The sequence below is a fragment of the Halorhodospira sp. 9622 genome (genome assembly GCF_022228025.1).
Lineage (GTDB): Bacteria > Pseudomonadota > Gammaproteobacteria > Nitrococcales > Halorhodospiraceae > Halorhodospira > Halorhodospira halophila_A.
The window spans coordinates 55,559-110,504 of sequence record NZ_JAJNRE010000009.1 but is presented as its reverse complement, the minus strand read 5'-3'; the positions used below and the strand labels follow the sequence as shown (position 1 = coordinate 110,504).

Here is a 54,946-nt window from a genome sequence, read left to right as displayed (position 1 = left end):
CTGGAAGATCGTCGGCGCCTGTAAACCCTCCAGCGTGGGGATGTCGCTCGGGATGGTCCGGAAAACCGCGCCCATGCCGCGGTCCTGCTGGAAGGCGTTGACGCGAAAGCGGCCCAGCCCGCGGGCGGCGAAGGAGAAGTCGGTCTCCATCCGCGCCTCAAGCTCGCGGCGCTGGCCGTCGTTCATGATGTCGTAGACGCGCCGCTGCACTTCCTTGTGGCTGAACGCCGGCGCGTCGATGCGGCGGATGTCGCCGTCCACGCGGATGATGGGCGGCTGCCCGGCCGAGAGGTGCAGATCGGAAGCGCCCTGCTCGACGGCAAAGCGGAGGAGGTCCGTGATGTCCATATGCACCCTCGGGATTTTGTAAACGGTGTTTGCAGATTATCAACCCTGGGTGGGGCGGACAATACGGGCCGGACATCCCGACGCGCCGATGGCGCGCCGGGGTGTTCCCGCGGGGAGGGACGGGGTGTTGCCACCGCCGCCTGAGCCGGCAGCGGTGGCCTAGGCGGAGTGCTGCTCGCGTAGGACGTTCTTTTGCACCTTGCCCATGGTGTTGCGCGGTAGCTCGTCGACCACGTGGACCTGCTTAGGCACCTTGTAGCCGGCCAGCTCGGCCTTGAGCCGCTGGATCAGGGTCTCGCCGGCCGGCGGCCGGTTGGCATCGGCGGGGACGATGAACGCGGTCACGGCCTCGCCAAGGTCCGGGTGGTCCAGCCCCACCACCGCCGACTCCTGCACCTCATCCATGGCGTCGAGCTCGTTCTCCACCTCCTTGGGGTAGACGTTGTAGCCGCCGCTGATGATCAGATCCTTTTCGCGGCCGATGATCGCGTAGTAGCCGTCCTCGCTGACCTGCGCCATGTCGCCGGTGATGAAGAAGCCATCATCGGTGAACTCCTCGCGGGTCTTCTCCGGCAGTCGCCAGTAGCCGTTGAACACGTTCGGGCCCCGAATCTGCAGGGAGCCGGGTGTTCCCGGCGGCACCTCGTGGCCCGTGTCATCGACGATCCGCGCCCGGACGCCGGGCAGGGGGCGTCCGACCGTGCCCGGCCGACGCTCCCCATCGAGGGGGTTCGACAGGTTCATCCCCGTCTCGGTCATCCCGTAGCGCTCGAGGATCGCGTGGCCGGTGCGTGCCCGCCACGCCTCGAAGGTCTGCTCCTGCAGCGGTGCCGAGCCGGCGACGAACAGCCGCATGGTTCGGCACTGCTCGGCGGTGAGCCCCTCGTGCTGAAGGAGCCGGGTGTAGAAGGTCGGTACGCCCATGAGCACCGTCGCTTCGGGCAACAGGGCAACGATCTGCCCGGCGTCGAAGCGCGGCAGGAAGTGGATGGTCGAGGCCCCGAGCATGGCGCAGTGGAGCGCCACGAACAGGCCGTGGACGTGGAAGATCGGCAGGGCGTGGATGAGCACGTCGTCGTGGCGCCACCCCCAGGCGGCCTCCAGCGCCAGGGCGTTGGCGCTCAGGTTGCGGTGGGAGAGCACCGCGCCCTTGGGGCGGCCGGTGGTCCCCGAGGTGTAGAGGATGCTGGCCGGGTCGTCGGGATGGACGGCGGCGGTGGCGGGGGCCGGTCCGATGCCGGCGGCCGCTTCTTCCAGCAGGCTTCCGCCGCCCGCGGCATCGAGGGTCTCCAGGCGCGTCGCCGGGTGCTCGGCGACGATCCCACGCAGCAGTTCGGCACGCTCCGGGGCGCCCACCACGAGGCGGGGCTCCGCATCCTGGATGAAGAAGGCGAGCTCGGATCGCTTGTAGGCGGTGTTCAGGGGCAGGAAGACCGCGCCGGCGTGCAGGCAGGCGAGGTAGAGGGCGACTGCCTCGGGGCTCTTGTCGACTTGCACGGCCACCCGGTCGCCGCGCCGGACCCCGATCTGCTCCAGGACCGCGGAGAGGTGCTCGGCCAGGCCGAAGGCCTCGTCGTAGGTCCAGGTTCCGCGCTCCGGTGTGATCAAAAAGGGCTTGGACGGAGTCGCCGCGGCCCGTTGCGCCAGGGTGGTGTAGAGGTTGTGAGCGGCCGGATGGCTCGTGGGTTGCGGGGTCATCGCTCCTCCTCGCCTTCTTCTTGCGGGGCGGGCCGGGCGTGGCCGGAGCCCCGGTTGCGTGGCGTATTCGTCGCCATGTTGACGGCGTGCATTATAGATTCTACATTCATAATTACAAACCGCCAACGCCAGGGAGTCACGCAAGGCCATGGCCAATTCGCTTCGCACCAAAGCTATGTACAGCCAGGTTGCAGACCTGTTGCGGGAACGGATCTTCCGGCAGGAGCTCAGCCCGGGGGATCGGGTGGATGAGCTTGCGCTGGCCGAGGAGCTCGGCGTCAGCCGGACGCCCGTCCGCGAGGCGCTGAAGATCCTCGACGCCGACGGCCTGGTCACGCTCGAGCCGCACCGGGGCTGCCGTGTGCGCGAGCTGTCCCAGGACGATCTGGCCCACCTGTTCCCGGTGATGGCCGTGCTGGAGGGGCTCATCGCCCGCGAGTGCGTGGAACGCATCGATCAGCAGGCGGTGGATGAGCTCTTCGAGCTGCACGAGCAGCTGGAGGCCGCCGCGGCCGACGGCGATATCGACCGGTACTACGAACACAACTACCGCTTCCACACCCGGCTGCAGGAGCTGTGCGGCAACCCCTATCTGCAGCGGGTGGCGGCGGAGCTGCGCCGCATCCTGATCCTGGCCCGCCACCGGCAGCTACGCACGCCGGGTCGCCTGCAGGCCTCGCTCGGGGAGCACCGGCAGCTGATGGAGGCGTTCCGCGATCGCGATCCCGAGGCGGCGGACGCCTGCATGAAGGGCCACCTGCTCGAGCAGGGGCGCACGCTGGTGGGCGGCGGGCAACGCCACTGAACCGGATACCCCGAACCGACAGGCACCAATAAGGGAGGATCCAGCCATTCGAGAGCAGTAAGCGAGACCCGATCCGGCCGTCGCTGCGGACAACAAGACCCGGTCACCGGGCACCGGCGACGGTCGGATCCCGACGATCCAATGCCGCTTGGGAGGAGTCCCGATGAAAAACAGTCATCCGCAACGCCGGATTGCGCAACTGAGCGTGTCCGCTGCCGCCGCCGCGGTCCTCGCGGCTGGTTCTTCGAGCCTCGCCGCCAGCGAGGTCCGGCTTACCGCGTCCCACCAGTGGCCGGGAGGCCAAGGGGATTTTCGGGATGAGATGGTGCAGATCCTCGCGGATCGGGCCACCGAGTCCGATACCGGTCTGGAGATCCGTGTCTACCCCGACTCGTCCCTGTACGGGGCCCGTGAGCAGTGGCCGGCGATCGCGCGCGGCCGTCTCGATATCACCGCGCTACCGCTGGCCTACGCCGGTGGTCGGCATCCGGAGTTCAACCTGACCCTGATGCCGGGGCTGGTCAAGAATCACGATCACGCCCAGCGGCTCAATGAGTCCGCATTCATGGACGAGATCGTCGAGGTCATGGAGGACAACGGCGTTAAGGTCCTGGCCCACACCTGGCTGGCCGGCGGTTTCGGGTCCAACGAGCAGTGCATCACGGCCCCGGAGGACGTCGACGGCGCGCAGATCCGCGGTGCCGGGCAGTCGTTCGAGACGATGCTCTCGGCCGCGGGGGCGTCGATCAACTCGATGCCGAGCTCCGAGATCTACACCGCGCTGCAGACCGGCGTGCTCGACTCGGCGCTGACCAGCTCGGCGAGCTGGGTCTCCTACCGGCTCTACGAGCAGACCGAGTGCGTCACCCCGCCGGGGGATTACGCGCTCTGGTTCATGTACGAGCCGATCCTGATCTCCAAGGCGTCGTTCAACGACCTGACCGAGGCGCAGCAGCAAGTCCTCCTGGAAGCAGGCGAGGAGGCCGAGGCCTTCGCCTACGAGGCGGCGCAGGAATCGGATCAGGAGATGATCGAGCTCTTCCGCGAGCAGGGCGTCGAGGTGGCTTTCATGGACGACAGCGACTTCGAGGCCTGGCGCAGCGTCGCCGAGGAAAGTGCCTTCCCGCAGTTCGTGGAGAGCACCCCGCGCGGCCAGGAGCTGCTCAATAAGGCCCTGAGCGTCGACTGACGCGGGAGCCGACCGCCACGGGGACGCGCGTACCCATCGGTGCCACGGTGCGCGCGTCCCCCTCTTCCCACCGTGTGACGGGAGAACCTGCCATGGATCTATTCCTGCGCGTGGTGCGGGGCCTCAACGCGGGGGCCGCGACGCTCGCCTCCCTGATGCTGGTCTTGGCCGCTCTGGTGGTCTGCCAGATGGTCTTCGTCCGCTACGGGCTGAATCAATCGACGTACTGGCAGACGGAGCTGGTGACCTTCCTGCTTGTGGGCGCAACCCTGCTGGGCAGCCCGTACGTGCTGCAGCAGCGCGGCCACGTGACCATGGATCTGCTGCCCATGCTGCTCGGGTCACGCGGCAAGCGGATCCTGGCGGTCGTCGCCAACACCCTCGGGTTCGGCTTTGTGGTCCTGCTGCTCGTGACCGGCTTCATCTGGTGGCTGGAGTACTACGAGACGCAGTGGCGCTCCATGTCCGTCTGGGGGCCCCGGCTGTGGATCCCCTACCTGGCCATGCCGGTGGGCATGCTGCTGCTGAGCCTGGAGTACATCGCCCAGACCGCGGCCATCATCACGGGCCGCGAGCGCCCCTTCCCCAGCGAAGCCGAGCAACTGCTCAAAGAACAATAAACGGGGCAGTGCCGCGAGGAGGAGAACTGCATGACTGTCATCTGGATCGCACTGGCCATCCTGGCCGTGTTGCTGGTCTTTCTGTTGCTCGGTACGCCGGTGGCCTTCTCCCTGGGGCTGACCGCTGCGGCGTTCCTGATCTTCTTCGAGGGGGTCGGGGCGGTGGAAATGCTCGCCGAGCAGCTCTACGGGTCGATGGACAAGTTTACGCTGGTGGCCATCCCCATGTTCATCCTGATGGGCGCGGCCATTGCGTCCTCGCGGGCCGGCGCCGACGTCTACGAGGCGCTGCACCGTTGGCTCTATAAGGTGCCGGGCGGGCTGGTGGTCTCGAACATCGGGGCCTGTGGTCTGTTCTCCGCGCTGAACGGGTCGTCGCCGGCGACCTGTGCCGCCATCGGCCGGATGGGCATCCCGGAGCTGCGCCGTCGCGGTTACCCCGAGGGGTTGACCACCGGGGCCATCGGCGCCGGCTCGACGCTGGGCATCCTGATCCCGCCGAGTGTCACCATGATCATCTACGGCGTGGCGACGGAGACCTCCATCGGCCGCCTCTTCCTGGCCGGGATCCTGCCCGGGATCCTGCTGATCGTCCTCTTCTCGATGTGGGCGGTCTTCGTCGCCTGGCGTTCCGGGACGCTCGCCCGGCTGGAGAGCGACATCCACTACTCCTGGAAGGACCGCTTCGCCAAGCTGCCCAAGCTGATCCCGTTCTTTCTGATCATCGTGTTCATCATGTGGGCGCTCTACGGCGGGGTGGCGACCCCGTCGGAGGCGGCCGGGGTCGGTGCCGTGGCAGCGATCCTGATGGTCGTGGTGCTCTACCGGATCTGGCGGCCGCGGGCGTGGTGGGGCATCGTCCATTCGGCCATGCGCGATTCGGTGATGATCATGATGATCATCGGCTGCGCCGGTTTGTTCGGCTTCATGCTCTCCTCGCTCCACGTCCCGCAGGCCGCGGCGGCGGCCGTGGCCGCCCTGGACGTCAATCCGTGGACGCTGATGGCAGTGATCAATGTCTTCCTGCTCATCGCCGGGCTCTTCCTGCCGCCGGTGGCGGTGATCCCGATGACCGCCCCGATCCTGCTGCCGATGGTCCTGGAGGCCGGCTTCGATCCGATCTGGTTCGGGATCATCATGACCATCAACCTGGAGATCGGCCTGATCACCCCGCCCGTGGGGCTGAACCTCTTCGTGCTCAAGGGGATCGCACCGGACGTGCGGCTTGGGGCGATCCTGCGCGGGGCATTGCCGTTCATGCTGCTGATGCTCCTGGCCATCGTGATCATTTCCATCTTCCCGGCCATTGCCACGGGATTGCCCGACGCACTGATGGGGTGACGCCATGAAGACAGCCTGGTGGAATCGTCTGGTGGATTCGGTAGCCGATCGGGGGCTGCGGCTCTCGCGGGTCAAGGGCGGTGCGAAGACCAGTCGGCAACTGGCGGATCACTGCCGGGAGCTGCTAACCAGCCGGGGCGAGGCCAGCGGCGCGGCGCTGGCCCGGGAGGTGGTCCGCGGTCTGGAACGCCTCGATCCGGAAGGTACCGGGAACTTTCTGCAGGCGCTGCGCGACGAGTTCGAGTGCGATGCCGATCAGGTCCGCGAGGCGGCGGAACGCTACCGGCAGAGCGGCGGCCGGGACGGTCTCGATGCGCTCAAGCGCGTGGCCGAGCCGCCGCGCCAGGAGCTCTTCCGCCGGCTGAACCGGGCGCCCGACGGAACGCGGGTGCTGGTGGCCCTGCGCGAGCACCTGCTCGAGAGGCTCCGCGAGGACCCGGGCCTGCGGCCGGTGGATGAGGACCTGCGGCATCTGCTCAGCTCCTGGTTCAATCCGGGGTTCCTGCAGCTTCAGCGTATCGACTGGGACAGCTCGGCGCGGCTGCTCGAGAAGCTGATCAAGTACGAATCGGTCCACGCCATCCAGGGCTGGGAGGATCTGCGCCGGCGCCTGGCAGGCGACCGGCGCTGCTTCGGCTTCTTCCATCCGGCCCTGCCCGGCGAGCCGTTGATCTTCGTCGAGGTGGGGCTGGTCCAGGGAATCCCGGAACGCACCGGGCCCCTGCTCTCGCCGGAGGAGCCGGTTGCCGATCCCGCCCAGGCCGACACCGCGGTCTTCTTCTCCATCAGCAATTGCCAGTTCGGGCTGCGCGGCATCTCCTTCGGCAACTTCCTGCTCAAGCAGGTTATGGAGGAGCTGGCTGCGGAGTTCCCGCAGGTGGAGCGGTTCGTCACGCTCTCGCCGGTGCCCGGGCTCGCCCGGGCGCTGGAGGGGGGCGACGGTACGGAGCCGGCGATCGATCGCGCCTGGCTGGAACAGCTGCTGGCGGACGACCGCGACCGTCTGCACAAGGCTGCGGGCGAGGGCGATACGGTCGCGGCCTTCCGGCTGCTGCTGGCCGAACCCCACGGACACGAGGCGGTGCTGGCCGCCCCCCTGGAGCGAGTCGCCCGGGCCTACCTGACCCGGGTCAAGCGCCGGGGCACGGTGGCCGATCCGGTGGCCCGCTTCCACCTGAGCAACGGGGCCCGGCTGGAGCAGGTCAATCCCTTCGCCGATGATTCGGCGGCGCGGCTGCGCGAGTCCTACGGCCTGATGGTGAACTACCGTTATATCCGCGAGGACGTGGAGGCCAACCACGAGCACTTCGTGCGTACCGGCGAGGTGGTCCTCGCCCGGCGCCTGGCGAAGCGGCAGAAGGAGATCGAGGGGGCGCGCCGCGACCGCGCTTCGGGATAACCCGGGCGCTGCCGGGGGCGGCGGCGGGGCGGTGGCTCAGCTGCGCAACCGCAGCCCGCTCCCGCCCGACGGCGTCGCGTCGGTGCCGTCCTCCTCCCGTTCGAGCTTCACCCGCAGCCGCACCTCGTTGGCCGAGTCGGCGTGGGCGAGGGCGTCCTCGTAGCGGATCCGGCCCTCGGTGTAGAGCTGATACAGGTGATGGTCGAAGGTCTGCATGCCGGCCTCTTCGGAGGCCGCCATGGTGGCCTTGAGGGTGTCGATCTCGCCGTTGCGGATGCGCTCCTGGACCAGGGGCGTATTGAGCAGGACCTCCAGCGCTGCGACGCGGCCGTGGCCGTCGGCAGCGGGAATCAGCTGCTGGGCGACGATCGCCTGCAGGTTCAGCGACAGGTCCATGAGCAGCTGCTCGCGCCGGTCGGCGGGGAAGAAGTTGATGATCCGATCCAGGGCCTGGTTGGCGTTGTTGGCGTGCAGGGTGGCCAGGGTCAGGTGACCGGTCTCGGCGAAGGCGACGGCGTAGTCCATCACCTCGCGGGAGCGCACCTCGCCGATGAGGATGACGTCCGGGGCCTGGCGCAGGGCATTGCGCAGGGCCGTCTCGAAGTCCGCAGTGTCCACCCCGACTTCGCGCTGGGTGACCAGGCACTGCCGGTGCGGGTGGATGAACTCCACCGGATCCTCGACAGTGAGGATGTGCCCCGGGGCGGCCGCGTTGCGTTCGTTGATCATGGCGGCCAGGGAAGTGGACTTGCCCGTGCCGGTTCCGCCGACGAAGAGGATCAGCCCGCGCTTGCGCGTGGCCAGTTCGCGCAGCACGCCGGGCAGGGCGAGGTCGTCCAGGGTGGGGATGGCGGTCTCGATGCGCCGGATGACCAGGCCGGGCTCGCCGCGCTGGTAGAAGGCGCTGACCCGGAAGCGGGCGCCGGTCTCGGTGACGATGGCGAAATTGGCTTCGCGGGTCTGTGCCAGCTCCGCCTGTTGTGTGTCGCTGAGGGTCTCGGCGACCAGCTCGCGGACTGCGGCGGAGTCCAGCGTGTTGGCCTCAAGCGCGGTGACGGTGCCGTCGATCTTCAGCGCCGGCGGCGCCCCGACGGTCAGGAACAGGTCCGAGGCGCGGCGGGCGACCGCCTCATCGAGCAGGGGCTGCAGGCCCATCATCGGCGGTCTCCGGGAGCCGGGAGTAGCGGACGGACTGGTTGCGGCCGTTGTGCTTGGCGGCGTAGAGCGCGCGGTCGGCGCGCTGTTCAAGGGTCTCTAGGGAGGTGCCGGCCTCGGCCGCGGCCACCCCGAGGCTGACCGTGACCGTGCCCACGCCCTCGAAGGGCGTTTGGGCCACCTGGCGGCGGATGCGCTCGGCCAGGGTCTTGGCGCCTGCCTCGTCGGTCTGGCTGGCCAGGACCAGGAACTCCTCGCCGCCCCAGCGGCCCATGTGGTCGGTCTCGCGCAGGACGCTCTCGATGCGCCGGGCCATCTCCCAGAGGACGGCGTCGCCGGCGCCGTGGCCGTAGCGGTCGTTGACGCGCTTGAAGTGATCCACATCGAACAGCAGCACGGCGAATGGCGTACCGTGCCGGGTGAAGGCGGCCTGGGCGGCGCGCAGCAGTTGCTGGATCTTGGCCCGGTTGAACAGGTCGGTGAGCGGGTCGTGGGCGGCCCGGTACTCCAGCTCGCTCTGCAGCTCGCGCTGCTCGGTGATGTCCTCGTTGGTGCCCACCAGCCGCTGGGTCCGTCCGTGCGGATCCTCGATGCCCTGCCAGACGGCGCGGATGTGGCGCTGCTCACCGTCGGGACGGCGGATGCGGAACTCGATCTCGCGGCGTTCGCCGCGCCCGGCGCCGGGGCTGCTCGCTGCATGCAGCCGGTCCTGGTGCTCCGGGACCAGCAGGGCCAGCCAGTCCTGGTAGGTGACCGGCCGCTGCGATTCGTCCAGGCCGTAGATGGCCATCATGCGCTCGTCCCAGTGGTAGGTATCGGTTTTCAGGTCGTACTCCCAGACGCCGAGCCCGGCCGCCTCGGTGGCCAGTTTCAGGCGCTGTTCGCTCTCGCGCAGGGCGTGCTCGTAGTAGTCGTACTGCCCCGTGAGGTCGGTCATGGCCAGGGCCACCAGCGGCGGCCCGTTTCCGCTGTCCGGGAGGGGCGCGGCATTGACCGAGAGGACGTGCCGGCCGCGCTCGGCGGTGTGGATCTCGCAGCGGGCGTCGAACAGCGGCGTGCCGGTGATCGCCACCAGGCGGAAGGCGAGCAGTTCCGACGGCGGATCCGGGGCCCGATCGTCGCCGGGCGGGGTGGTGTGGTTGAGATCGAGGAGCTGCCGCGCCTTGGGGTTGGCGAAGATGATCCCGCCGCGCTCGTCGAGCACGGCGATGGCCGCCGCCTCCGTGGCCAGCACCAGCGCCGGCAGGGCCAGGCGCGCTTGGTCCTCATCGCCGCCGGTTGGCACCGGCGAAACGGTAAACGCCCCCTGGAGTGCCTCCAGGGCGCGGCGGATCAGTCGCTGGGCGTCGTCCTTGTCTGCGCGGCTATCGTCTGGCGCCATTCAAACTACCCGATCTTGAGCCCGCGGCAGCCGCGCTGGGGGGCGCGCAATCCCTGCCTGTCCCGGGGGTTGCCCGTGGCATCTACCGTAAGCCAGCACCGGCCCGGCGTCCACCGCGGGAGCCCCGTCGCCACCCAGGCGCGAAAGCCTGCCTTTTCTTCTGGGTATTCAAGATACCATGTCCACTCGATTCCTTGTTGGTTGGCCGGTGCGGCGCGCCGGCCGAAGGAATGGCCGTGGGCAGCCCGGAGCCGGCGGGCCGGAGCGGTTCCATCGGCGGGGCCGGTTTTCCCGGACGCCGGGTGGGCCGAATGCGCGCCGTCATCGCGGCATCATGGAATCCCAATCAGCGGATTGCGGGGTGGTGCCGTGCGTCCACCGCTCAGCGAGATCGACAGCCTGCCTTGGGAGGCGACCTACGCCGCGCTGCCCGATCGCTTCCATGCCCGGCTCGGGCCGACCCCGGTGGCGCGGCCGCAGTGGGTGCGGCTTAATCGCCCGCTGGCCCGGCAGCTCGGGCTCGAGCCCCAGTCGCTGGCGGGCGAGGCGGGGCTGGCGGTATTCGCCGGCAATCGGGTGCCCGCCGGGGCGGATCCCGTTGCCCAGGCCTACGCGGGGCATCAGTTCGGGCACTTCGTCCCGCAGCTCGGCGACGGCCGGGCGCTGCTCCTCGGCGAGCTGATCGATGTCGACGGCGTTCGGCGCGATATCCAGCTCAAGGGCGCCGGACCGACGCCGTTCTCCCGCGGCGGCGACGGGCGCGCGCCCATCGGCCCGGTGGTGCGCGAGTACCTGGCCAGCGAGGCGATGGCCGCCCTCGGCATCCCCACCACCCGCACCCTGGCGGCGGTGGCCACCGGCGAAACCGTCTGGCGCCACAGCCCGGAGCCTGGCGGGGTCCTCACCCGGGTGGCGTCGAGCCACGTGCGCGTGGGGACCTTCGAGTACTTCGCTCGGCGCGGTGACCAGGCGGCCGTGCGGCGGCTGGCCGACTACGTCCTGGTCCGCCACTATCCACACTGCACTTGGGCACCGCAGCCTTATCAGGCGCTGCTCGAGGCGGTGGCCACTGCCACCGCGGAGCTGATTGCCGGCTGGATGCACGTCGGGTTCATCCACGGCGTGATGAACACCGACAACCTCTCGGTGGCCGGCGAGACCATCGATTACGGGCCCTTCGGCTTCCTCGACGCCTTCGATCCAGGCACCGTCTACAGCTCCATCGACCACTTCGGGCGCTACGCCTTCGATCAGCAGCCGGCCATCGGCGAGTGGAATCTGGCGCGCCTGGCCGAGGCGCTGCTGCCGCTGCTCGACGACGACCCGGACAGCGCCGTGGATCGCGCCCGCGAGGCCCTGAGCCGCTACCGGCCGCACTTTGAGGCGGTCCATCGCGCCGGGTTGCGGGCGAAGATCGGTTTGGCCGAGGCGCGCCCCGGCGACGATGATCTGGTCCACGACCTGCTCCGGCGTATGGCGGCGGAAGGGGCCGACTGGACCCTGACCTTCCGGCGGCTCGGCGAGCTGGACGGGACCGATGCGCGCGGGGATGATGGGTTCCGGCAGGGGTTCCGGGATCCGCAGGCGGCGGATGCGTGGCTGTCGGCCTGGCGGGCGCGGCTGATGGCGGAGCGGCGCAGCGATGCCGAGCGCCGCGCGGCCATGCGCGCCGTCAATCCGGCGTTCGTCCTGCGCAATCACCTGGCGCAGTGGGCCGTGGACGCCGCCACCGAGCGACTGGACTTCGCCCCCATGGAACGGTTGCTCGGGGTGCTCGCCGATCCGTGGTCGGATCAGCCGGAGCACGCCGATCTGGCCCGGCCCCCGGAGATGGGGCAGGCGGTGGTGCGCACCTTCTGCGGGACTTGAACGCCCGGGTGGGAAGCCTGGCACGGTGTGTGCTTAGCTAAGGGAGGGCGAGAGAGGAGCTCCCCAATGGCACCCCGATTCCAAGGCTTCGACACCGATCAGCGTTACGACGAGCTGTTGCAGCCCGATGGCCGGCCGCGCCCGGCGGCGCGGTTGCTGTTCGAGTACCTGAGCTCGATCTGCGAGGACGACCTGGCCGAGCGCATGCGGGCGGTGGACGCCTTCATCCGCGACAAGGGCGTGACTTTCACCGTCTACAGCGACGGCGAGAACATCGACCGCGCCTGGCCCCTGGACGTCATCCCCCGCGTGGTGGACGCCCGCGAGTGGGGGCGGATCGAGGCCGGGCTCAAGCAGCGGCTTACCGCCCTCAACCGCCTGATCGAGGATCTCTACAACGAGCAGGCGGTGATCCGGGACGGCATTCTGCCCCGCGAGATCCTCGAGCAGTCCCGCAACTTCCGGCCGCAGTGCCAGGGCCTGAAGCTCCCTTATGGTGCATGGGCCCACATTTGTGGCACCGATTTGGTGCGCGACCGCGACGGGACCCTCTACGTCCTGGAGGACAACCTCCGCGTCCCCTCCGGCGTGTCGTACATGCTGGAGAACCGCGAGGTGATGAAGCAGGTCTTCCCCGAGCCGTTCGAGGGCTCCGGCATCCGGCCGCTGGACCACTACCCCGGGCAGCTGCTCGACGCCCTGATCAGCCTGGCCCCGGCCGACGCCGACAACCCCGAGGTGGTGCTGCTCACCCCGGGCGTCTACAACGCCGCCTACTTCGAGCACACCTACCTGGCGCAGCAGATGGGCATCGAGCTGGTGGAGGGGCGGGATCTGTTCGTCGGCGAGGACGACTGCGTCTACATGCGCACCATCTACGGCCCGGTGCGCGTGCACGTGATCTACCGGCGCATCGATGACGACTTCCTCGACCCGGAGGTCTTCCGCCCGGACTCGGCCCTGGGGGTGCGCGGGCTCATGCGGGCCTGGCGGGCAGGGCGGGTGGCCATTGCCAATGCCCCGGGGGCCGGCGTGGCGGATAACAAGGCGGTTTACTCCTTCGTGCCGGAGCTGATCCGTTACTACCTGGACGAGGCGCCGCTGCTGGCCAATGTCCCCACCTGGCGCTGCCTGTTCGAAGACGAGCGGGCCTATGTGCTCGACCATCTGGACGAGTTGGTGGTCAAGCCGGCCAACGAGTCCGGCGGCTATGGCATGCTCATCGGCCCCCACGCCGATCCCGCCACGCGCAGCGCCTTTGCCGAGCAGATCTGCCGCGATCCGGCCAACTTCATCGCGCAGCCGACGCTCAGCCTGTCCACGGTGCCCACGTTCAACGGCGAACACCTGGAGCCGCGCCACGTCGACCTGCGCCCCTTCGTTCTCCAGGCGGCGCGGCAGCACGTGACCACCGGCGGACTCAGCCGTGTCTCCAACGCCCGCGACTCGCTGGTGGTCAACTCTTCTCAGGGCGGCAGCAGCAAGGACACCTGGGTGGTCGATGTGAGGTCCGACGAGCAGGAGGGCGGCTGATGCTTTCGCGCCTGGCCGAACACGTCTACTGGATGGCCCGCTACCTGGAACGCGCCGAGAACACCGCGCGGCTGATCAGTACGGGCACCCATCTGGCGCTGGATCAGCCCCACGCGGTGCGCATCGACTGGCGGGCGCTGATCGAGGTCCTTGGCGGGCCCGAGGCCGCCGCGCACTGCGACCCGAACCTCACCCCGGAGCGGGCCGCCATGGTGCAGCTCATCCCGGCCTCGGAGCACCCGAGCTCCATCCACGCGGCCATCGCCCGGGTGCGCGAAAACGCCCGCACCGTGCGCGATCTGCTCCCCGACGAGCTGCGCGAGCGCATCAACCAGCTCTATTTCCACACCCACCGTGGCGCCGGTACGGCGGTGGAGCGGGCCCACCGCTTCGACTACCTGCGCGGGGTGATCGAGTACGCCCAGGGGATCAGCGGGGTGATCGAGGGTACGCTCTCCCGCGGGCCGACTTACCAGTTCCTGATGCTCGGCCGGCATCTGGAGCGGGCCGACATGACCACCCGCACCATCGACGTGCGGGCGGCGACGCTGCCGCGGGACGAGGACGACCACCCGCCGACCTGGGACGACGCGGTGTGGATGAACATGCTCCGCTACCTGGGCGGCTACAGCCAGTTCCGGCAGCAGCGCGGCCCGGGGATCCAGGGGCCGGCGGTGGTCGACTTCCTGCTGCGCGATGACCGTTTCCCGCGCTCGGTGCGCTTCTGCACCCAGCGCATGGAGCGGGCGCTGGAAGAACTCCCGCACCCCGAGGCCCCGTGCCGGCTGCTCGCCGCCGCTGAGCGCCGCGCCACCGCCCCGGTGGAAGTCCCGCTGGATGCCGGGGCGCTGCACCGGCGGCTGGACGCCCTGCAGGTTGATCTGAGCCAGGTCCATGACAGCCTGGGTGAGACCTACTTCTCGGACGGCTGAGCCATGCGCCTCTTCCACTGCGCCTGCGGCAACCGGCTGCACTTCGGCAATACCCGCTGCCTGAGCTGCGAGCGGGCGCTGGGGTTCGATCCGCGGCGCCGCGCCGTGGTTGCCCTGGATGCCGGCGCCGACGGGTTGTGGCGGGCCGCCGGCGGCGGGCGGCAGCGCTACCGCAACTGCGCCAACGTGGCCGCTGCCAGCTGCGACTGGCTGGTGCCCGCGGAAAGCGGCGACGCCCTGTGCCTGGCCTGCCGCCTGACGGATACCATCCCCGACCTGGATAACGAGCTCAATCGCATCTACTGGGGGCGGCTGGAGGCGGCCAAGCGCTACCTGATCACGGATCTGCTGCGCCTGGGCCTGCCTCTGGCCGATCGCTGGCAGGATCCGCAGCGCGGCCTGGTCTTTCAGTTCCTGGCCGATGCCGACACCCCCGAGGGGCCGCAGCAGATCATCACCGGCCACGCCGGGGGGCGGATCACCATCAACGTCGCCGAGGCCGACGAGATCCACCGCGAGCGTACGCGCATCGCCCTCGGCGAGGCCTACCGTACGCTGCTCGGGCACATGCGCCACGAGATCGGCCACTACTACTGGATGCGGCTGATCGAGGGCTCGCCGTGGCAGGAGCGCTTCCGCGAGCTATTCGGCGACGAGCGTGAGCCCTACGAGCAAGCGCTGCAGCGCTACTACCAGCATGGCCCCCAGGGGCCGGATTGGGCCGTGCGGCACATCAGTGCCTACGCCGCCTCGCACCCCTGGGAGGACTGGGCCGAGAGCTGGGCCCACTTCCTGCACATCACCGACGCCCTGGAGACCGCCGGGGTCTATCAGCTCACCGGTCTGCCGCAGCCGGGCGAGGACATCGAGCGGCTGCTGGAGCGCTGGCACGAACTCAGCGAGGCGCTCAACGCCCTGGCGCGCAGCCTGGGGCAGCGCGACCCCTATCCCTTCAAGGTCACCGCGCCGGTGGCCGAGAAGCTGCGCTTCATTCAGCAGGTGGTGGAGTCGGCCGGGTCCAGCGGCGGGGCGGGGAGCTGATCGAACAGCTGCTGCAGGCCGTCGCGCCAGGCCTCGCGCAGTCCCGCGAAGTATGGGTCGTCCGGCTGGAAGGCGCGGTAGTGGCCGGGGTCGAGGCGCGGCTGATCAGTATAGCCCGAAGGTAGCTATCGGCGGACCGATCGTCGGTTTTGTGCGATTCGATTACGTACCCGCTGCCGGCGGTTTTCGATGCGCTCGCGCAAGGCCGGCATCTCGGACTCCCAGAACGCCGGGTTGAGCGGGGCCTCTTCGCGAAGCGGCACGCCCTCGGTGATATCGACGCCGTCATCGACGTACAGTTGCGCATAGCGCGCCGTAGCGCTGCGTCTCATGAGTTCCTGGATTCCCCACCGTGCCTCTTTGCGGACCTGCTTTCGCGCATCCGCATCCCCCTTCCCGGGATCCGCAGCGTAGGCTGCCTGTGCGACGAGGTATTTGCGGACAATGGGCAGGAGCGCCCGGATCCGGTTTAGTGTGAGCAGAGTGCGCTTGCTCGGCAGGTCGATGAAGTTTTCGCATAATGCGATGACCACGTGGACCGGATGGAGTATGGGATACGACAGCGGTTGTCGGCCCCCGTCCGGGTGGAACAGTCTTTCGGCGTGCCGTTCGATCTCTGCGGCCTTGAGTCCGTGTGGGCCGTGTAAAAGATCGATCGCGAGATCCAGCCCGGGGCCATGATAATTGGGGACGCGGAGTCGGGCGAGTTCCGGGGTGGCGTCGTCGAAACCGGGCCAAGCGATCTCGGCGCCAATAGCATCAGCAAGGCGTTGGATGCGAGCCTTGAATCCGCCCGGTTCGCCGCCTCGAAGTTGGAGGTCGACGTCTACGGTGTCCAGCGGATGGCTTTCGTTAACAGCCGAGTGATCGGCGTTGGTGAGGGCAAAATACCACTGAAAACCGGCATTTCCCCCGATCAGGATAAAGTCTTCAGTAGAGCCGCCGGCCTGTTCGTAGGCGGCGTAGATTTCGGCGATGGAGTTCCGTAGGTCTGCCACCTTGCAGCAGCTGCGAGGGCGGTAATCAGGGGGCGAACCGTCCGCCGGGGTTCCAGGCTACCGCGCCGATCTGTGCACGCCGCCGCTGCATTTCGGCACGCAACTCCTCCCGTGACCCGTGGCGCAGCAGTTCCTCAAGACGCTGACGCTCTTGCTCTTGCCGCTCGCCAAGTTCACGGAACGAGATCTCGGGCTTTGCCGGGTTCATAGCCATGGTACCTCGATCAGGGGACGCCACGCTTATCGTTAGCGATGGCCGTTGACTTGTCAACGCTGTTGGCATGCGACTGGAGAGCGTGGGCGAGGCTGGGCCGAGAAGCTGCGTTTCATTCAGCAGGTGGTGGAGTCGGCCGGGTCCAGCGGCGGGGCGGGGAGCTGATCGAACAGCTGCTGCAGGCCGTCGCGCCAGGCCTCGCGCAGTCCCGCGAAGTAGGGGTCGTCTGGCTGGAAGGCGCGGTAGTGGCCGGGGTCGAGGCTGTCCCGACGGTAGGTGAGCAGCTCCACGGGCGGGCCCACGGAGAGATTGCTGCGCATGGTCGAATCGATGGAGATCAGCGCACAGGTTGCCGCCCGGTCCAGTTCCAGCCGTTCGGAGACGATGCGGTCGAGGATCGGCTTGCCGTACTTGGTCTCGCCGATCTGCAGGAACGGGTGCAGCGGTGAGGCGGTGATGAAGTTGCCCTGGGGATAGACCATGTAGATCCCCGGCGCCTGCCCCTGGATCTGGCCGCCGATCAGAAAGGTTGCCTCCACGGCCAGGCCGGTCTGCTGGCCCGACTGCTCCACGGTGCGCCGCTGCAGCTCGACGCTGACCTCGCCGAGGTACTCGGCGGCGTCCTCGAGCGTGGCCGCGGTGGCCAGCGAGGGCTCAGCGCCGGATTGCCAGTCGCGGTTGAGCCGCCGGACCACCGCCTGGGTGGTGGCCAGGTTGCCGGCGGAGAGCACGACAAGATTGCGCTCGCCCGGCCGGGCGTACGCGAACATCTTGCTGTAGGTGCTGACCTGGTCGACGCCGGCGTGGGTGCGGCTGTCCGATGCGAAGACCAGGCCCTCATCCACCGCGATGGCGAGGCAGTAGGTCATACCCTACGGACCGTAGCAGCGGGGGCGGCGGACCACAACGCGTCCGGTGTAGGGGTGGGCGACCGCTACTGTCTTCGCCAGAGCTGCTCGCAGTAAAGCCGTCTACGCTCGCGCTCCGGCGCAGTCGATCCGGACGGCCCAGGTGCGCTCTATTTGATGATGCCTTTGTACTGGTAGATCAGGTAGCTGCATCCGGCACCTGCCAGAACCGAGACCACCAGCCAGTCCATCGAGATCAGCCGCGGATCGACGGCGATCGCGATGAACAGCATGTAGAGAACGGCGAAGGCCACACCGGTCAGGCCAACCAGCGCCAGCTTGCCACCGAGCGTGTCGAATTCCATCGTCCCTCCTGAGCATTCTGTCGGACTCTCCCTGTGGGAAAGGTACGCGCGCAGGCTCCTGAACACAATGGTCCGCGGTGTCGTGCCGGGCGGTGTCCGGCTTGACCCGCGGGGGCCTCAGCGGGAGGATACGCCGCAAATCAGCGAAAGGGAGAAGCCCGCATGAGCGACACCGGTGTCAAGACCGACGAAAAGAAACAGCACTTCGACGATATCTACATCGCCGACTCCCCGGTTCCTTTCAAGGAACAGATCCTCGACGCCCTCGATTACGTCTCCGATAACTTCAATCGCCAGACCTTCGATCGCCTGATCCTGCCCTGGGTCGAGAAGCAGACCGCCGGTGGCCAGCCGGTGAACTTCGTGGACCTGTGCGCCTGCTTCGGCAACACCACCATGGCCACCCTGTACGGCATGGACTTCGAGGCCATCCGCCACAACTGGCGCGATCGCGACGCCGCACTGAACATCGAGGCCGAGCGCCGCTTCCCCGCGCGCGTCACCGGGATCGACATCTCCGGCAGTGCGCTCGCCTACGGCAAGCAGGCCGGTATCTACGACGAGACCATCGAGGCCGACCTTAACGCCCCGCCGGCCGAGACGCAGCAGGCCGTGGAGCGCACCATGGCCGAGGCCGATGTGGTCATCTCCACCGCCGCGCTGGTCTACTTGGAGCCGGAGGCCATCGAGAAGATCCTCGACGCCTTTGCCAGCAAGCAGGGGGAGGGGTACATGCTGGTCAACTTCCTCAATCCCTTCGCCCTGGAGAAGGCCGACGCCACCAAGCGCATGCTCCTCGAGCGCTTCGAGTTCGTCGGCAGCATGGCCTCGCGCCACCGGCGCATGTCGCAGCTCGAGCAGGAGAACTATCCTGGCGAGGAGTGGTCGCTGCTGGAGATCTGGGTCCTGCGCCGCAAAGGCTGAGTGACCCTCGGGTCGTCCCGGGCGGCGACCCGAGACCACCGGAGGGGCGATGGAGCTGCGCGCGCTGGGCACGAGTGGCGGAATCGGCCAGGGGCTGCGCACCACCGCCTTTCTGGTGGACGGCTGGCTGCTCGTCGACGCCGGCAGCGGCGTCGGCGACCTGACCGCCGCGGAGCTCGGCGGCATCCGCGATGTGCTGCTGACCCACGCCCATCTGGATCACACCGCCTACCTGGGGCTGATGGCGGACGCCCGTATCGGTGACGGCACCCCGCCCATCCGGGTCCATGCGCCTGCGCCGACGCTCGACGTGTTGCGCGAGCACCTGTTCAACGGCGTCCTGTGGCCGGATTTCACCGCCATCCCCACCCCGCAGGAGCCGGTGCTTGTCTTCGAGCCGCTGCCCTCCGCTCAGGCTTTGATCCTCGGTGCGTTCCACATCACGCCGCTGCCGGCGCGGCACAGCGTCCCGGCTGTGGGCTATCGCATCGACGATGGCAGCGGCAGCCTTGTCTTCAGCGGCGATACCGGTGCCTCGCCGGCGCTGCGTGAGCGGCTTGAAGAGCTGGGGATGCCGGATGCCCTGATCATCGAGTGCGCCTTCCCCGATGCCCTGGAATCCCTGGCCCGCCAGGTCGGCCACTACACGCCAGCACAGCTCGTTGACGAACTGCGGCACTGGCCCGCAGGCGTGCGGGTGTGGGTCACGCACCTCAAACCCGGTGCGGCGGCGCGTATCGAGGAGGAGCTGCGCGAGCAGGCCGCTGCCGCAGGGGTGCACTGCGAACTGCTGCGTGGCGGCGACGTCCTGCAGATCGGCCGCTGAGGCTGGCGTTGAATCGCCGCGGACGAGCGGTTAGGTTCCGTACTCACCCCGCCGCGTGGGCCGGTTCCCGGATGCGAGCAAGCGACAACCCGCAATCACGCCCGAGCCGGGCTCGGGCAGGCATCGCCTGGGCGCTGCTTCTCGTCCTCGGGGTGGCGCCGGCCGCCGCCGAGGAGCAACGACCGCAGAGCTACGTCCAGCTGGCCTTTGCCCAGGTCGTCTTCGACGGCTCGCTGAGCGTCCGCCCGGAGGGGGATCCGGACGCTGAGGCCATCGACTACCGCCGGGCCATCGGCGGCCACCTGCGCGCCTCCTGGCAGTCCGCCGCGGGCGGTTTTCTTTACTTCGACTATCTGGGCACGGATGCCTGCGTCGGCGACTGCCTGGGGGGCGGGGACGCCGAAGATACCCGCGCCGCCCTGGAGCACTACGCCTTCGGCCTGGGCTGGCATCGGAGCGACGTGGTGGCCGGGACGGACGTGTACGCCACGGCCGCCCGCGAGCGGCGCAACGTCGAGAAGTGTGAGGAAGACGACGACGACGCCTGCCGGGAGGACCGCCGGGCCGGTGCCACCGTGGGGTTGGGTGTGCAGCGACCGTTGTCCGAGCGCTGGAGCGTGGGCGCCCACTATGCCTACTACCTGGGCATGGACGACCCGGACGATCCCGAGGAGCGTCTGCTGCGCATCGGCAATGGTCGCCTGACCCTGAGCGCCCGTGTCGAGCTGGTGGAGGGACTCTTTGACGGCGTCTTCGAGTACGAGGAGTCGCGCAATCGCGGCGGGCGTGTCGGCGTCCGCCTGCGCTTCTAGGCGCTGCCGGGGCGGCGCAGGCTCAGTTGCCCGGTTGGGCTGCGGCGACGCTGCAGCAGACGCCGTGCGGCCAGTAGTCCAGCCACCAGACCCGCCGCCGCGCTGGCCACGGTGCCCGGGGTGCCGGCGCCGAGTCCGGCGTCGGCGAGCAGGGCGCCGCCGAGCAGGCCGGCCAGCGGCAGCAGGTAAACGGCCAGGGCGCCGCCGAGCAGGGCGCCGGTAGGCACCGAGACCACCACCGCCTCGCCGGCGTGGGCGCCGATGGCGTTGCGCACCCACACGCCCCGCGCCCCGCGGTGGCGGTCCAGCAGCTGCGCGCCGCAGGCCCCGCGCGCCTTGCAGGCGCCACAGGCCGCCGGCCGGTCGGCGTGGACCCGGGCCTGATCGCCGCGGGTCTCGATGACCACCGCCTCGCGCTCCAGGCAGCCGCTCATGAATCCGCCTCTTCGCCGGCCAGGGCCTCCGGGTCGGCGGTGATCGGCCGGTAGACCTCCACGCGGTCGCCGTTCTCGAGAACCCGATCAGCCTTGACCGGCTTGGCGAAGACGCCGAGCTTGAGCGCGCTCAGCTCCAGGTGCGGGAAGCGCTGCTGCAGGCCGCTCTGTGCCACGGCCTGCGCGGCGGTGGTCCCCGCCGGCACCTGCAGGCAGCGCCAGAAGTGCTCACTGCCCTCGACGTAGGCCACCGAGACCTGCAGGGGGTCGTTCTGCGCCTCGTGCTCGCTCATGTCGTCTGTGCCTCCCGGCGTCGATCCAGCAGCCGCTTGCCGGCCATCAGAAATCCTAACGCGATAAAGCCCCCCGGCGGCAGCACCATGAGCAGGAAGCCGGGGTAATCAGGGAAGACGGTGATCTCCAGGAAAGCGAAGGCATCCCCGAGCATCAGCCCGGCCTGGTCGAACAGGGTGCCGGCGCCGAGCAGCTCGCGCACGCCGCCGAGAACGACCAGGATGGCGGTGAAGCCCAGGCCCATCATCAGTCCGTCAAAGGCGGCCTCGGCGGGCGGATGGCGCGAGGCGAAGACTTCGGCCCGGGCCAGGATGGCGCAGTTGGTCACGATCAGCGGGATGAACAGCCCCAGCGCCTGGTAGAGGGGGTTGAGGTGGGCCTCCATGAACAGATCCACCACGGTGACCAGGGTGGCGATGAGCAGGATAAACACCGGGATGCGCACCGGGTCGGTGATCAGCCCGCGCAGGGTGGAGACCAGCACCGCTGCGAGCACCATCACGAACAGCGTGGCCAGACCCAACCCCAGACCGTTGGTGGCGGTAGAGGTCACCGCCAGCAGCGGGCAGAGGGCCAGCAGCTGAGCGAAGACCACGTTGTTGTCCCAAAGCCCCTCACGGGCGATGCGCCGCCAGCGGCCCTCGGGGGCGGGTGCTTCCCGGTCGGCGAGTCCGGCATCGGTGTCAGCCATCGTCGGTCTCCTCGGTTGCGCCATCGGCGGTCCGCTGGCGGCCGGCGCGGGGGTCGAGCAGCCGGTCCTGGTGGGCCTCGAAGGCGTGCAGGGCGGCGTGGACGGCCTCGACCACCGCCCGCGGGGTGATGGTCGCACCCGTGAACTGGTCGAACTCGCCGCCGTCCTTCTCCACGGCCCAAGCCTCTTCGGGGGGATCGCCGAGGGAGCGCCCCTCGAAGGCGTCGATCCAGTCGGAGCGTTCGGCCTCGATGTCGTCGCCGAGCCCCGGGGTCTCCCGGTGCTCGGTGACGCGTGCGGCCAGGATTTCGCCGTCGCGGTCGATGCCGACGATCACCCGGATGGTGCCGCCGTAGCCCTGGGCCTGACTCTCCAGCGCCACCGCCGTTACTGCATCGCCCTCCACGTGCTGCCAGCCGGTGTGTCGGCGGCCGTCGTGCTCGACGGTGACGGTGCGCTCCAGCGGGGCGTCGGCGGCGCTGTGTACCGGCGTGACCTGGGCGATGCGCTCGCCGAGCTGGCGCTCGCGGGCCGCCTCGATCGGCTCGCGGGTCTGCAGGTCGGCAATGACCAGCGCGGCGCTGCTGAGCAGGGCCACCATGCCGAGCAGGGTGACGTGGTAGGCGGTGCGCTGCTGGTAGCTGGGGCGCTCCGGCGTGCTCATGGGGCCTCCCGGTCCGTGCTCAGCGGCGCGCCCAGCCGGGTCCGGCCGTAGACCCGGGGGCGGATCCAGTGGTCGATCAGCGGGGTGAAGGCGTTCATCAGCAGCACCGCGAAGGCGGTGGCCTCCGGGTAGCCGCCGTAGGTGCGCACCACCCAGACGATCAGCGCACAGCCGGCGGCGAAGACCGCACGGCCGAGGGTGGTGGCCGGCGAGGTGGTCGGGTCGGTGGCGATGAAAAAGGCCGCCAGCAGGGTCGAACCGGCCAGGATATGGACGCCGGCATCGGCGTAGCGATCCGGGTCCAGCAGGTGGAAGCCGCTGGCGAGCAGCGCCAGGGTGGCGAGCATGACCACCGGGATCTCCCAGGCGATGACCCGCCGGTAGATCAGGTAGAGCCCGCCCAGGGCGAGCAGCAGTGCCGAGCCCTCCGCCAGGCTGCCCGGCGCGTAGCCGAGCAGGGCCAGCGCCGGCTGATAGGCCTCGGGCAGGGCGGTCTCGATGCTTTGCCCCTCGGTGACCGCGGTGCGCGCGGTGTCGAGGGTGGTGGCGCCGGTGACCGCGTCCCAGTCAGCAGCGCCGGCGAAGGTGATCCCGAGCGATTCCAGGAAGCCGGGGGCGGTTGCCGAGCCCAGGGGGGCCGGCTCCACCCAGCGGGTCATTTCCACCGGGAAGGCGATGAGCAGGGCAACGCGGGCGACCATGGCGGGATTGAAGAGGTTCTGCCCGGTGCCGCCGAAGACCCCCTTGCCCAGGATCACCGCCAGCAGTCCGCCGATCACACCGATCCACCACGGCGCCCAGGGCGGCAGGCTCATGGCCAGGATCCAGCCGGCGACCAGCGCGGAGCTGTCACCCACGCCGCTGCGTACCGGGCGTCCGGCCGCGCGCAGGCAGGCGGCCTCGGCGGCCACCACGGTGACCAGGGTGATCAGCAGCAGATTGAGGGCCGGCCAGCCGTAGAGCCACACCCCGAAGGCGGTGGCGGGTGCTGCGGCGAGCAGCACCTGGCGCATCAGGGTGGGCAGGCTCAGCGGGGCCCGGGTGTGGGGGCCGGCAACCAGCTCGCTCACGTCTGAGTCTCCTTCTCCTCGTTTTGCGGCTGCTCCTGGGCTGGACTTTCCGAATCGCCGCCGGCGGCCTTCTGCTGCGCCCGCTGGCGGCGGCGGGCCGCGGCGGCGGCCTTCTTGCGTTCCTGCTCGCGTCGCTGGCGCTCCGCCCGCTGCTCGGCCATGCGCCGCTGCAGTTCGCTGCGCTCCTTGGCGGCGGCTTGCTCGGCGCGCTGACCGCGGGCGTGGTGGAAGAGCTGGACCAGCGGCCGCGCCGAGGGACAGACGTAGGCGCAGGAACCGCAGGTCAGGCAGTCCATCAGGCCGCTGGCCGCGGCGCCGTCGACGTCGCCGGCGGCGGCGCGGTTGGCGATCTCGAAGGGCATCAGCCCCATCGGGCAGGCATCGACACAGCGCCCGCAACGGATGCAGGGGCGCCCTTCGGTCTCGCGGATCTCCGCGGCGGTCAGGGCGATGACGCCGTTGGTGCCCTTGGCCACGCCGGCCTCCAGCGGGGCCACCTGGCCCATCATCGGACCGCCGGCGAGCACCCGGGCCGGGTCCTCGCGCAGCCCGCCGGCCGCCTCGAGCAGGGCCTGCAGCGGCAGACCCAGGGGCACCTCGAAGTTCGTCGGCTCGGCCACGGCGCCGCCGCCGACGGTGACCGGACGGCTGATCAGCGGTCGGCCGTGGCGGGCGGCGCGGTGGACGGCGTAGGCGGTGCCGACGTTGTGCACCACCACGCCGATATCCGCCGCCCGCGCCCCGGCGGGTACCTCGCAGCCGGTCAGCGTGTAGATCAGGTGTTTTTCCGAGCCCTGGGGCCAGAGGCTCGGCACCGGCACCACGTCGGGGCCGCCCAGGGCGTCGGTGGCGCGGCGCAGGGCGTGGATGGCCTCCGGCTTGTTGTCCTCGACCCCGATGGCGGTGCGCTCGGCTCCCAGGGCGCGGGCCATCAGCTGGGCGCCGTCGATGATCCCGGCGGCGCGCTCGCGCATCAGGCGGTCGTCGCAGGTCAGGTACGGCTCGCACTCACCGCCGTTGAGGATCAGGGTGGCCACCGGCTGCCCGGCGCCGAGCTTGACCGCCGCCGGGAAGGCGGCGCCCCCCATGCCGACGATGCCCGCCTCGGCCACCCGGGTGGCGATGGCCATAGGGTCGAGCTGCCCGGCCGGCGCGGTCATCGGGTCCGGCAGCTGCGGCGCCCAGCGCTCCTCGCCGTCGGGTTCGATGATCACGGTGGGGACGGTCAGCCCCGAGGGGTGCGGCGCCGGATGGCGGTCAATGGCCACCACCCGGCCCGAGGTGGGGGCGTGGACGGCGGCCGAGAGGCCGGCTTCCGGCGTGCCGATGCACTGCCCCTTGGCGACGTCCTGGCCCGGTGCGACCGCCGGCAGGGCGGGCGCGCCGATGTGCTGGGCCAGCGAGACGTAGAGCCGCTGCCCGGCCCGCAGGGGTTCCAGCGGGGCCTCTGCGGTGGATTGCTTGCGCGACTCGGTGCGTACGCCGCCGCGGATGATCTTTGGTTTGCTAAGCAGCACGGTCGCAGGCCTCCGTCGGTCGCGGCCAGCGCCAATTGGCCAGGGTGACCGGCTCCGGGACCATCTCCAGCGCGCCGGTGGCGCAGACGTCGATGCACGCCGTGCAGCCGGAACACGCCTCGGGCAATACCCCGTGGATCTGCTTGGGTGCGCCGATGACCGCATCGGTGGGGCAGGCCTTGATGCACTTCAGGCAGCCGGTGCACAGGTCCTCGCGGGTGACCCGCGCCACCCGGCGGACGCCGTCGTCGCCGTCTTCCAGGACCAGCGGCTGCCCGGTGATCCGGGCAATCTCCTCGGCCACGGCGCGACCGCCGGGCGGGCAGAAGTTCACCGGCAGCTCGCCGGCGGCCACGGCCCGGGCGCCGACGCTGCAGCCGGGCAGGCCGCACTGGCCGCAGTTGGTACCGGGCAGGACGCGCTCCACCTCCTCGGCGGTCTCGTCCGGCGGCGGCTTTAGATACTGCGCGGCCACGGCCAGCAGGAACCCGATCACCAGCGCCATCCCGGTCAGAACCAGCATCGCTGCATACATCGCCTCACCCTCCTTCGGGCAGTCCGGTCAGTCCCATGAACGCCAGCGACAGCAGCCCGGCGACCACGAAGCCGATGGGGGCACCGGCAAAGGCGGCCGGTACCGCCGCCGTGGCCAGCCGCTCGCGCAGGCCGGCGAACAGGACCAGAACCAGCGTGAAACCGAGCGCCGCTCCGACGCCGAAGACCAGGCTCTCGGCGAACGTGTGCGCTTCCTGGATGTTGAGCAGGGCCACGCCGAGCACGGCGCAGTTGGTGGTGATCAGCGGCAGGAAGACGCCCAGAACCTGGTGCAGGGCGGGGCTGACCCGGGCGACGGCCATCTCGGTGAACTGCACGGTCCCGGCGATGACGAGGATGAAGCTGAGGATGCGCAGGAACTCCAGGTCCAGGGGGATGAGCAGGGCGTGCTCGATCACCCACCCGGCCGCCGCCGCCAACGTGAGTACGAAGGTGGTGGCCAGGCCCATGCCCAGGGCGGTATCCAGTCGGTTCGACACACCCATGAACGGGCACAGCCCCAGGAACTGGGTCAGGACCACATTGTTCACCAGGGCGACGCCGAGCAGCAGTAGCAGGTATTCCGTCATCCTCTTTCCCTTTCCCGGCCCGTCGGCGGCGTTCGCTACGGGTCAAGCATCAGCCGTGCCAGCCGGTACCCTTCGAGCACCACGGTCCCGCAACCCCGCGTGATCCCGTTCGAACCTCGCCCGTTTGCACCAAAGAGGTGCCGCTGCACCGATGTGGCACAGGCGACAAAAGCATCACCTTCCGTGAATCACTGTGAGAAACGCGACAAACGGGGGTCGACGGTTCGCCGGCTGTCTGGAACGGGAGTTGCAACGGTTTTGCTCGGCCCAGATGGGGTCAGGGGGCCCCAAGGCGTCTGACGAACGCGCCCTGCGGGTCTCCTGCGCTTCTCACCCCGGCAGGGCCGCGCGCAGAGCACGCTTCGCTGTGGCTGCGCGCTGATCGGCGCGAACCCGTAAAGGTTCGCGCCGAACCCCTGCCGGGGCTGCGATGCTCGGCGCGTTCAATGACGCCTTGGGGCCCCTGATCCCATCTGGGCCAGCCAAAACCGATGCACCTAGCGGAGGGGAGTATTCATGGAGAACCCCACGTCCGTCGGCCCCCGAGAACGCGCCCGGGCCGAACTGGTCGAGGCCCAGCTCGAGGCGCTGTACCAGGTCAGCCGGGTGCTCTCGCGCAGTCTCGACCTGCGCGAGAGCCTTCAGGCCGTCCTGGAGGTGCTCCACGAGCACGCCGATATGCACTCCGGGATGGTCGCCCTGCGCGACCCCGTCCGCCGCGAGACCATCGTCCGCGCGCTGTACGGGCAGAGCCCCGCCAATGAGGTCGCCTACCGGCCGGGCGAGGGGATCGTTGGCGAGATCCTCAATCACGCCGAGCCGCTGATCGTGCGGCGCATCTCCGAGGAGCCGCGCTTCCTCGATCGGCTCGGCCTCTACGATCCGGATCTGCCGTTCATCGGTGTACCCATCAACGGCCCCGGCGAGCAGGACCCGCCGGTGGGCGTGCTCGCCGCCCAGCCCGCCGCCGACGAGGGCGCGCTGCTGGCCGAGCGCTCTCGGTTCATGCAGATGGTCGCCAACCTGGTCGCACAGACGGTCCGCCTGGCCACCGAGGTTGACCGTGAGCAGGCGGCCATCGTCGATGAGCGCGACCGCCTGCGCCGGGAGGTGCAGGAGAGCTACGGCTTCGAGAACGTCATCGGCCGGACCCCGGCTATCCGCCGGGTCTTCGAGCAGGTGCGTCGGGTGGCGCAGTGGAGCACTACGGTGCTGCTGCGCGGTGAGTCCGGCACCGGCAAGGAGCTGTTGGCCAACGCCATCCACTACAACTCGCCCCGGGCCGACGCGCCCTTTGTCAAGCTCAACTGCGCGGCGCTGCCCGACAGCCTGCTCGAGAGCGAGCTCTTCGGCCACGAGAAAGGCGCCTTCACCGGCGCTGTGCAGAGCCGGGTGGGGCGCTTCGAGCAGGCCGACGGCGGCACCATCTTCCTCGATGAGATGGGCGAGATCTCCCCGGCCTTCCAGGCGAAGCTGCTGCGGGTCCTGCAGGAGGGGGAGTTCGAGCGGGTGGGCAGCACCCGGACCCGGCGGGTGGACGTGCGCGTGCTCGCCGCCACCAACCGCGATCTGGAGGCGGCGGTGGCCGCCGGGGAGTTCCGCGAGGACCTCTACTACCGGCTCAACGTGATGACCATCACCATGCCGGCGCTGCGCGAGCGCCTCGAGGACATCCCGGAGCTGGTCCGGTTCCTCGTCGGGCGCATCGCCAGCAACCAGGAGCGGGCGCTGGAGATCTCCGACGACGCCATCCGCACGCTGATGCGCTACCACTGGCCGGGCAATGTTCGCGAACTGGAGAACGCCCTGGAGCGGGCGGCGATCATGAGCGAGGACGGCCGCATCGACCAGGAGGCCGTGATCCTGGCCGGGATCCCCGAGGACGGTTCGCCGGCCGTCGAGAGCGGGGTGCTACCCGCCGGGCCGGCGGCCCCGGACCCGAACGACCCCAACCTGGACGAGCGCGAGCGGGTCATCGCCGCGCTGGAGCGCACCGGTTGGGTGCAGGCCAAGGCGGCGCGGTTGCTGGGCATGACGCCGCGGCAGATCGCCTACCGGATCAAGACCCTCGACATCCCGGTCAAGAGCCTATGAGCCGTTGCTGGCGGCGTGGCGGACGCGACACGCGGCTGTGTGGGGTTTGCGACACGCGCGGCGAATGCCGCGGCGGGAGGCACGGCGAGACGGGCGGTTGGCCGCTCCCGTGATCCGGCACGAGGTTTGCAAAAGAGCGGGCAGGCCCGACCGGAGCGCGGCTCCGGTCCCGACGGAGGGAGAGACAATGGACGCATCCGGCTCCACCACCTGCGACCCCGCCGCCGGCTGCCCCGGCGTCGGTGGCGAGGGGGCGCCCGGCGACGGGCTCGAGCACCTGCCCGAGGCGCTGCGCGCCAAGGTCCGGGACCACCCCTGCTACTCCGAGCGTGCCCACCACCACTTCGCGCGGCTGCACGTGGCCGTTGCCCCGGGGTGCAACCTCTCGTGCAACTACTGCAATCGCAAGTACGACTGCGCCAACGAGTCCCGCCCCGGCGTGGTTTCCGAGGTGCTCACTCCGGAGGAGGCCGCGGCCAAGACCCTGGCGGTGGCCCATGAAATCCCGCAGCTGTCGGTGGTGGGCATCGCCGGACCGGGCGACGCCCTGGCCAACCCGCGCCGCACCTTCGAGACCTTCGAGCGCATCCGCGAGGTGGCTCCCCAGCTGCGCCTGTGCCTGTCCACCAACGGCCTGGCGCTGCCCGACTACGTGGACGATCTGGTGGCCCTCGAGGTGGAGCACGTCACGGTGACGGTCAACGCCATCGACCCGGAGATCGGCGCGCGCATCCACCCCTCGATCCTCTTTGAGCACCGGCGCCGGCGTGGCCTGGAGGCCGCCCGGATCCTCGTGCAGCGCCAGCTCGCCGGCATCGAGGCGCTGGCCGCCCGCGGCGTGCTGGTCAAGGTCAACTCGGTGGCCATCCCCGGGATCAACCATCAGCATCTACCTGTCGTTTCCCGGGCGGTCCGCCAGCGCGGGGCGTTCCTGCACAACGTCATGCCCCTGATCTCCGACCCCAGCCACGGTACCTACTTCGGCGAGATCGGCCAGCGCGGTCCGAGCGACGCCGAGCTGCTCGGCCTGCGGGCCGCCTGCGCCAGTGATATCGCGGTGATGAGCCACTGCCAGCAGTGCCGTGCCGATGCCGCCGGGCTGATCGGCGAGGACCGCGGGGCGGAGTTCAGCCGGGCCCGGGTAGCGGGCCGGTCGCTGGATCCGGAGGCCGTGCGCCGACGCCAGCAGGCCACCTGGCAGGAGCTGGAGGAGCAGCTGCGGGAAGAGGAGGGTACGCCATGAACCGCACCCATTCGCTGCCGCCCGAGCCCGATGGGCGGGCCTTTGCCCCCTACACCTGCGGCGGGCTGTTGGCCGAGGCCACCGGCCTGCCCAATGATCGCGCGCTGGGCCGGCTGGTGGCCGCCTGGCTCAGCGGCGAGAGCGTCCTGCCGGCGTGGATGGGTCTGGAGCCGGGCGAGTACGTGGCCATGATGGGCCGCCACTTTCCCAGTGTGGGCGCGGTGACCCCGTTCCCCGAGCCGACGACGCTCTCGCAACCGCTGGCCGACGAGCAGGCGGATGTCGCCGACCTGCTGCTTCGCTACCGCCGCGGCGCCGATCGCTCGGAGCGCTGGCTGGCGCGCATCGTCGCCGCCGGCTGTCTGGGCCGGGATCATCTCTGGCAGGACCTGGGGTTGCGCTCCCGTGGGGAGCTCACGGCGTTGATGGAAGACGCCTTCCCCGCGCTCTGTGCGTTGAACGACCGCGACATGAAGTGGAAGAAGTTCCTGTACAAGCGGTTGTGTGAAGAGACCGGAATCTATACGTGCCGGGCGCCGTCCTGCGACGCCTGCAGCGATTTCGCCGAGTGCTTCGGGCCGGAGGAGTGATGGGCGCGGTGGTGATCGACGATACGACCCTGCGCGACGGCGAACAGTCCGCCGGCGTGGCCTTCACCCGCGCGGAGAAGTGTGCCATCGCCGCGGCGCTCGACGGGATCGGCGTGCCCGAGCTGGAGGTGGGCATCCCGGCCATGGGGCCCGAGGAGCGGGCCGACATCCGGGCCCTGGTGTCCGCCGGGCTGTCGGCGCGGTTGCTGGTTTGGGCGCGCATGCGCGAGGCGGACCTGCGGGCGTGTGTCGGGCTGGGGGTCTGGGGGGTGGACGGCTCTATCCCGGTCTCGGATCAGCAGATTGCGCACAAGCTCGGCCGCGACCGCCGCTGGGTGCTGGGTCGGATCGATGCATGGGTGCGGCGGGCGCGGGCCGAAGGGCTGGCGGTGAGTGTCGGCGGCGAGGACGCCACCCGCGCCGATCCCGATTTCCTCGTCGAGGTCGCGCACTGTGCGGAGGCGGCCGGGGCGCGCCGGCTGCGCATCGCGGATACGGTCGGCATCGCCGAGCCGTTCGCGGTCCACGAGCTCTTCCAGCGCCTGCGCGCGGCCACCGGCCTGGAGCTGGAGATGCACGCCCACGACGACTTCGGTCTGGCTACGGCCAACACCCTGGCCGCCGTCCGCGGCGGTGCCACCCACGTCAACACCACCGTCTGCGGGCTGGGCGAGCGTGCCGGCAACGCCGCGCTCGAGGAGGTGACCCTGGCGCTTCATCGGCTCTGTGACCGGACCACCGGGGTCGACGCCGCCGGCCTGACCGGTGTCGCGGCACTGGTGGAGGCCGCCTCGGGCCGGCCGGTGCCCTGGGGCAAGAGCGTGGTCGGCGCCGGTGTCTTTAGCCACGAGGCCGGGATCCACGTGGACGGGCTGCTCAAGGACGCCCGCAACTACCAGGGTCTGGATCCGGACGAGGTCGGGCGGTGCCACGAGCTCGTCCTCGGCAAGCACTCCGGCACCCGCGGGGTCCAGGCGGCGTGCCGCGAGGCCGGGGTGAGCCTGGACCGCGAGCAGGCCCGGGCGCTGCTGCCGCTGATCCGCCGCTGGAGTGTCACTCACAAGCGTGCCCCCAGTGCCGCGGAGCTGCGTGCGCTGGTGGCGCAAGGGGCGGCCGCGGCCGCCGAGGATGCCGTCGAGGTGTAGAGGAGGTTGCCATGAAGTGGTTGGAGCCACTGGAACCGGAAAACGAGGAGGGCCTGGAGGGCGCGGAGGCGTGGTTCGAGGGCCTCGGCGTGGCCTACGATCCACAGCTGCTGCGGGTCTACCGCTTGCATATCCTGCAGCGCTTCCACGACTACGCCAGCGCCGAGCCGCCGGCGACACCCGATGAGGCCGAGGGGCAGGCCCGGGCACTGCTGCAACGCGCCCACGACGACTTTGTCGGCTCCGACGCCCGCAGCCAGGCCGCGCTGCGCATCCACCGGCAGGTGGCCCGGGGGGCGAGCGGCGAGGTCCCGGTGGCTCGAATCGGCCGTGGAGGATTCGGCTGATGCTGTCGCGGTTCCGGATCGGCGCGGCGGTGCGGGTGGCGCGCAACATCCGCAACGACGGCACCTACCCCGGCGTGGCCCGCGGTGAGCTGCTCGTCCCCCGGGGGAGCGTGGGTTACGTCCGTGATGTGGGGACCTTCCTGCAGGATCAGATCGTCTACAGCGTCTTCTTTCTGGATCAGGACCGCATGGTCGGCTGTCGCGAGGAGGAGCTCATGGATGCAGCCAGCCACTGGGTGGAGACCCGCTTCGAGTTTCGCGACCGCGTCACGCCCACGCGGCGGCTCGCCGTCCATGGCGAGGTGGTGGCCGAGCCGGGTGCGGTGGGCGAGATCATCCGCGTCCTGCGCGATGCACGCACCGGGCCGGCCTACCAGGTCCGCTTCCCGGGGCGTACGCTGCAGGTTCCGGAGCACGCCCTGGCGCCGCTGGCCGCCGAGGTGCCGGAGGTCACCGACGAGGACGTGGAGCGCTTCTACCGCGAGCATCCGGAGCGCTTCCAGCGGGACGAGACGCGCACCGTGCGCCATCTTCTGATCACCATCAACGACGAGTTCCCGGAGAATACCCGGCAGCGGGCCTGGGCGCGGGCGGAGAAGCTGGCCGGGAAGCTGGCGGACGACCCGCGGGGCTTTGCCGCCGCCGCCGAGCGCCACTCCGAGTGCCCCAGCGCCCTGCACGGCGGGCTGGTGGGCCGGGTGGCGCGGGGGCAGCTGCATGAGGAGCTGGACGCGGCCCTGTTCGAGATGGCCGCCGGCGAGGTGCGCGGCCCGGTGGAAACGGCGATGGGTCTGCACGTGCTCCTCTGCGAGACCGTACACCCGCCCGACGTTGCCCCGCTGGATGACGAGCTGCGCGAGCGGATCCGCGGGGCCCTGCAGGAAAAGCGGGCCCGCCAGGTCCAACGGGATCGGGCGCGGGCCGGCCAGGGAGGGGAGAACCATGAGCCATCCGGGACTGGATGACGAGCGTATTCGCCGCTGGACCCACGGCTTCGCCGACGGCAGCGTCGTCCCGGTGCTCGGGCCGGGCGCGCTGGACGGGGCGTGTCACCCGGAGACCGGCGATGCCATGCCGGCAGACAACGAGCGGCTGATCCTCGCGCTGAATCAGGGCAAGCCGATGTCGCCGGTGCTGATGCACGAGTTCTCGCGGGCGGCGATGAAGGTCGAGCAGGATCACGGACGCCCCTATCTGGAGCGTTTTCTGCGGACCTGCTTCGGCGAGGTCCCCTGGACCCGGGCGCCGGTGATCGACTGGCTGGCGCAGCAGCGGCCGGCCTGGGTGGTGGATCTCAACCGGGATACCCAGCTCCAGGACGCCTGGGCCGGCACCCCGCACCTGCTGGTTCAGGGCGTCGCACGGGTCACTGGCGGGCGACGCTATCGGGTCTTCCGGCACGACAGCATCGGCTACCACGAGCTCCACGACGAGGCGGCCGAGTCGCCGCCGTCGCCGGCGGGTCCGATCCTGTTCAAGCCCCTGGGGTCGCCCCGGCCCGAGCCGAGCTTCGTTGCCTCGGACGCCGATTTTGTGGACTACCTCACCGAACTGATGGGCGGCTTTGCCCTGCCGCGGTTCCTCAAGGAGCGGCGCCGGGGCGTGCGCTACCTGAGTCTCGGGGTTCGCTTCACCCGGGATACCGAGCGCATGCTCTTTACCGAGATCACCCAGGAGGCCGGCGAGCCCAAGGGCTGGGCGTTGTTGCCCGCCACGGCCGGCAAGGAGCGGCGCTACCTGGCCCGCCACGGTGTGACCGTGATCGAGGCCTGCGCCCGCGATCTGGCGGCGCGGGCCGTCGGCGTCGCCTCGTCGCCCCAACGCGCCTGAGCGTCGCTCGTCCCGTCGGAGGGGGTGGCATCCGGATTGCGTTCGATCAATAATGACGACCGGTGCCACACAACCTGTCGATGAGGAGCAGGGGCGATGCGACGCAAGTGGATCCCCGGCCAGCCGGATGAGCCCTACCAGGTCCTCGCCTTCAGCGACCGCGGTCACACCACCGTCTTCAGCGAGCACTGAAGCATCCCTCCTGTCGGTCGGGGAGCGGTTCTTCCCCTTGTCCGCTCCCCGACAACCCCCGGCCGATCATGTCGGACTTGCCACGGGCCTGCGGGCCGTCCCGGATCGTCGGGCCGGGCCCCCGGGGGTGTTCGCCCTTTCTTTGCTGATCGTTCTTAGTCTTCCTATAAGTCTTTTGGATCAACGGGTTGCGTAAACGCGGCGGGTCACCTTCGGCGCAGCGGGTCCGTCGTTGCCCCCTGCTGGCACGCCGGTTGCAAAACCCGGGTGCGAGCCGCTGAGGCGGCCGACGTAACCATCGGTCAGGAGGGATTAACCCATGAGACAGGCAGCAATCTACGGCAAGGGCGGCATCGGCAAGTCCACCACCACGCAGAACCTGGTGGCGGCGCTCGCCGAGAAAGGCAAGAAGGTGATGATCGTCGGCTGCGATCCGAAGGCCGACTCCACCCGCCTGATGCTCCATGCCAAGGCGCAGAACACGGTCATGCACCTGGCCGCCGAGGCGGGCAGCGTCGAAGACCTTGAGCTCGAGGACGTCCTGCAGGTCGGCTACGGCGACACCAAGTGCGTCGAGTCCGGTGGCCCGGAGCCGGGGGTCGGCTGCGCCGGCCGCGGCGTGATCACCGCCATCAACTTCCTCGAGGAGGAGGGCGCCTACGAAGACGACCTGGACTTTGTCTTCTACGACGTCCTCGGCGACGTGGTCTGCGGCGGCTTCGCCATGCCCATCCGCGAGAACAAGGCCCAGGAGATCTACATCGTCGTCTCCGGCGAGATGATGGCCATGTACGCGGCGAACAACATCGCCAAGGGCATCGTGAAGTACGCCAGCTCCGGCGGCGTGCGCATGGCCGGGCTGATCTGCAACTCCCGCAACACCGACCGCGAGGACGAGCTCATCGAGAACCTCGCCAGCCGGCTGGGTACCCAGATGATCGGCTTCATCCCGCGGGACAACATGGTCCAGCACGCCGAGATCCGGCGCATGACGGTTATTGAGTACAACCCGGAGTGCAAGCAGGCCGACGTCTACCGCGAGCTGGCGGACAACGTCATCAACAACACCCAAATGGTCGTGCCCACGCCGCTGGGCATGGATGACCTCGAGGACCTGCTCATGGAGTTCGGCATCCTCGAGGAGGAGGACGAGTCCATCGTGGGGCAAAAGGCCGACGAGACCGCCTCGGCGTAAAGGGGGAGAGCCAATGAGCAGCATGACGCAGGATGAGGCCCAGGCGCTGATCGAGGAGGTCCTCGAGGTCTACCCCGAGGCTACCCGCGAGGAGCGCGCCAAGCACCTGGCCGCCGTCGGGGCCGACCAGCAGCCGAGCAAGTGCGTGACCTCCAACCGCAAGTCGGTGCCCGGGGTCATGACCCAGCGCGGCTGCGCCTACGCCGGCTCCAAGGGCGTGGTCTGGGGGCCGATCAAGGACATGGTGCACATCTCCCACGGCCCGGTGGGCTGCGGCCAGCTCTCGCGGGCCGGCCGTCGCAATTACTACACCGGCCACACCGGTGTGGACACGTTCGGCACCATCAACTTCACCTCCGACTTCCAGGAGCGGGACATCGTCTTCGGCGGTGACCCCAAGCTCGAGAAGATCATCGACGAAGTCGAGATGCTCTTCCCGCTCAACAAGGGCATCACCGTGCAGTCGGAGTGCCCCGTCGGGTTGATCGGCGACGACATCGACTCGGTGGGCCGTCAGGCCACCGAGCGCCTCGGCAAGCCGGTTATCCCGGTGCGCTGTGAGGGCTTCCGCGGGGTCTCGCAGTCGCTCGGCCACCACATCGCCAACGACACCATCCGCGACCACGTCCTGGAGAACCGCGACGGCGACGGCCACCAGGCCGGGCCCTACGACGTGGCCATCGTCGGTGACTACAACATCGGCGGCGATTGCTGGGCCTCGCGCATCCTGCTCGAGGAGATGGGCCTGAACGTGGTTGCCCAGTGGTCCGGCGACGGCACCCTGGCCGAGATGGAGAACACGCCCAAGGTGCAGCTCAACCTCCTGCACTGCTACCGCTCCATGAACTACATCTGCGAGCACATGGAGAAGACCCACGGCATCCCGTGGATGGAGTTCAACTTCTTCGGTCCGACGCGCATCGCCCAGAGCCTGCGCGAGATCGCTGCCCGGTTCGACGAGACCATCCAGGCCAACGCCGAGGCCGTCATCGCCAAGTACCAGCCGATGATGGACGCGGTGATCGCCAAGTACCGGCCGCGGCTGGAGGGCAAGAAGGTGATGCTCTACGTCGGCGGTCTGCGCTCGCGCCACGTCATCGGCGCCTACGAGGACCTGGGCATGGAGGTGCTCGGCACCGGCTACGAGTTCGCCCACGACGACGACTACGACCGCACCTACCCCGAGCTCAAGGAGGGGACGCTGGTCTACGACGACGCCAACGCCTTCGAGCTGGAGCGCTTCATCGAGCGGGTCCAGCCGGACCTGGTGGCCGCCGGGATCAAGGAGAAGTACGTGTTCCAGAAGATGGGTCTGCCGTTTAGGCAGATGCACTCCTGGGACTACTCCGGGCCGTATCACGGCTACGACGGCTTCGCGATCTTTGCCCGGGATATGGACATGACCCTCAACAACCCGGTCTGGGACCGCATGACCCCGCCGTGGAAGGCCACCGGCGAGCCGGCCTCCAAGGCGGCCTGACCATCTCAGCCAGGGGCGGGCCGCTCAGCCGGCCCGCCCGAACAGGGCAAGGCGCCGTGCCCGCAGCGCGGCGCAGCTGGAGGAAGCGCAATGAACGAAGACACCGAAGCCATCAAGCCGTGCTACCCGCTGTTCCGGGATGACGACTACCAACAGGTCCTCAGCCGCAAGCGCCGGGAGCAGGAGGAGGGCGTCGACGCGGCGAAGATCGACGAGACCTTCGAGTGGACCACCACCGAGGAGTACCAGCAGCTGAACTTCTCGCGCGAGGCGCTGACCGTCGATCCGGGTAAGGCCTGTCAGCCCCTCGGGGCGGTGCTCTGCTCGCTGGGGTTCGAGAAGACGCTGCCCTACGTCCACGGTTCCCAGGGGTGTGTGGCCTACTTCCGGACCTACTTCAACCGCCACTTCAAGGAGCCGGTGGCCTGTGTCTCCGACTCCATGACCGAGGATGCCGCGGTCTTTGGCGGGCACAAGAACATGAACCAGGGGCTGCAGAACGCCTACCAGATCTACCAGCCCGAGGTGATCGCCGTCTCCACCACCTGCATGGCCGAGGTCATCGGCGACGACCTCAACGCCTTCATCGGCAACGCCAAGGACGAGGGGTATCTGCCGCAGGAAGTGCCCACGCCTTTTGCGCACACGCCGAGCTTCGTCGGCAGCCACGTCACCGGCTGGGACGGCATGTTCGAGGGCATTGCCCGCTACTTCACCATCAACGCGATGGAGGACAAGCAGCCGGGCAGCAACGGCAAGGTCAACCTGGTGCCTGGCTTCGAGACCTACCTGGGCAGCTACCGCTGGCTCAAGCGCGCCCTGGGCGAGATGGGCGTGGAGGCCTCGCTGCTCTGCGATCCCACCGAGGTGCTCGACACCCCGGCCGACGGTGAATACCGGATGTACGCCGGCGGGACGCCGATTGACGAGGTCCGTGACGCCCCCAATGCGCTGGACACCCTGCTGCTCCAGCCGTGGATGCTGACCAAGACCAAGAAGTACATCAAGCAGACCTGGAAGCACGATTGCCCCGAGGTTCAGGTGCCCATCGGCCTCGAGGGAACCGACAACTTCCTGATGAAGGTCTCGCAGATCACCGGCAAGCCGATCCCCGAGTCCCTGGAGCTCGAGCGCGGGCGGCTGGTGGATATGATGACCGACTCCCACCAGTGGCTGCACGGCAAGCGCTTCGCCCTGTGGGGGGATCCGGACTTCGTCATGGGCATGACCCGGTTCCTCACCGAACTCGGCGCCGAGCCGCGCCACGTGCTCTGCCACAACGCCAATAAGCGTTGGGGCAAGGCCATGCGCGCCATGCTCGAGCAGACCCCGTACGGCGAGAGCGCCCAGGTCTACGTCGGCAAGGATCTCTGGCACATGCGCTCGCTGTGCTTCACCGATAAGCCCGACTTCATGATCGGCAACTCCTACGGGAAGTTCATCCAGCGCGACACCCTCTACAAGGGCAAGGAGTTCGAGGTGCCGCTGATCCGCCTCGGCTTCCCGATCTTCGACCGGCATCACCTGCACCGCAACAGCATCTGGGGCTACGAGGGGGCGATGTACATCCTCACCACCATCGTCAACGAGGTGCTCGCCCGGCTCGACGAGGAGACCCGTCACATGGGGGTCACCGACTTCAACTACGACCTGGTCCGGTGATCGAGGAGGAAAGAGCATGGCCATGAAAATCGATCCGGAACTGTGCACCAGCTGCGGCGACTGCGAACCGGAGTGCCCGGAGGCGGCCATCAAGCGCAACAAGATGGGCCTCTACGAGATCATCGCGGACCGCTGCACCGAGTGCGAGGGGCATTTCGAGATGCCCCGCTGCGAGGAGGTCTGCGAGGTGGACGAGTGCATCGTCCCCGCCGACTGAAGGGAGGAGACGGCATGCAGGATGCATCACTGCAACCGGAACTGGCCCTGCGCATCGGGCTGGCGGCGCGCGAGCTCCCGGAGCTCGACGTATCGCAGCTGGTGCGGGTGCTGACCGGGCTGCTCGGGGCACCGTTGAGCGCCGAGAAGCTCGCCGGGGTGACCCCCCGGGGGCTGCGCGACGCCGGCGGGGCCCACCACCTGGAGGCCGTTCAGCAGGCCCCGGCGGAGCGGCTGGAGGCCGCCTGCCGGGCCCTGCATGGCGAAGAGGCGGCACCAGAGCCGGTCCCCGAGCCGGAGCCGGGTCCGTCGCCAGAGGGGACCATCCGGGTCGCCTGCGCCTCGAACAGCGGCGGTGAGCTGGATGGTCACTTCGGCGCCTGCGCCCGGTTCCTCATCTACGAAGTCGGTGCCGCCGGCTGCCGGCTTGCCGAGGTCCGGCCGGTGGCCGAGGCGGTCACTGGCAGCGGCACCCGGCGCGACGACCGCATCGCGGCCCGGGTGGCGCTGATCGCCGACTGCCACGTGCTGTACTGCTGCTCGATCGGCGGCCCGGCGGCGGCCAAGGTGGTCAACGCCGGGGTCTTTCCCATGAGGCGCGACGCCGGGGGAGCGGCCGCGGCGCACATGGACGAGCTTCGCGCCGCCCTGGCCGAGCGCCCGCCGCCGTGGCTGGCCCGGCTGATGGCCGGAGAAGGTGCGGCGCGGGTCGCGCCGTGAGGCCGGCGGTTACCGGACGGGGCCAGCAATAGAATCCAACCATAAGCCACAAGGAGTTCACGGGATGCCAAGAGCCCAGGTAACGTTCAAGGATATCGATCTGACCGTCAGCGCGCCGGCGGGAACCCGGATCATCGAGCTGTCCGAGAAAGTCGGCTCGGGGATTGTCTACGGCTGCCGCGAGGGGGACTGCGGCACCTGTCTGTGCAAGGTGCTCGACGGAGAAGAGAACCTGAGCGCGCCCTCGGAGGTGGAGCAGAAGCTGCTACGCGAGCACTTTGCGGGCAAGCAGCAGCGCATCGCCTGCCAGGCGCAGATCCTCGGGGATGTCACGCTGAAACCGGCCTGATCCGCGCAGGGCGGGTCGGATACCCCGCGGGGCGGCGGCAGGGGGGACGCCGTCCCGCGGGGTCGTTGGCATTCAGCGCTGCTGCTTGAGGTGGAAGGCCCGCCCGCCGAGGGCGATCAGGTAGAAGGGCATGAGCACGGTGCCCACGGCCACCACCATGGCGATGAAGCCGAGGAAGCTTAGCCCCTCACCCACCGTCGCCATCATCCACAGGCCGAGGATCAGCAGCAGGGCTGCGGGCAGGGCCTGCCCCGCCGGCGGCAGCTTGGCGGCGATGCCGGGGATGACGAAGATGAACAGGGCCAGGGCCATGATCGCCATCAGGATCCCGCCGAACCAGTAGGCGCCGGCCGAGGCCGCGACGGCGCCGAGCACGCCGGTGGCCACCGCCACCAGGAAGGTGACGAGCTCGAGACGCGTGTGTTCCTTCTGAAGCATGGGTAAAGGCTCCTCTCGGATACCGGGTTCCGCGGGAGCTGCGGCGTGTTGCCCCGCTGTGGCTCCCGCACTCGCGTGTCATGGTGCCACAATCTAAGGATGAGACCGGTGCGCGGGCAAGCGCCGAGGCCCGCTGCACCGGACCTTTGGCCGGATTCTGCCGGATGCGATCGAGGGAGCCGTCATGAGCATGCAGAAAATCGTCTTCGCCAGCGACCTGTCGGAACGCGCCGGGCGGGCCGGGCGCCGCGCCGTACAGTTGGCCGAGGCCTGGGACGCCACGCTGGAGGCGGTCCACGTCATCGAAAGCGACGCGCCGGGGCTGCGCGCGCTCAGCGGCTCGCCGGATCGGGAAGGGGTGTTCCAGGCCGCCGCCGAGCAGCAGCTCCAGTCCGGGACCCCGGGCCACCGCGCGCAGCCCCGGGTCCTGATCGGGGATGTGATCGGCGAGGTGGTCTACGCCGCGGACGAGGGCGGCGCCGACCTGCTGGTCGTCGGTGCCCACGGCCGGCAGTACGTGCGCGACTGGATCCTGGGCACCACCGCCGAGCAGCTGGTTTGCCACGCACGGACGCCGACGCTGGTGGTCCGGCGCGACTCCGATGCGCCGTATCGGCGCGTTGCTGTGGGCGTCGATTTCTCGGATTGCTCGCGGGCGGCGCTTCAGTACGCGCGGCGCTGTTTCCCGGCGGCCGAGCTGCACCTGCTCTATGTGGTGGATACCGCCGAGCTGGATCGCATGCGCGCTGCCGGCATCGGCGATAGCTACATCCAGGAGCAGCAGACGCGCTGGATGGACGAGGCGCGGGCCGACCTGGAATCGTTCGCCCGGGACGAGGGGCTGGGCGCCGACGAGGTGCACCTGGAGGTGCACGCCGGCTATCCGGCCACGATCCTGCTCGAGGCCCTGGGCGGGCTGGGCGCCGATTTGGTGGTGATGGGCAACCACGGGCGTGGCCGCTGGGCGAACATGCTGCTCGGCAGCGTTGCCGCACGGCTGCTGCGGGAGGTGTCCACGGATCTGCTGCTGGTCCGCGACGACGCCCCCGGGTTCGAGGACGGGGACTGAGCGCTGCTCCGGAGCCCTGCCGGAGGGATCCGGCAGGGGCAGGGTCGGTGGGGCGGGTTTACTGCTCGGTGGCGCAGGCGGCCCAGGCGCTGATGAGCTCGGTCTCCTGCTCGAAGAAGCGGTCGACGGCGGCCTCGGTGGACTCGTCCCGACCGATGAACAGGTAGTCGTTGAGCATCTCCAGGTCGTAGTCCATGCAGCCGATGAAGGCGGCGATCTGCGGATGGTCCTCGTCGAAGCCGAGGCGGGCGAGGGCGTGGATGGTCTCCGCGCCGCCAAGCGCGCCCCTCGGATCGTCGAGGAACGCCAGCTGGTAGGCGCCGAACTTCCAGTGCGGGCTCCAGCCGGTGACCACGATGGGCTCGTCGCGGCGCGCGGCCCGGTCCAGCGAGGCCGTCATGCCGGCGTCGCTGGCCTCGATCAGCGTATAATCCAGCCCGTAGGTCTCGATGGCCTCGTGGGACAGGCGCATCAGCCCGGCGCCCGGGTCGATGCCCTGGATGGTCCCGTCGAGCGCGTCCTGCCAGCGCTCCTCATTGAGCTGATCGATGCTGGTCAGTCCGTCCTCGTACAGCCAGCGCGGCACCACCCAGCCCAGGCGGGCGTCGCCGTAGAGCACGCCCAGGTCGAGCAGGTCGTCACTGTAGCGCTCGATGTAGTCCTCGTGGGTGATCGGCTGCCACGACATCAGCATCAAGTCCAGGTCGCCGCGGGCGATGCCGGTGTACTGCGGCGCGATGTCGGTCTGGACCAGTTCGACGTCGACGTCGTAGCGCTCCTCGAGCAGCCGTTCGGCGATCCGGGTGACGAACTCCGCGTCGGCCCAGGCCGTCCAGCCGATGCGAATCTCCTGGCCGGCGCTGGCCGCCAGCGGGGCAATGAGCAGCGCAGCACCGGCGGTGCGCAACCATGAATGAGCCATCGGGCTATCCTCCATTACGGGGTCGAACCCCCCAGCGGAGTATAGTCCGTCGGTCCGGCCGCGCCGGATTCAGGCTCGGGCCACCTCCGGGAAGCGCTCGATCAGGGCCACCGCCCCGTCGACCAGGCGCTCGCCGCGGCTGACCAGCTTCTCGGTGCTGGCGAAGCCGAAGCGGTGGACGTCGCGCAGCGGCTTGTCGACGACCACCAGCTTGCCGGCAAGCACGAAGGCGCGGCCGAAGCCTTCGTGGCTGAGGTTGATCACCGGCACCGCCATCACCCCGCTGCGCGCCTCGATCCGCGCGGACACGGCGTTGTAGAAGGTGCGCACCCGGTTGACCGTTTCGCCGTCGGGGTCGGCGACCACGGGGATGGCGCGCTTGCGCTCGGGGGTGAGGATGAACGGATCGATGACCGCCGCATCGCTGTAGTGTTCCCACGCCCCGAAGGTGTCCGTGGCACGGACCTGGCGGAGCAGCTCACGGATGAACGGTGTCTCGAGGGCGGGATCCTGGTCGTCCAGGACCTGCGCGGTGGCGGTGGTTTCGGGTTGCTCGTCCTGCGGGTTCCAGGTCCACATGGGGGTTCCTCCCTGGTTGGCTGCAGCTGGTCAGTCGGCCCACCAGCCGGTGGCCTCCATGGCGTCGAAACGGGCCTCGCCGGCCGGTTCGCCGCGCAGGGCCCGGCTCAGCCAGGCCGGCGGGCGCTCGCGCAACTGCGCGATCAGGGTGCCCAGCACGGTGTCGATGGCGGTGCCGTGGGAGACCTTGCGCGGCTGGCACCCCTGTGTGAGCAGCCGTCGCACGGCCGGGGCGCCGATGGCGTTGCAGTAGAGCGCGGCGCAGCCCTCGACGACCTGCAGGCGCGGTGCCAGGCGGTCGCAGTCCGGCGCCGCGTCGGCCGGCTCCTCGATGTCGGCCACCTCCAGCAGCCGGGTGCCCGAACACCCCACCTGGTAGATGGCGAAGCCGCTGGCCAGCCCGAAGTGCTGGTCCACGGTGTGCCGGTCGGCGGTGGCGAAGGCGATGCGCACCGAGCCCTGGTGGGCGGGTTCCAGCCCCTCCCCGTCGGCGATCCTCAAGTGACGGACAGTCATCACGGCTCCTCAGGCGATATCGGCGCTGCGGTAGATCGAGCGGTAGGGGCGCACGTCGCCGTGCACCTCGCGATGCTCGAGGAGGGTGTTGGCCAGCTCGAAGAGGGTGTCGCGGCTGCCGCGGTAGCCCACCCGGGGGCGGGTGTGCAGCCCGACCCGCTCCCAGATGGGGTAGCCGCACTGCACGATGGGCACCCCCAGCCGGCCGGCGGTGGCGGCGGCGTGGCCGCTGCCGAGGATCAGCTCCACGCCGTCCTCGCGGCCGTGGTGCTCCAGCGCCTCCAGGTCGCCGATATGCACCCGGCGCGCCGGTACGGCGTCGAGCACCGGCGAGCGCTCCGGGGCCACGGCGGTGGTCACCTCGGCGCCGGCGTCGTGGAGCAGGGTGGTCAGCCCGGCGAGCAGGTCCGCCTCGGTGGCCACGCCCACCGGCGTGGTGCCGAGCACCGAGTGGGTGTCGAGCAGGGCGTCCTGCAGCTGCCGACGCTGGCGCTGGATGCGTGGTGGCGGGGCGGTGCGGTCGGCGATGGCGCACAGGACCATGACCAGCCGGTCCGTGGCGTGCAGGCCCATCAGGTGCTCGAAGCGGTAGTCGGGGACCCCGGTGCGCTCGCGCAGCCGGTCCGCCGCGCGGTTCAGCGAGGCGCCCACGACCACCGTGGCGGCGGCGTCGCCGCAGCCACGCAGCGCCTCCAGCGGCGTCCCGTCGGTGGTGATGGGGCTGAAATCGTCGTCGTCTAGGTGGCCGTCCATGGAGGCCCCCAGGTCGGGGATGGCCACCGGCTCCAGGCCGAAGGCCTCGAGCAACTCGCACAGCGCCTCGGCATCCCCGGGCGAGACGGCGTCGGAGAGCAGCAGGTTGACCCGCCGCGGTGCCCGGCCGGGGCGGGTGCCCTCGGCGGGGACCAGGTGTTCGATGACCGCCTCCACCGTGGCCGCGTAGCCACTGGCCAGGCTGCCGACGAAATCCGGCGTGTTCACCGGCACCACGGCGGTGGTGGCGTGCTCCGGGTGCTCGCTGCGGAAGGTGCGCACCAGTCGTTCGATGTCCGTACCCTCGGCCTCCGAGAGCCCGGTGGTCAGCAGCGTGATCAGCGCCGGCGCGGACTTGCTGCACAGGGTATCCAGGGCGCCGAGGACGTTATCGTCGGCGCCGAGCACCGCGCTGATCGGGTCGATGGCCGTGGTCTGCAACGGGATCGGCTCGTTGAAGTGGCGCACGAAGTAGACCTTGCCGAAGGCCGTGCAGCCCTGGGCGCCGTGGAGCAGCGGCACGGCGCCGCGGAAGCCGAGGGTGGCGAGGGTGCCACCCACCGGTTGGCTGGCCTTCAGCGGGTTGACGCTCAGCGGGCTGGTGGATCGTTCGATGCGGGTCATGGCCCGGTCCTCCCTTCCTGCCGTTCCCAGGGCGCCGGTTCACGCACCTGGGGCCAGATGGGGCTCTCGATGCTGCGGCACAGCTGGCGGGCCAGCTCCACCATGCCGGTGTAGCCGGCGTAGGCGTGGGGGCGCTCCTGGTTGATGTCCAGAAACGGGATGCGCGCCTTCAGCGCGGTGTACATGTTCCGTCCGCCGGCGATGAGCACGTCGGCCTCGTGGGCGCGGACGGTGTCGATCAGCGTCCGCGGCGCGCCGCTATCGAGCATCTGCGCCTGCTCGCCCATCAGCTCGCGGATACGCGCCTTGTCCGCCTCGGTGGATTTGCGCGTTCCGGTGGCGACCACCTCCATGCCCAGATCCTGCAGCGCCGAGACCACCGACCAGCTCTTCACGCCGCCGGTATAGAGCAGGGCGCGGCGCCCGCGCAGGCGCTCGCGGTAGGGCTCCAGCGCGGCATCGGCGCGGGCCTCCTCGCGGGCGATGACCTGCTCGGTGCGCTCGGTCAGCGCCGGGTCGTCGATCAGCCGGGCGAAGCCGCGCAGGGCGGCGGAGGTGTCGGCGACGCCGTAGAAGCTGCCCTCGAAATACGGGATGCCGTAGCGCTCCTCCAGGGTGCGCGCCACATTCAGCAAAGCCTTGGAGCAGACCAGCATGTTGGCCTCGGCCCGGTGGAGGGTCTGCAGCTCGTGGTAGCGGGCGTCGCCGGATAGGCTGCCGAGCAGGCGCAGGCCGAGCTCGTCGAGCAGCGGCAGGACGTTCCAGAATTCGCCGGCGATGTTGAACTCGCCGATCAGGCCTACGTCGTGGATCTGGCGGTCCGCCGGTTGGTCCTCTGCCGGCACCGGTTCCGGCTCGCGGGTGCCGACGATGTGCCGGACCACCGCCTCGCCAGCGATGCGGTTGCCCAGGTTTTTGCTGCCGTAGAATCCGGCGCAGTCCACCGGGATGACTGGCGTGCCCCAGCGGCGCTCGGCGCTGCCGCACACCGCCTCGAGGTCGTCGCCGGTGAGTGCCGGTACGCAGGTGTTGTAGACGAACACCGCCGCCGGGGCGTGTTCGTCCACGGCCTGCTTGATGGCGTGGAACAGCCGCGCCTCGCCCCGGCCCATGATCACGTCCTGCTCGCTGAGGTCGGTGGTCATGCCGATGCGCCACAGGGTGGGCCCGGTGGAGCGGGTGCCGCGGTTATCCCAGGAACTGCCGGCGCAGCCGATGGGGCCGTGGACGATGTGGGCGGCGTCGGCCACCGGCAGCAGGGTGATCTGGGCGCCGTCGAAGGCGCAGCCGCCGGCGGCGGCCCCGGGGGTGGGACGTGCGCAGCCGGACTTCGACCCCTGGTTGTGGGCGCAGCCCGGCTCGTCGAGCAGAGCGGCGATCTCCTGGTTGCGCATGGGCGGGCAGCTCCGGTCGTGGGTGGCTTGCCCGCAGTGCAGCAAGGCGCGTGCCACGCCCGGTCCGCGGTCGCCGCCGCCCTGTGCCGGGCGGTGGCCGGGCGGTGGCCGGGCGGCGAGCGGCGCGCGCGTGTCGCAAATCCGACGGGCGGGCGTTATCGTGTGCCCTTTCGCACAACCTGCGTTGACCCGGGATAGGGCGCACCGCAGACTATTTGGAATCGTTGCAAAGTACCCGGGACCCGAGCCATGCGGCAGATCCTGCTCGACACCGAGACCACTGGCATGGACCCCGCCGAGGGGCACCGCATCATCGAGATCGGCTGCGTGGAACTCGAGCGCCGGCGGCTGACCGGCAACAACTTCCACGAGTACCTCAATCCCGATCGGGCGGTGGACGAGGGCGCGGAGAACGTTCACGGCCTGTCGAACCGCTTCCTGGCGGACAAGCCGCGTTTCGCCGACATCGCCCGGCGCTTCGTCGACTATGTCCGGGATGCCGAGCTGATCATCCACAACGCCCCCTTCGACGTCGGCTTCATCGACGCCGAGTTGGCCCGTCTGGGGCCGGCGTGGGGGCAACTCGAGGACTACTGCACCGTCACCGATTCGCTGCAGCTGGCGCGGCGCATGCATCCGGGGCAGCGCTGCAGCCTCGACGCGCTGTGCAAGCGCTACGGCGTGGACGGCTCGCGGCGCGAACTCCACGGCGCGCTGCTCGACTCCGAGCTGCTCGCCGAGGTCTACCTGGCCATGACCGGTGGCCAGGGCAAGCTCTCCCTGGACGGCGAGGGCCTGGAGCCGGGCGGCGCCGAGCCGATCCAGCGGCTGTCCCCGGAGCGGCCGCGACTGCGCGTCCCGGAATCGGGCGAGCTGGAGCGCGAGGCCCACGAGCAGTTGCTCCAGCGGATCGAGGCGACCTGCGGTGGCCCGGCGCTGTGGCGCCGGGCGGGCGGCGGCGAAGAGGCGGCCGGCTCATGATCCGGGCACCGCTGCGGGCGCTGACCTTCGATCTCGACGACACCCTGTGGTCCGTCGAGGACGTGCTCGCGGCGGCCGAGCAGACCCTGCACGACTACCTGCGCGAAGCCTACCCGGTGGTGGCCGAGCGCTTCGATCCCGATCGCATGCGCCAGCTCCGCCGCGAACTCGCCGCCGCGCGGCCTGAGCTGACGCGCAACGCGACCACCCTGCGCCGTGCCACCATGGCCGAGATCGCCCGCTGCTGCGGGATCGATGGGACGGCCGCGGAGCGCTTTGTGGAGCAGACCTTTGCCGTCTTTCTCGAGGCGCGGCAGGCCCGGGTGGCCCCGTTCCCCGAGGTGTTGCCGGCGCTGCGCGAGCTCTCGGCGCGCTTTCGGATCGGCGTGATCACCAACGGCAACGCCGATGTCTACCGTACGGCGCTGGGGCCCTGCGTCGACTTCGTGGTGCGCGGCGTGGATATTGACATCCCCAAGCCGGAGCCGGCGATCTTCGCCCTGGCCTGTGAGCGTGCCGGGGTACCGCCGGGGGAGGTCCTGCACGTCGGTGATGATCCGCACACCGACGCCGCCGGCGCCCTGGCCGCGGGTATGCAGGCGGCGCTGATGTGCCGTCACGGCCCGCCGGAGCCGCCGGACGGCGTGCCCGACTGCCTCATGGTCCCGGACATGGAGGCGCTGCGCCGTGCCATCGAGCGCAGTGTGGGTGCGGGGCCGGCACAGGACGTTTAGAATGCTGTACAAAAGATGTACAAACCCAGGGAGATCATGAGTCGGGAGAGTGAGCAGAACCGGGAGGATGGTGCCCAAGAGCCAGAGCCACGCATACCGGTCGGCGTGAGCAGCTGCCTGCTCGGCGAGGAGGTGCGCTACGACGGCAGCCACAAGCGCAATCCCTTCGTGACCGAGGCGCTCTCGCGCTACTTCCGCTACGTGCCCGTCTGCCCCGAGGTGGCCATCGGGCTGCCCACCCCGCGGCCGCCCATCCGCCTGGAGCAGGCCGAGGACGAGCGGGTGCGGGTGCGTGGTGTGCGTGACCGGCAGACCGACGTCACCGAGGCCATGGAGGCCTACGGCCGCGAGAAGGGGCGTGAGCTGCACTGGCTCAGCGGCTATATCCTCAAGTCCAAGTCGCCGAGTTGCGGCATGGAGCGGGTCAAGGTGTATAAGCCCGACGGCCATCCGGCCGGGTTCTCAAGCCGTGGCGCCTACGCGCGGACACTGATGGAGACGAATCCGCTGCTGCCGGTCGAGGAGGAGGGCCGGCTCAATGATCCGGCCCTGCGCGAGGGCTTTGTCTGTCGGGTCTTCTGCTACTACCGTTGGCAGCGCCTGGTCGAGGCGGGTCTGACGCGCAAGGCCCTGGTGGACTTCCACGCCGAGCACAAGCTGTTGCTCATGGCCCACGACGACCAGCGCATGCGCGCGCTCGGGCGGTTGGTCTCGACGCTGGGCGAGCGGCCGCTGGAGGCCGTGGCCGAGGCCTACATCGAGGCGTTCATGGCGGCGCTGGCCCGGCCGGCCACCCGGGGGCGGCACGCCAACGTGCTCTATCACCTGCTCGGCTACCTCAAGCGGGAGCTGGATCCGGCGGACAAGCAGGAGGTCGTGGACGTCATCGAGCAGTACCGCACCGGCATGGTGCCGCTGATCGTGCCGGTGACGCTGCTGCGCCACCACTTCCGCCACTGGCCGGATCCCTACGTGGAGCGGCAGTTCTATCTCTACTGGAGCCCGCCGGAACTGGCGCTGCTCAATCAGGTCTGACCGGGCGGCCGGGGTCGCTCCACGACATTCGAGACGAAAAGGAAGGGCTGCGTGCCGTTACGTTCGTTGCTGCGCAAGGGTTGGGGGGTCGCTGCGCCCGTGGTGGTGCTGCTGGCGGCCGTGCTGGTGCTGGCGGCGCTGGTCTGGACCCGCCCCGATCCGCCTGCCGAGGAGCCCACCGAACCCTCGTGGGTGGTCGCCACCGAGCGCGCCGAGCCCGGCGTCCACCAGCCGCTGCTGCGCCTGTTCGGCTATATCGAGTCGCCCTCGGATGTCACCGTCAAGTCCGCGGTGGAGGCCGACGTCGCCGAGGTCCGGGCGCGCGACGGCCGCGTGGTGGAGGCCGGCGAGCTGCTGGTGCGCCTGGACGACGGTGAACTGCGTGACACCCTGCGCCAGCGTCAGGCCGATCTCGACGAGCAGGAGGCCGCACTGCGCCAGGAGCGCCGCGCGGTTGCGGCGGACCGCGAGGATCTCGAGGCCGAGAAGGCGCTGCTGGCCATCGATGAGCGGCGGGTGGCGCGGCTCGAGGAGCTCGTGGCCGACAACGCCGCTTCGCCCTCGGAACTCGACGACGCCGAGGAGGCCCGGGAGCGGCAGCGCCAGGCGGTGATCCGGGCGCAACAGGCGGTGGACGACGCCGAGGAGCGCCTGGCCGTGGCCGAGGCGCGGCGCGACAGTGCGGAGGCGGCCCGCGACCAGGCCCGGCGCGACGTGCGCCGCACCGAGGTGCGTGCCCCCTTCGACGGCCGGGTCAGGGCGGTGGCCGTGGGCCGGGGCGATCGAGTGAGCCCGGGCAGCGAACTCGTCGGCCTCTACGACACCGGCGAGCTGGAGGTCCGGGTGCAGATCCCCACCACGCGCATCGGGGCCCTCTATCGGGCCCGCGCCGCTGACACCGGGGTGTACGGTGAGGCCCTGGTGGACGGCCGCGGGCTCGCCCTGGAGCTGGACCGGCTGGCCGGGCACACCCCCCGGGAGCGCGGCGGGGTCGAGGCGATCTTCGCCGTCGAGGAGCGCCACGACGAGGTCGCCCTGGATCGCTTTGCCGAGGTGATGCTGGAGCTGCCCCCGGAGCCGGGCACGCTGGTGGTGCCCTACGAGGCGCTCTACGGCACCGAGCGGCTCTACGTCATCGAGGAGGACGAGGAGGCCAAGCGCCTACGCGGCATCGAGGTGCAGCGCCTGGGCGAGGCGCGGCGCCCCGACGGGGGCCGGGGGGCGCTGGTTCGCGCCCCGGAGATCGATGCCGGCACGCAGATCGTTACCACCCAGATCCCGCAGGCCACGGATGGGCTGCGCGTGCGCGTCGAAGCGGAGAGCCGCTAGGCGATGGTCGAGCAGCGGCGAGACGCGCTGCGCTGGTTGGCGGAGCACCCGGTAGCGGCCAACCTGGTGCTGGCGCTGATGTTCATCAGCGGCTTCTACGCCGTCAGCCAGCTCAACACCCAGTTCTTCCCCAGCTTCGAGCTCGACGTGGTCACCGTGCAGGTGCAGTGGCCGGGCTCCACCGCCGAGGACGTCGCCGACTCGGTCACCACCCCCCTGGAGGACGCCGTGCGCGACGTCCAGGGGCTGCGTGAGATGCAGTCGCGCTCGGCGGACGGCGTCAGCAACATCAGCCTCGAGTTCTTCCAGGGCACCGATATGGCCGACACGGTGGAGGACGTCAAGGACCGCGTCGCCGCCGTGCGCAACCTCCCGGAGGAGGCCGAGGAGCCGACCATCCGGCGCATCACCCAGTTCGACCCGGTGGCCCGCGTGGTGCTCAGCGGCGATGCCCCGCCATCGAGCATGCGCGCCTGGGCGCGTGAGCTCGAGGACGACCTGCTGCGCCGCGGGGTGGCCAATGTCGAGGTCACCGGCATGCCGGATCTGGAGACGGCCATCGAGGTCGAGCAGCGCGTGCTGCTCGACTCCGGTCTGACCTTCGGCGACCTGGGGGCTGCCATCGACGCCGAGAGCACCGATCTGCCCGGCGGCGAGGCCGGCGAGGCGGATATCGCCCGGCAGCTGCGCAGCCTCGAGCAGCGCCGCGGCGTGCAGGAGTTCCGCGATCTGCAGATCACCGACGGCGATGGCCAGCCGCTGCTGCTCAGCGACCTGGCGCAGATCGAGCGCCGCGCCCGGGACGGCCAGGTGGACTTCCGCCTGGGCGAGGACACCGCCATCGAACTCTACGTCCAGCGCGCCGAGGGCGAGGACGCCCTGGGGGCGGCGGCCATCCTCGAGGCCTGGTACGACGATGTCACGCCGACCCTACCCGAGGGGCTCGAGCTCACCGTCTACGACGAATTCTGGGAGCTGATCAGCGAACGCATCGGCCTGCTGGTCAGCAACGGCCTGGCCGGGCTGCTGCTGGTGGTGGCCATCCTATTCACCTTCCTCACCGCCCGGGTGGCGTTCTGGGTGACGGTGGGCATCCCCGCCGCCTTCCTCACCGCGCTGGTGGTGCTCTGGGGCGTGGGCGGCAGCATCAACATGATGAGCCTCTTCGCGCTGATCATGACCCTGGGGATCATCGTCGACGACGCCATCGTGGTCGGAGAGCGCGGCGTGGCCCGCTTCCAGCGCGGCGAATCGCCGGGGGAGGCCGCCGCCGGCGGCGCGCGGGACATGCTCGCCCCGGTGATGGCCTCTTCGCTGACCACGGTGGCGGCGTTCATCCCGTTGATGGCGATCAGCGGGGTGATGGGCAATATCCTCTTCGACATCCCGTTGGTGGTGATCTGCGTGATCATCGCCTCACTGATCGAGGCCTTCATCGTCCTGCCCGGGCACCTGCGCCGCTCCTTCGAGGGCGATCAGCGCGGGCGCGAGCCGAGCCGCTTCCGGCGCTGGGTGGACAGCGGCTTCCACGGTTTCCGCGAGGGGGCTTACCGGCGCGGCATCACCCGGGCGGTGGAGTGGCGCTGGACCACGGTCTCGTCGGCGGTGGCGCTGCTGGTGGCGGCGGTGGGACTGGTGGTTGGTGGTCGGATCGAGTTCACCTTCTTCCCCGAGCCCGAGGGGACGGTGCTGCACGCCAACGTCGGCTTCGCGCCGGGCACGCCGCCGGAGCGGGTGGAGGCCTTCCTGGCCGACATGGAGCGCCAGCTCCACGCCGCCGACGAGGCGCTCTCCGAGCAGCGGCTGGTGCGCACCCACACCGTGCGCTACGGCGAGATGCAGGCCCGCGACGCCCAGGACGCCAACCGTGGCGATCATTACGGCAGCATCGCCGTGGAGCTGATCTCGCCGGAGGATCGTGACGTCCGCAACACCGATCTGATGAACGCCTGGGAGGAGCGCATCACCGAGCGCCCCGGTCTGGAGCGGCTGGTCATCCGCGAGCGCAGCGCCGGCCCGCCCGGCGAGGACATCGACGTCCGCCTGACCCAGGGGGATCCGGGCACCCTGCGGGCGGCCGCCGACGAGCTGCGCCAGGTGCTGCACCGCTATCCGGGGCTGGGCAGCATCGACGACGACCTGCCCTACGGTCAGGAGCAGTGGGTGTACCGTCTCACCGCCGAAGGCCGGGCCCTGGGGCTGACCACCGAGGCGGTCAGCCGGCAGGTGCGCGATGCCTTCGCCGGCGAGCTGGCCCAGGTCTACCACCAGGGCCGTGACGAGGTGGAGGTGCGCCTGCGCCAGCCGCTGGCCGAGCGCCGCGATCTCTCGGCGGTGACCGATCTGCAGATCCGCCTGCCCGACGGGGATCTGGTACCGCTGGAGAGCGTGGCCACCATCGAGTCGCGCCGTGGTTTCGAGGTGGTGCGCCACCACAACGGCGAGCTGGCTGTGAGTGTGACCGGCGACGTGGACGACCGGGTGGCCAACACCGGGCAGATCCGCGCCGATCTGCGCGAGAATGTCCTGCCGGAACTCACCGAGCGTTACGGCGTGGCCGCCGAGTTCGGCGGGCAGGCGGACTTCCAGGACGAGACCCTGGCCGATATGCAGCGCGGGCTGTTCTTCGCCCTGGGGCTGATCTACCTGATCCTGGCGTGGGTCTTCGCCTCCTACGGCTGGCCGCTGCTGGTGATGTCGGTGATCCCCTTCGGGCTGGTCGGGGCGCTGGTCGGCCACTGGGTCATGGGGCTCGACCTGACCCTGCTCTCGCTCTTCGGCCTCTTCGGCCTGACCGGCATCACCGTGAACAACGCCATCATCCTGACGCTGTTCTACAAGCAGATCCGCAATGACGGCACACCGGTGGTCGAGGCCCTGGCCGAGGCCTCCTGCCAGCGCCTGCGGGCGATGATCCTCACCTCGCTGACCACCATCGGCGGGCTGTTGCCGCTGCTCGCCGAGCAGTCGGTACAGGCGCAGTTCCTCATCCCCATGGCGGCGGCCATCGCCTTCGGTCTGGCCGGGGCCACGGGTATCGTGCTGTTCCTGATGCCGGCGCTGCTGCGCATCTATGAAGACGCGGTTGCCGGGGTGACGCGGTGGCGGTACGGTACAACGCCATGACCGAGCATGCGGACCATACGCCCCGGTTCGGGGCCCTGATCATCGGCGACGAGCTGCTCACCGGCCGGCGCCGTGATCGGCACATGGAGGCGGTGATCGAGCGGCTCGACGCCCGCGGGCTGGAGCTCGCCTGGGCGCGGTTGATCGGTGACGACCCGCAGTTGCTGACCCGCACCCTGGGCGAGACCTTCGCCGGGGGCGACATCGTCTTCAGCTTCGGCGGCATCGGCGCCACCCCCGACGACCGCACCCGGCAGTGCTGCGCCGAGGCGGTGGGACGGCCGTTGGAGCGCCACCCCGAGGCCGAGGCGGCCATGCGCGAGCAGTTCGGTGCCGAGACCACCGAGCAGCGCCTGCGCATGGTGGAGTTTCCCGCCGGCGCCTGGATGATCCCCAACCCGGTCAACCGGGTGGCGGGCTTCTCCTGGGGCGACCACCACTTCGTCCCCGGCTTCCCGCGCATGGCCTGGCCCATGGTGGAGTGGGTGCTGGACACCCACTACGCCCACCTGCAGGCGCCGGGGCGCACGCTGCAGCGCGCGGTGCGTGTCCCCGGGGCGCGCGAGGGGGCGATGATCCCGCTCCTTGAGCGCTTCACCGCCGCGTACCCGGATCTGCGCATCTCCTGTCTGCCGGGTGGCGGCCGCGAGCGCGGCTTCGAGGTCGAGCTCGGTGTGCGCGGGCCGGCGCCGCGGGCCACCGAGGCGCTGGAGGCGCTCACCCGCGAACTCGAGGCCGCTGGCTACGGCTGGGAGCCGGTAGCCGACGCAACTCCCGGCGCTGGCAACGGTCCAACCCCATAATCCCCTGCGTTACCCATCGAGGTCCTGAGCCCATGTCGGATCCCTCCGTCATCGAGCCGTCCACCCGCTATTTCCGTCCCGAGGCGTTCACCGCCGACGAGACGCTCAGCGCCGATGAGCGCGAGGCGCTGCGCGAGCGCATCCGCGCGCTCCTGCGCGAGCGCGATGCGGTGCTCGTCGCCCACTACTACACCGACGCCGAGCTGCAGCGGCTGGCCGACGAGACCGGCGGCTGTGTCGCCGACTCGCTGGAGATGGCCCGCTTCGGCGCCGAACATCCGGCCTCCATGCTGGCCGTCGCCGGCGTGCGCTTCATGGGCGAGACGGCCAAGATCCTCACCCCGGACAAGCGGGTGATCATGCCGGATCTCGAGGCCACCTGCTCGCTGGATGTCGGCTGTCCGGCCGACGAGTTTGCGGCGTTCTGTGATCAGCACCCGGATCGCACGGTGGTGGTCTACGCCAACACCTCCGCGGCGGTGAAGGCCCGCGCCGACTGGGTGGTGACCTCGAGCATCGCCGTGGACGTGGTGGCCCACCTGCACGAGCGCGGCGAGAAGATCCTCTGGGCGCCGGACAAGTACTTGGGGGACTACGTGCAGCGCCAGACCGGTGCGGACATGCTGCTCTGGGATGGCAGCTGCATCGTCCACGAGGAGTTCCGCGGCCTGGAGCTGGCCGATATGCGCCAGGCGCACCCCGGGGCCCGGGTGCTGGTCCACCCGGAGTCGCCGGCGGCGGTGGTCGAGCAGGCCGACGTGGTCGGCTCCACCTCGCAGCTGATCCGTGCCGTGGCCGAGATGGAGGCCGACACCTTCATCGTTGCCACCGACGCCGGCATCTTCCACAAGATGCACGAGGCTGCCCCGGACAAGACGCTCATCGAGGCGCCCACCGCCGGGCGCAGCGCCACCTGCCGCTCCTGCGCTCACTGCCCGTGGATGGCCATGAACGGGCTGCGCAGCCTGGCGGCGGCGCTCGAGGCCGGTGAGCCGCAGGTCACCGTCGATCCCGAGGTGGCAGCCGGGGCGCGGCGCTCGCTCAACCGTATGCTCGATTTCGCCGCCGAGCGGGCCCGGCAGGTCCTCGGCACCGGCGACGCCTGACCGGCACGCCCGGCGCGGCAGCTACCCCGCGGCGGCGTCCGCCGCGCGGCGCTCGGCGATGCGCCGCTGCAGCGCTTCGTGGCGGATCTCGTCCACCGGAAAGTCCCACATCAGCCCCATGGCCGCGAGCTTGAGCGCCGCCGGGGCGATCCCCGCGACGAGCAGCAGGGTGCTGACCTCGCCCGTGCCCGGGGCGGGGTTGGGCGGGGCGAGGGCCACGGTCAGCAGCGCCGCAGCGCCGGCCAGGGTGAAGCCGACGCGGCCAGCCAGCGACCAGACGGCGAAGTGCAGTCCGGTGCGCGGGGCGCCGGTGTGGGCGGCTTCGACGTCGGGGATATCGGCCTGGATGGCGGCGGAGAGCGCCCAGTCCAGGCTGCCGGTG

General features: G+C 70.0%; 56 protein-coding genes (2 of these 56 cut by a window edge). 33 read left to right on the top strand and 23 right to left on the bottom strand.

Annotated features, from left to right (window positions below; translation table 11 throughout):
* Together LRG07_RS07245 and LRG07_RS07240 are read right to left on the bottom strand one after the other, a co-directional pair.
* Positions 1-348, bottom strand: partial view of a type IV pilus twitching motility protein PilT gene (locus tag LRG07_RS07245; RefSeq protein ID WP_238637132.1) — the 5' end (the start) only. The gene continues 684 nt to the left of window position 1, outside the view; the window shows 348 of its 1,032 coding nt (coding positions 1-348); it begins with the start codon at positions 346-348; its stop codon lies beyond the left edge, outside the window.
* 159 nt (positions 349-507) lie between these two features.
* Positions 508-2,046, bottom strand: coding sequence for an AMP-binding protein (locus LRG07_RS07240; protein ID WP_238633027.1), 1,539 nt, complete (start codon positions 2,044-2,046; stop codon positions 508-510).
* 148 nt (positions 2,047-2,194) lie between these two features.
* Here LRG07_RS07240 and LRG07_RS07235 point away from each other — a divergent pair, with 148 nt between their 5' ends.
* The 5 genes from LRG07_RS07235 (at position 2,195) to LRG07_RS07215 (ending at position 7,400) form a co-directional block, all read left to right on the top strand.
* Positions 2,195-2,851, top strand: coding sequence for a GntR family transcriptional regulator (locus tag LRG07_RS07235; protein WP_201168143.1), 657 nt, complete (start codon positions 2,195-2,197; stop codon positions 2,849-2,851).
* A 163-nt stretch (positions 2,852-3,014) separates the two neighbouring features.
* A complete protein-coding gene (gene dctP, locus LRG07_RS07230) occupies positions 3,015-4,040 on the top strand; it encodes a TRAP transporter substrate-binding protein DctP (protein WP_238642055.1) in 1,026 nt (341 codons plus the stop codon).
* 92 nt (positions 4,041-4,132) lie between these two features.
* Entirely contained in the window at positions 4,133-4,660 is a 528-nt protein-coding gene (locus LRG07_RS07225; RefSeq protein WP_201168138.1) for a TRAP transporter small permease, read from the top strand.
* Between the two features lie 30 nt (positions 4,661-4,690).
* Positions 4,691-6,001: a TRAP transporter large permease gene (locus LRG07_RS07220; protein WP_201168135.1), complete on the top strand. Its 1,311-nt coding sequence runs from the start codon at positions 4,691-4,693 to the stop codon at positions 5,999-6,001.
* Between the two features lie 4 nt (positions 6,002-6,005).
* Positions 6,006-7,400 (top strand): malonyl-CoA decarboxylase, encoded by a 1,395-nt coding sequence (locus LRG07_RS07215; RefSeq protein WP_238642054.1) that lies wholly within the window; start codon positions 6,006-6,008, stop codon positions 7,398-7,400.
* Positions 7,401-7,436: 36 nt separating this feature from the next.
* Here the strand turns inward: LRG07_RS07215 and LRG07_RS07210 are convergent, their stop codons facing one another.
* Entirely contained in the window at positions 7,437-8,555 is a 1,119-nt protein-coding gene (locus tag LRG07_RS07210; RefSeq protein WP_238642056.1) for a PilT/PilU family type 4a pilus ATPase, read from the bottom strand.
* Positions 8,530-9,936 (bottom strand): sensor domain-containing diguanylate cyclase, encoded by a 1,407-nt coding sequence (locus LRG07_RS07205; RefSeq protein ID WP_201168130.1) that lies wholly within the window; start codon positions 9,934-9,936, stop codon positions 8,530-8,532. Before LRG07_RS07205 ends, LRG07_RS07210 begins: the two co-directional genes overlap by 26 nt.
* A 369-nt stretch (positions 9,937-10,305) precedes the next feature.
* Between LRG07_RS07205 and LRG07_RS07200 the strand changes: the two genes are divergently transcribed.
* The 4 genes from LRG07_RS07200 to LRG07_RS07185 all read left to right on the top strand — a co-directional run bounded on the left by LRG07_RS07200 (position 10,306) and on the right by LRG07_RS07185 (position 15,311).
* The gene (locus LRG07_RS07200) at positions 10,306-11,805 is read left to right on the top strand and encodes a protein adenylyltransferase SelO (RefSeq protein WP_238642053.1); all 1,500 of its coding nucleotides are present in this window, start codon (positions 10,306-10,308) and stop codon (positions 11,803-11,805) included.
* 66 nt (positions 11,806-11,871) lie between these two features.
* Positions 11,872-13,338: a circularly permuted type 2 ATP-grasp protein gene (locus LRG07_RS07195; RefSeq protein WP_201168126.1), complete on the top strand. Its 1,467-nt coding sequence runs from the start codon at positions 11,872-11,874 to the stop codon at positions 13,336-13,338.
* A complete protein-coding gene (locus LRG07_RS07190) occupies positions 13,338-14,270 on the top strand; it encodes an alpha-E domain-containing protein (RefSeq protein ID WP_201168125.1) in 933 nt (310 codons plus the stop codon). The genes LRG07_RS07195 and LRG07_RS07190 overlap by 1 nt, the downstream gene beginning before the upstream one ends.
* Positions 14,271-14,273: 3 nt before the next feature.
* Entirely contained in the window at positions 14,274-15,311 is a 1,038-nt protein-coding gene (locus LRG07_RS07185) for a putative zinc-binding metallopeptidase (protein ID WP_201168124.1), read from the top strand.
* 125 nt (positions 15,312-15,436) lie between these two features.
* Here LRG07_RS07185 and LRG07_RS07180 read toward each other — a convergent pair whose 3' ends face one another.
* The 4 genes from LRG07_RS07180 to LRG07_RS07165 form a co-directional block, all read right to left on the bottom strand.
* Complete coding sequence (locus LRG07_RS07180) at positions 15,437-16,309, bottom strand: hypothetical protein (protein ID WP_238642052.1); 873 nt, start codon at positions 16,307-16,309, stop codon at positions 15,437-15,439.
* Between the two features lie 25 nt (positions 16,310-16,334).
* Positions 16,335-16,523, bottom strand: coding sequence for a hypothetical protein (locus LRG07_RS07175; protein ID WP_201242802.1), 189 nt, complete (start codon positions 16,521-16,523; stop codon positions 16,335-16,337).
* Between the two features lie 116 nt (positions 16,524-16,639).
* Positions 16,640-17,392, bottom strand: a complete 753-nt coding sequence (locus tag LRG07_RS07170; protein ID WP_201242803.1) for a proteasome-type protease — start codon at positions 17,390-17,392, stop codon at positions 16,640-16,642.
* Between the two features lie 149 nt (positions 17,393-17,541).
* Complete coding sequence (locus LRG07_RS07165; protein WP_201168112.1) at positions 17,542-17,736, bottom strand: hypothetical protein; 195 nt, start codon at positions 17,734-17,736, stop codon at positions 17,542-17,544.
* Between the two features lie 162 nt (positions 17,737-17,898).
* Here LRG07_RS07165 and LRG07_RS07160 point away from each other — a divergent pair, with 162 nt between their 5' ends.
* The 3 genes from LRG07_RS07160 to LRG07_RS07150 all read left to right on the top strand — a co-directional run bounded on the left by LRG07_RS07160 (position 17,899) and on the right by LRG07_RS07150 (position 20,298).
* Positions 17,899-18,660, top strand: coding sequence for a class I SAM-dependent methyltransferase (locus tag LRG07_RS07160; protein ID WP_201242804.1), 762 nt, complete (start codon positions 17,899-17,901; stop codon positions 18,658-18,660).
* Positions 18,661-18,709: 49 nt separating this feature from the next.
* Positions 18,710-19,486: an MBL fold metallo-hydrolase gene (locus LRG07_RS07155; protein ID WP_238642051.1), complete on the top strand. Its 777-nt coding sequence runs from the start codon at positions 18,710-18,712 to the stop codon at positions 19,484-19,486.
* Between the two features lie 71 nt (positions 19,487-19,557).
* Entirely contained in the window at positions 19,558-20,298 is a 741-nt protein-coding gene (locus tag LRG07_RS07150; RefSeq protein ID WP_238642050.1) for an outer membrane beta-barrel protein, read from the top strand.
* Here the strand turns inward: LRG07_RS07150 and LRG07_RS07145 are convergent.
* Genes LRG07_RS07145 through rsxA form a run of 8 tightly spaced genes read right to left on the bottom strand, consistent with a single transcriptional unit; the run spans position 20,295 to position 26,092 of the window.
* Positions 20,295-20,732 carry a SoxR reducing system RseC family protein gene (locus tag LRG07_RS07145; protein ID WP_201168106.1) on the bottom strand — a complete coding sequence of 146 codons (438 nt, stop codon included), beginning with the start codon at positions 20,730-20,732 and terminating at the stop codon, positions 20,295-20,297. The two genes, LRG07_RS07150 and LRG07_RS07145, sit on opposite strands and share 4 nt — an antisense overlap.
* A complete protein-coding gene (locus LRG07_RS07140; RefSeq protein WP_201168104.1) occupies positions 20,729-21,025 on the bottom strand; it encodes an RnfH family protein in 297 nt (98 codons plus the stop codon). Before LRG07_RS07140 ends, LRG07_RS07145 begins: the two co-directional genes overlap by 4 nt.
* Positions 21,022-21,717: an electron transport complex subunit E gene (locus tag LRG07_RS07135; RefSeq protein ID WP_207190267.1), complete on the bottom strand. Its 696-nt coding sequence runs from the start codon at positions 21,715-21,717 to the stop codon at positions 21,022-21,024. The genes LRG07_RS07140 and LRG07_RS07135 overlap by 4 nt, the downstream gene beginning before the upstream one ends.
* Positions 21,710-22,381, bottom strand: a complete 672-nt coding sequence (locus tag LRG07_RS07130; RefSeq protein ID WP_201168102.1) for an RnfABCDGE type electron transport complex subunit G — start codon at positions 22,379-22,381, stop codon at positions 21,710-21,712. Before LRG07_RS07130 ends, LRG07_RS07135 begins: the two co-directional genes overlap by 8 nt.
* Positions 22,378-23,451, bottom strand: coding sequence for an RnfABCDGE type electron transport complex subunit D (locus LRG07_RS07125; protein ID WP_238642049.1), 1,074 nt, complete (start codon positions 23,449-23,451; stop codon positions 22,378-22,380). The genes LRG07_RS07130 and LRG07_RS07125 overlap by 4 nt, the downstream gene beginning before the upstream one ends.
* Complete coding sequence (gene rsxC / locus LRG07_RS07120; protein WP_238642048.1) at positions 23,448-24,968, bottom strand: electron transport complex subunit RsxC; 1,521 nt, start codon at positions 24,966-24,968, stop codon at positions 23,448-23,450. Before rsxC ends, LRG07_RS07125 begins: the two co-directional genes overlap by 4 nt.
* A complete protein-coding gene (locus LRG07_RS07115) occupies positions 24,958-25,503 on the bottom strand; it encodes an RnfABCDGE type electron transport complex subunit B (RefSeq protein WP_201168096.1) in 546 nt (181 codons plus the stop codon). Before LRG07_RS07115 ends, rsxC begins: the two co-directional genes overlap by 11 nt.
* A gap of 4 nt (positions 25,504-25,507) precedes the next feature.
* On the bottom strand, positions 25,508-26,092 hold the full coding sequence (gene rsxA, locus LRG07_RS07110; protein ID WP_201168095.1) for an electron transport complex subunit RsxA: 585 nt from the start codon (positions 26,090-26,092) through the stop codon (positions 25,508-25,510).
* Positions 26,093-26,608: 516 nt separating this feature from the next.
* Between rsxA and nifA the strand changes: the two genes are divergently transcribed.
* The 13 genes from nifA (at position 26,609) to LRG07_RS07040 (ending at position 39,155) form a co-directional block, all read left to right on the top strand.
* The gene (nifA, locus tag LRG07_RS07105) at positions 26,609-28,186 is read left to right on the top strand and encodes a nif-specific transcriptional activator NifA (RefSeq protein ID WP_238642047.1); all 1,578 of its coding nucleotides are present in this window, start codon (positions 26,609-26,611) and stop codon (positions 28,184-28,186) included.
* Positions 28,187-28,373: 187 nt separating this feature from the next.
* A complete protein-coding gene (gene nifB / locus LRG07_RS07100) occupies positions 28,374-29,429 on the top strand; it encodes a nitrogenase cofactor biosynthesis protein NifB (protein WP_201168090.1) in 1,056 nt (351 codons plus the stop codon).
* A complete protein-coding gene (locus tag LRG07_RS07095) occupies positions 29,426-30,019 on the top strand; it encodes a nitrogen fixation protein NifQ (protein ID WP_238642046.1) in 594 nt (197 codons plus the stop codon). Before nifB ends, LRG07_RS07095 begins: the two co-directional genes overlap by 4 nt.
* A complete protein-coding gene (nifV, locus tag LRG07_RS07090; RefSeq protein ID WP_238635535.1) occupies positions 30,019-31,164 on the top strand; it encodes a homocitrate synthase in 1,146 nt (381 codons plus the stop codon). Before LRG07_RS07095 ends, nifV begins: the two co-directional genes overlap by 1 nt.
* An 11-nt stretch (positions 31,165-31,175) precedes the next feature.
* Positions 31,176-31,511, top strand: coding sequence for a nitrogenase-stabilizing/protective protein NifW (gene nifW / locus LRG07_RS07085; RefSeq protein WP_201168080.1), 336 nt, complete (start codon positions 31,176-31,178; stop codon positions 31,509-31,511).
* Positions 31,511-32,476 carry a nitrogen fixation protein NifZ gene (locus LRG07_RS14050; RefSeq protein WP_370641520.1) on the top strand — a complete coding sequence of 322 codons (966 nt, stop codon included), beginning with the start codon at positions 31,511-31,513 and terminating at the stop codon, positions 32,474-32,476. The genes nifW and LRG07_RS14050 overlap by 1 nt, the downstream gene beginning before the upstream one ends.
* Positions 32,454-33,341 (top strand): SIR2 family protein, encoded by an 888-nt coding sequence (locus LRG07_RS07070; protein ID WP_201168074.1) that lies wholly within the window; start codon positions 32,454-32,456, stop codon positions 33,339-33,341. Before LRG07_RS14050 ends, LRG07_RS07070 begins: the two co-directional genes overlap by 23 nt.
* A gap of 511 nt (positions 33,342-33,852) precedes the next feature.
* The gene (nifH, locus tag LRG07_RS07065) at positions 33,853-34,728 is read left to right on the top strand and encodes a nitrogenase iron protein (protein ID WP_201168071.1); all 876 of its coding nucleotides are present in this window, start codon (positions 33,853-33,855) and stop codon (positions 34,726-34,728) included.
* A 13-nt stretch (positions 34,729-34,741) separates the two neighbouring features.
* A complete protein-coding gene (gene nifD, locus LRG07_RS07060) occupies positions 34,742-36,208 on the top strand; it encodes a nitrogenase molybdenum-iron protein alpha chain (RefSeq protein WP_201168069.1) in 1,467 nt (488 codons plus the stop codon).
* A 90-nt stretch (positions 36,209-36,298) separates the two neighbouring features.
* Positions 36,299-37,870 carry a nitrogenase molybdenum-iron protein subunit beta gene (nifK, locus tag LRG07_RS07055; protein ID WP_238642045.1) on the top strand — a complete coding sequence of 524 codons (1,572 nt, stop codon included), beginning with the start codon at positions 36,299-36,301 and terminating at the stop codon, positions 37,868-37,870.
* 16 nt (positions 37,871-37,886) lie between these two features.
* Positions 37,887-38,087: a 4Fe-4S binding protein gene (locus LRG07_RS07050; protein WP_201168064.1), complete on the top strand. Its 201-nt coding sequence runs from the start codon at positions 37,887-37,889 to the stop codon at positions 38,085-38,087.
* Between the two features lie 14 nt (positions 38,088-38,101).
* Positions 38,102-38,806 (top strand): dinitrogenase iron-molybdenum cofactor biosynthesis protein, encoded by a 705-nt coding sequence (locus LRG07_RS07045; RefSeq protein ID WP_238633053.1) that lies wholly within the window; start codon positions 38,102-38,104, stop codon positions 38,804-38,806.
* Between the two features lie 64 nt (positions 38,807-38,870).
* Positions 38,871-39,155 (top strand): 2Fe-2S iron-sulfur cluster-binding protein, encoded by a 285-nt coding sequence (locus tag LRG07_RS07040; protein WP_201168061.1) that lies wholly within the window; start codon positions 38,871-38,873, stop codon positions 39,153-39,155.
* A 72-nt stretch (positions 39,156-39,227) separates the two neighbouring features.
* Here the strand turns inward: LRG07_RS07040 and LRG07_RS07035 are convergent, their stop codons facing one another.
* A complete protein-coding gene (locus LRG07_RS07035; protein ID WP_238633054.1) occupies positions 39,228-39,593 on the bottom strand; it encodes a hypothetical protein in 366 nt (121 codons plus the stop codon).
* A 184-nt stretch (positions 39,594-39,777) separates the two neighbouring features.
* Here LRG07_RS07035 and LRG07_RS07030 point away from each other — a divergent pair, with 184 nt between their 5' ends.
* The gene (locus LRG07_RS07030) at positions 39,778-40,662 is read left to right on the top strand and encodes a universal stress protein (protein WP_238642044.1); all 885 of its coding nucleotides are present in this window, start codon (positions 39,778-39,780) and stop codon (positions 40,660-40,662) included.
* Positions 40,663-40,720: 58 nt separating this feature from the next.
* On the opposite strand, the gene LRG07_RS07025 is transcribed toward LRG07_RS07030, so the two are convergent.
* The 5 genes from LRG07_RS07025 to nifE form a co-directional block, all read right to left on the bottom strand.
* Positions 40,721-41,584, bottom strand: coding sequence for a glycine betaine ABC transporter substrate-binding protein (locus LRG07_RS07025; RefSeq protein WP_238636777.1), 864 nt, complete (start codon positions 41,582-41,584; stop codon positions 40,721-40,723).
* Between the two features lie 69 nt (positions 41,585-41,653).
* Positions 41,654-42,163: a NifX-associated nitrogen fixation protein gene (locus tag LRG07_RS07020; protein ID WP_201168057.1), complete on the bottom strand. Its 510-nt coding sequence runs from the start codon at positions 42,161-42,163 to the stop codon at positions 41,654-41,656.
* A 30-nt stretch (positions 42,164-42,193) separates the two neighbouring features.
* Complete coding sequence (locus LRG07_RS07015) at positions 42,194-42,679, bottom strand: NifB/NifX family molybdenum-iron cluster-binding protein (protein ID WP_201168056.1); 486 nt, start codon at positions 42,677-42,679, stop codon at positions 42,194-42,196.
* 9 nt (positions 42,680-42,688) lie between these two features.
* Positions 42,689-44,056, bottom strand: a complete 1,368-nt coding sequence (gene nifN, locus LRG07_RS07010) for a nitrogenase iron-molybdenum cofactor biosynthesis protein NifN (RefSeq protein ID WP_201242836.1) — start codon at positions 44,054-44,056, stop codon at positions 42,689-42,691.
* Positions 44,053-45,450: a nitrogenase iron-molybdenum cofactor biosynthesis protein NifE gene (nifE, locus tag LRG07_RS07005; protein WP_201168054.1), complete on the bottom strand. Its 1,398-nt coding sequence runs from the start codon at positions 45,448-45,450 to the stop codon at positions 44,053-44,055. The genes nifN and nifE overlap by 4 nt, the downstream gene beginning before the upstream one ends.
* Before the next feature lie 249 nt (positions 45,451-45,699).
* Here nifE and dnaQ point away from each other — a divergent pair, with 249 nt between their 5' ends.
* Genes dnaQ through nadA form a run of 7 tightly spaced genes read left to right on the top strand, consistent with a single transcriptional unit; the run spans position 45,700 to position 54,564 of the window.
* The gene (dnaQ, locus tag LRG07_RS07000) at positions 45,700-46,431 is read left to right on the top strand and encodes a DNA polymerase III subunit epsilon (protein WP_201168053.1); all 732 of its coding nucleotides are present in this window, start codon (positions 45,700-45,702) and stop codon (positions 46,429-46,431) included.
* Positions 46,428-47,165, top strand: coding sequence for an HAD family hydrolase (locus LRG07_RS06995; protein ID WP_201168052.1), 738 nt, complete (start codon positions 46,428-46,430; stop codon positions 47,163-47,165). Before dnaQ ends, LRG07_RS06995 begins: the two co-directional genes overlap by 4 nt.
* Before the next feature lie 36 nt (positions 47,166-47,201).
* The gene (locus LRG07_RS06990) at positions 47,202-48,200 is read left to right on the top strand and encodes a DUF523 and DUF1722 domain-containing protein (RefSeq protein WP_238636775.1); all 999 of its coding nucleotides are present in this window, start codon (positions 47,202-47,204) and stop codon (positions 48,198-48,200) included.
* Between the two features lie 51 nt (positions 48,201-48,251).
* A complete protein-coding gene (locus LRG07_RS06985; protein WP_201168050.1) occupies positions 48,252-49,529 on the top strand; it encodes a biotin/lipoyl-binding protein in 1,278 nt (425 codons plus the stop codon).
* Between the two features lie 3 nt (positions 49,530-49,532).
* Entirely contained in the window at positions 49,533-52,655 is a 3,123-nt protein-coding gene (locus LRG07_RS06980; RefSeq protein ID WP_201242840.1) for an efflux RND transporter permease subunit, read from the top strand.
* Entirely contained in the window at positions 52,652-53,458 is an 807-nt protein-coding gene (locus LRG07_RS06975) for a molybdopterin-binding protein (RefSeq protein ID WP_201168048.1), read from the top strand. The genes LRG07_RS06980 and LRG07_RS06975 overlap by 4 nt, the downstream gene beginning before the upstream one ends.
* 32 nt (positions 53,459-53,490) lie before the next feature.
* On the top strand, positions 53,491-54,564 hold the full coding sequence (gene nadA / locus LRG07_RS06970) for a quinolinate synthase NadA (RefSeq protein WP_238642043.1): 1,074 nt from the start codon (positions 53,491-53,493) through the stop codon (positions 54,562-54,564).
* Between the two features lie 21 nt (positions 54,565-54,585).
* Here the strand turns inward: nadA and LRG07_RS06965 are convergent, their stop codons facing one another.
* Positions 54,586-54,946 carry the final stretch of an MFS transporter gene (locus tag LRG07_RS06965; RefSeq protein ID WP_238635531.1) on the bottom strand. It continues 983 nt past the right edge of the window, so 361 of the gene's 1,344 nt are visible here — the last part of the coding sequence; the start codon falls outside the window, past its right edge; its stop codon occupies positions 54,586-54,588.

Bases quoted from the DNA above. Each gene is read 5' to 3' on its own strand.
- LRG07_RS07240 (WP_238633027.1), bottom strand. From the start codon at position 2,046: ATGACCCCGCAACCCACGAGCCATCCGGCCGCTCACAACCTCTACACC.
- LRG07_RS07235 (WP_201168143.1), top strand. From the start codon at position 2,195: ATGGCCAATTCGCTTCGCACCAAAGCTATGTACAGCCAGGTTGCAGAC.
- dctP (WP_238642055.1), top strand. From the start codon at position 3,015: ATGAAAAACAGTCATCCGCAACGCCGGATTGCGCAACTGAGCGTGTCC.
- LRG07_RS07225 (WP_201168138.1), top strand. From the start codon at position 4,133: ATGGATCTATTCCTGCGCGTGGTGCGGGGCCTCAACGCGGGGGCCGCG.
- LRG07_RS07220 (WP_201168135.1), top strand. From the start codon at position 4,691: ATGACTGTCATCTGGATCGCACTGGCCATCCTGGCCGTGTTGCTGGTC.
- LRG07_RS07215 (WP_238642054.1), top strand. From the start codon at position 6,006: ATGAAGACAGCCTGGTGGAATCGTCTGGTGGATTCGGTAGCCGATCGG.
- LRG07_RS07210 (WP_238642056.1), bottom strand. From the start codon at position 8,555: ATGGGCCTGCAGCCCCTGCTCGATGAGGCGGTCGCCCGCCGCGCCTCG.
- LRG07_RS07205 (WP_201168130.1), bottom strand. From the start codon at position 9,936: ATGGCGCCAGACGATAGCCGCGCAGACAAGGACGACGCCCAGCGACTG.
- LRG07_RS07195 (WP_201168126.1), top strand. From the start codon at position 11,872: ATGGCACCCCGATTCCAAGGCTTCGACACCGATCAGCGTTACGACGAG.
- LRG07_RS07190 (WP_201168125.1), top strand. From the start codon at position 13,338: ATGCTTTCGCGCCTGGCCGAACACGTCTACTGGATGGCCCGCTACCTG.
- LRG07_RS07185 (WP_201168124.1), top strand. From the start codon at position 14,274: ATGCGCCTCTTCCACTGCGCCTGCGGCAACCGGCTGCACTTCGGCAAT.
- LRG07_RS07175 (WP_201242802.1), bottom strand. From the start codon at position 16,523: ATGGCTATGAACCCGGCAAAGCCCGAGATCTCGTTCCGTGAACTTGGC.
- LRG07_RS07170 (WP_201242803.1), bottom strand. From the start codon at position 17,392: ATGACCTACTGCCTCGCCATCGCGGTGGATGAGGGCCTGGTCTTCGCA.
- LRG07_RS07165 (WP_201168112.1), bottom strand. From the start codon at position 17,736: ATGGAATTCGACACGCTCGGTGGCAAGCTGGCGCTGGTTGGCCTGACC.
- LRG07_RS07160 (WP_201242804.1), top strand. From the start codon at position 17,899: ATGAGCGACACCGGTGTCAAGACCGACGAAAAGAAACAGCACTTCGAC.
- LRG07_RS07155 (WP_238642051.1), top strand. From the start codon at position 18,710: ATGGAGCTGCGCGCGCTGGGCACGAGTGGCGGAATCGGCCAGGGGCTG.
- LRG07_RS07150 (WP_238642050.1), top strand. From the start codon at position 19,558: ATGCGAGCAAGCGACAACCCGCAATCACGCCCGAGCCGGGCTCGGGCA.
- LRG07_RS07145 (WP_201168106.1), bottom strand. From the start codon at position 20,732: ATGAGCGGCTGCCTGGAGCGCGAGGCGGTGGTCATCGAGACCCGCGGC.
- LRG07_RS07140 (WP_201168104.1), bottom strand. From the start codon at position 21,025: ATGAGCGAGCACGAGGCGCAGAACGACCCCCTGCAGGTCTCGGTGGCC.
- LRG07_RS07135 (WP_207190267.1), bottom strand. From the start codon at position 21,717: ATGGCTGACACCGATGCCGGACTCGCCGACCGGGAAGCACCCGCCCCC.
- LRG07_RS07130 (WP_201168102.1), bottom strand. From the start codon at position 22,381: ATGAGCACGCCGGAGCGCCCCAGCTACCAGCAGCGCACCGCCTACCAC.
- LRG07_RS07115 (WP_201168096.1), bottom strand. From the start codon at position 25,503: ATGTATGCAGCGATGCTGGTTCTGACCGGGATGGCGCTGGTGATCGGG.
- rsxA (WP_201168095.1), bottom strand. From the start codon at position 26,092: ATGACGGAATACCTGCTACTGCTGCTCGGCGTCGCCCTGGTGAACAAT.
- nifA (WP_238642047.1), top strand. From the start codon at position 26,609: ATGGAGAACCCCACGTCCGTCGGCCCCCGAGAACGCGCCCGGGCCGAA.
- nifB (WP_201168090.1), top strand. From the start codon at position 28,374: ATGGACGCATCCGGCTCCACCACCTGCGACCCCGCCGCCGGCTGCCCC.
- LRG07_RS07095 (WP_238642046.1), top strand. From the start codon at position 29,426: ATGAACCGCACCCATTCGCTGCCGCCCGAGCCCGATGGGCGGGCCTTT.
- nifV (WP_238635535.1), top strand. From the start codon at position 30,019: ATGGGCGCGGTGGTGATCGACGATACGACCCTGCGCGACGGCGAACAG.
- nifW (WP_201168080.1), top strand. From the start codon at position 31,176: ATGAAGTGGTTGGAGCCACTGGAACCGGAAAACGAGGAGGGCCTGGAG.
- LRG07_RS14050 (WP_370641520.1), top strand. From the start codon at position 31,511: ATGCTGTCGCGGTTCCGGATCGGCGCGGCGGTGCGGGTGGCGCGCAAC.
- LRG07_RS07070 (WP_201168074.1), top strand. From the start codon at position 32,454: ATGAGCCATCCGGGACTGGATGACGAGCGTATTCGCCGCTGGACCCAC.
- nifH (WP_201168071.1), top strand. From the start codon at position 33,853: ATGAGACAGGCAGCAATCTACGGCAAGGGCGGCATCGGCAAGTCCACC.
- nifD (WP_201168069.1), top strand. From the start codon at position 34,742: ATGAGCAGCATGACGCAGGATGAGGCCCAGGCGCTGATCGAGGAGGTC.
- nifK (WP_238642045.1), top strand. From the start codon at position 36,299: ATGAACGAAGACACCGAAGCCATCAAGCCGTGCTACCCGCTGTTCCGG.
- LRG07_RS07050 (WP_201168064.1), top strand. From the start codon at position 37,887: ATGGCCATGAAAATCGATCCGGAACTGTGCACCAGCTGCGGCGACTGC.
- LRG07_RS07045 (WP_238633053.1), top strand. From the start codon at position 38,102: ATGCAGGATGCATCACTGCAACCGGAACTGGCCCTGCGCATCGGGCTG.
- LRG07_RS07040 (WP_201168061.1), top strand. From the start codon at position 38,871: ATGCCAAGAGCCCAGGTAACGTTCAAGGATATCGATCTGACCGTCAGC.
- LRG07_RS07035 (WP_238633054.1), bottom strand. From the start codon at position 39,593: ATGCTTCAGAAGGAACACACGCGTCTCGAGCTCGTCACCTTCCTGGTG.
- LRG07_RS07030 (WP_238642044.1), top strand. From the start codon at position 39,778: ATGAGCATGCAGAAAATCGTCTTCGCCAGCGACCTGTCGGAACGCGCC.
- LRG07_RS07025 (WP_238636777.1), bottom strand. From the start codon at position 41,584: ATGGCTCATTCATGGTTGCGCACCGCCGGTGCTGCGCTGCTCATTGCC.
- LRG07_RS07020 (WP_201168057.1), bottom strand. From the start codon at position 42,163: ATGTGGACCTGGAACCCGCAGGACGAGCAACCCGAAACCACCGCCACC.
- LRG07_RS07015 (WP_201168056.1), bottom strand. From the start codon at position 42,679: ATGACTGTCCGTCACTTGAGGATCGCCGACGGGGAGGGGCTGGAACCC.
- nifN (WP_201242836.1), bottom strand. From the start codon at position 44,056: ATGACCCGCATCGAACGATCCACCAGCCCGCTGAGCGTCAACCCGCTG.
- nifE (WP_201168054.1), bottom strand. From the start codon at position 45,450: ATGCGCAACCAGGAGATCGCCGCTCTGCTCGACGAGCCGGGCTGCGCC.
- dnaQ (WP_201168053.1), top strand. From the start codon at position 45,700: ATGCGGCAGATCCTGCTCGACACCGAGACCACTGGCATGGACCCCGCC.
- LRG07_RS06995 (WP_201168052.1), top strand. From the start codon at position 46,428: ATGATCCGGGCACCGCTGCGGGCGCTGACCTTCGATCTCGACGACACC.
- LRG07_RS06990 (WP_238636775.1), top strand. From the start codon at position 47,202: ATGAGTCGGGAGAGTGAGCAGAACCGGGAGGATGGTGCCCAAGAGCCA.
- LRG07_RS06980 (WP_201242840.1), top strand. From the start codon at position 49,533: ATGGTCGAGCAGCGGCGAGACGCGCTGCGCTGGTTGGCGGAGCACCCG.
- LRG07_RS06975 (WP_201168048.1), top strand. From the start codon at position 52,652: ATGACCGAGCATGCGGACCATACGCCCCGGTTCGGGGCCCTGATCATC.
- nadA (WP_238642043.1), top strand. From the start codon at position 53,491: ATGTCGGATCCCTCCGTCATCGAGCCGTCCACCCGCTATTTCCGTCCC.